Annotated in this window: 26 protein-coding genes and 2 pseudogenes (2 of these 28 cut by a window edge); 9 read left to right on the plus strand and 19 right to left on the minus strand. The window is 54.4% G+C overall.

Features of this window, described 5'->3' with window-relative positions:
- Positions 1 to 1,118: pseudogene (locus tag MHN28_RS19875) on the plus strand (Tn3 family transposase) (its annotated part extends 988 nt beyond the left edge of the window); the annotation flags it as partial.
- 517 nt (positions 1,119 to 1,635) lie between these two features.
- Positions 1,636 to 2,271, plus strand: a complete 636-nt coding sequence (locus MHN28_RS19880; RefSeq protein WP_239344317.1) for a hypothetical protein — start codon at positions 1,636 to 1,638, stop codon at positions 2,269 to 2,271.
- A gap of 123 nt (positions 2,272 to 2,394) precedes the next feature.
- Here the strand turns inward: MHN28_RS19880 and MHN28_RS19885 are convergent, their stop codons facing one another.
- The 10 genes from MHN28_RS19885 to MHN28_RS19930 form a co-directional block, all read right to left on the minus strand.
- The gene (locus tag MHN28_RS19885) at positions 2,395 to 4,686 is read right to left on the minus strand and encodes a peptidoglycan-binding domain-containing protein (protein WP_239344318.1); all 2,292 of its coding nucleotides are present in this window, start codon (positions 4,684 to 4,686) and stop codon (positions 2,395 to 2,397) included.
- Positions 4,683 to 6,050 (minus strand): hypothetical protein, encoded by a 1,368-nt coding sequence (locus MHN28_RS19890; protein ID WP_239344319.1) that lies wholly within the window; start codon positions 6,048 to 6,050, stop codon positions 4,683 to 4,685. Before MHN28_RS19890 ends, MHN28_RS19885 begins: the two co-directional genes overlap by 4 nt.
- Positions 6,032 to 6,961: a serine protease gene (locus MHN28_RS19895; protein WP_239344320.1), complete on the minus strand. Its 930-nt coding sequence runs from the start codon at positions 6,959 to 6,961 to the stop codon at positions 6,032 to 6,034. Before MHN28_RS19895 ends, MHN28_RS19890 begins: the two co-directional genes overlap by 19 nt.
- Positions 6,958 to 8,898 (minus strand): trypsin-like serine protease, encoded by a 1,941-nt coding sequence (locus tag MHN28_RS19900; protein WP_239344321.1) that lies wholly within the window; start codon positions 8,896 to 8,898, stop codon positions 6,958 to 6,960. Before MHN28_RS19900 ends, MHN28_RS19895 begins: the two co-directional genes overlap by 4 nt.
- A gap of 242 nt (positions 8,899 to 9,140) precedes the next feature.
- Positions 9,141 to 10,235 (minus strand): hypothetical protein, encoded by a 1,095-nt coding sequence (locus MHN28_RS19905; protein ID WP_239344322.1) that lies wholly within the window; start codon positions 10,233 to 10,235, stop codon positions 9,141 to 9,143.
- A gap of 160 nt (positions 10,236 to 10,395) precedes the next feature.
- Positions 10,396 to 11,505: a Fic family protein gene (locus MHN28_RS19910; protein WP_239344323.1), complete on the minus strand. Its 1,110-nt coding sequence runs from the start codon at positions 11,503 to 11,505 to the stop codon at positions 10,396 to 10,398.
- Between the two features lie 155 nt (positions 11,506 to 11,660).
- Positions 11,661 to 12,716: a helix-turn-helix domain-containing protein gene (locus tag MHN28_RS19915; RefSeq protein ID WP_239344324.1), complete on the minus strand. Its 1,056-nt coding sequence runs from the start codon at positions 12,714 to 12,716 to the stop codon at positions 11,661 to 11,663.
- Between the two features lie 177 nt (positions 12,717 to 12,893).
- A complete protein-coding gene (gene repB / locus MHN28_RS19920) occupies positions 12,894 to 13,862 on the minus strand; it encodes a plasmid partitioning protein RepB (RefSeq protein ID WP_239344325.1) in 969 nt (322 codons plus the stop codon).
- Entirely contained in the window at positions 13,862 to 15,046 is a 1,185-nt protein-coding gene (repA, locus tag MHN28_RS19925) for a plasmid partitioning protein RepA (protein WP_239344326.1), read from the minus strand. Before repA ends, repB begins: the two co-directional genes overlap by 1 nt.
- Before the next feature lie 363 nt (positions 15,047 to 15,409).
- Entirely contained in the window at positions 15,410 to 16,465 is a 1,056-nt protein-coding gene (locus MHN28_RS19930; RefSeq protein WP_239344327.1) for a tyrosine-type recombinase/integrase, read from the minus strand.
- A 256-nt stretch (positions 16,466 to 16,721) separates the two neighbouring features.
- Between MHN28_RS19930 and MHN28_RS19935 the strand changes: the two genes are divergently transcribed.
- The 6 genes from MHN28_RS19935 (at position 16,722) to MHN28_RS19960 (ending at position 48,038) form a co-directional block, all read left to right on the plus strand.
- Positions 16,722 to 17,405 (plus strand): IS6 family transposase, encoded by a 684-nt coding sequence (locus MHN28_RS19935; protein ID WP_239344328.1) that lies wholly within the window; start codon positions 16,722 to 16,724, stop codon positions 17,403 to 17,405.
- A 195-nt stretch (positions 17,406 to 17,600) separates the two neighbouring features.
- Positions 17,601 to 18,227: a toxin-activating lysine-acyltransferase gene (locus tag MHN28_RS19940; protein WP_239344329.1), complete on the plus strand. Its 627-nt coding sequence runs from the start codon at positions 17,601 to 17,603 to the stop codon at positions 18,225 to 18,227.
- Positions 18,224 to 18,970, plus strand: coding sequence for a hypothetical protein (locus tag MHN28_RS19945; RefSeq protein ID WP_239344330.1), 747 nt, complete (start codon positions 18,224 to 18,226; stop codon positions 18,968 to 18,970). The genes MHN28_RS19940 and MHN28_RS19945 overlap by 4 nt, the downstream gene beginning before the upstream one ends.
- Before the next feature lie 8 nt (positions 18,971 to 18,978).
- Positions 18,979 to 44,946, plus strand: a complete 25,968-nt coding sequence (locus MHN28_RS19950) for a tandem-95 repeat protein (RefSeq protein ID WP_239344331.1) — start codon at positions 18,979 to 18,981, stop codon at positions 44,944 to 44,946.
- A gap of 32 nt (positions 44,947 to 44,978) precedes the next feature.
- A complete protein-coding gene (locus tag MHN28_RS19955; protein ID WP_239344332.1) occupies positions 44,979 to 46,721 on the plus strand; it encodes a type I secretion system permease/ATPase in 1,743 nt (580 codons plus the stop codon).
- Between the two features lie 3 nt (positions 46,722 to 46,724).
- Positions 46,725 to 48,038, plus strand: a complete 1,314-nt coding sequence (locus tag MHN28_RS19960; RefSeq protein ID WP_239344333.1) for an HlyD family type I secretion periplasmic adaptor subunit — start codon at positions 46,725 to 46,727, stop codon at positions 48,036 to 48,038.
- A gap of 626 nt (positions 48,039 to 48,664) precedes the next feature.
- On the opposite strand, the gene MHN28_RS19965 is transcribed toward MHN28_RS19960, so the two are convergent.
- A complete protein-coding gene (locus MHN28_RS19965) occupies positions 48,665 to 49,195 on the minus strand; it encodes a GNAT family N-acetyltransferase (RefSeq protein WP_239344334.1) in 531 nt (176 codons plus the stop codon).
- Positions 49,196 to 49,727: 532 nt separating this feature from the next.
- Here MHN28_RS19965 and MHN28_RS19970 point away from each other — a divergent pair.
- Positions 49,728 to 50,525, plus strand: a complete 798-nt coding sequence (locus MHN28_RS19970; protein WP_239344335.1) for a hypothetical protein — start codon at positions 49,728 to 49,730, stop codon at positions 50,523 to 50,525.
- 487 nt (positions 50,526 to 51,012) lie between these two features.
- Here MHN28_RS19970 and MHN28_RS19975 read toward each other — a convergent pair.
- The 8 genes and pseudogenes from MHN28_RS19975 to MHN28_RS20010 form a co-directional block, all read right to left on the minus strand.
- Positions 51,013 to 52,089, minus strand: a pseudogene (locus MHN28_RS19975) (IS110 family transposase).
- 176 nt (positions 52,090 to 52,265) lie between these two features.
- Positions 52,266 to 52,841, minus strand: a complete 576-nt coding sequence (locus MHN28_RS19980) for a tyrosine-type recombinase/integrase (protein WP_239344336.1) — start codon at positions 52,839 to 52,841, stop codon at positions 52,266 to 52,268.
- Between the two features lie 698 nt (positions 52,842 to 53,539).
- Entirely contained in the window at positions 53,540 to 54,559 is a 1,020-nt protein-coding gene (locus tag MHN28_RS19985) for a phosphotransferase enzyme family protein (RefSeq protein ID WP_239344337.1), read from the minus strand.
- Positions 54,560 to 54,636: 77 nt separating this feature from the next.
- Positions 54,637 to 54,909 (minus strand): BMC domain-containing protein, encoded by a 273-nt coding sequence (locus tag MHN28_RS19990; RefSeq protein WP_239344338.1) that lies wholly within the window; start codon positions 54,907 to 54,909, stop codon positions 54,637 to 54,639.
- Between the two features lie 83 nt (positions 54,910 to 54,992).
- Positions 54,993 to 55,241, minus strand: coding sequence for a EutN/CcmL family microcompartment protein (locus tag MHN28_RS19995; RefSeq protein WP_239344339.1), 249 nt, complete (start codon positions 55,239 to 55,241; stop codon positions 54,993 to 54,995).
- Positions 55,231 to 55,536, minus strand: a complete 306-nt coding sequence (locus MHN28_RS20000; protein WP_239344340.1) for a hypothetical protein — start codon at positions 55,534 to 55,536, stop codon at positions 55,231 to 55,233. Before MHN28_RS20000 ends, MHN28_RS19995 begins: the two co-directional genes overlap by 11 nt.
- Positions 55,533 to 56,141 (minus strand): hypothetical protein, encoded by a 609-nt coding sequence (locus MHN28_RS20005; RefSeq protein WP_239344341.1) that lies wholly within the window; start codon positions 56,139 to 56,141, stop codon positions 55,533 to 55,535. The genes MHN28_RS20000 and MHN28_RS20005 overlap by 4 nt, the downstream gene beginning before the upstream one ends.
- 74 nt (positions 56,142 to 56,215) lie before the next feature.
- Positions 56,216 to 57,671, minus strand: the 3' portion of a protein-coding gene (locus MHN28_RS20010; RefSeq protein WP_239344342.1) for an aldehyde dehydrogenase family protein. Its footprint extends 71 nt past the window's final position; 1,456 of the gene's 1,527 nt are visible here — the last part of the coding sequence; its start codon lies off the right edge, out of view; it ends in the stop codon at positions 56,216 to 56,218.

Below are 57,671 nucleotides of genomic sequence, written 5' to 3' on the forward strand. Positions count from 1 at the left end.
TCAAAGACCTCGGCGCGGCCCTGCTGGAAGCCAAGGGAGATGGCGCATCTCTCGATGATGCAACTGAGACAGCCTGCGGTTGGGCACGTCTCGAAAGCATGGTGTCAAGAGCCGCCGAGTTGACCGATACAATGGCCGCCGATGCCCTGGCGCATGTCATTCATGGATATCACCGGTTCCGGCGGTACGCGCCACGCATGCTGCGTGCGCTTGATATCCGGAATGCCCCCGTGGCCGCACCGTTGATGAAAGCCGCCAAGATCATCGTTGAAGATCAGGCCGATGCGCCCCGTCAGACTGCTTTTCTGCGCCGAAATTCGAAATGGCATCGCCATCTCAATGCCCAGGAGCCCGGCGACAACCGGCTTTGGGAGGTCGCTGTGCTGTTCCAAATCCGCGACGCCTTCCGATCCGGCGATATTTGGCTCCCGCATTCCCGGCGTTATGCCGACCTGAAACAGGCACTTGTGCCGATGGAGTCTGCCAAAACAACACCTCGCCTGACCATGCCATTCGAGCCGGAAGTCTGGCTGGCCGACCGAAAGGCACGGCTGCACGAAGGGATTGAGAGGTTGGCTAAAGCCGCGAGAACTGGTGCGATCCCAGGCGGGTCCATAGAAAATGGCGTTCTCAAGGTGGATCGCCTGACCGGTGCCGTGCCAGTTGAGGCCGACGCCTTGGTGCTTGATCTCTATGACCGCCTACCAGCGGTTCGGATCACCGATCTGCTGCAGGAAGTGGATGACGATATCGGATTTACCGAAGCCTTCACCCACCTGCGCACGGGCGTCCCCTGCAGGGATCGCATCGGGCTGCTGAACGTGCTGTTGGCCGAGGGGATGAACCTTGGCCTTAGCAAGATGGCCGAGGCGACAAGCTCGCACGACTATTTCCAGCTTTCTCGCCTGTCGCGTTGGCATATCGAAAGCGACGCCATCAACCGAGCGCTCGCCGGGGTGATCGCCGCGCAGGCAGAATTGCCGATGGCGCAGTACTGGGGCAGCGGCATCACCGCATCCAGTGACGGGCAATTCTTCCCGACGACACGTCACGGCGAGGCCATGAATCTCATCAACGCCAAGTACGGCTCCGAGCCAGGGCTGAAAGCCTACACCCATGGGCACTTTTCCACGAATTTGGGTCAGTCGTAACGCGCAGGTCAAAGTAATCTGATGTTTGACAGCAACTGATCTCAGCCTGGCATCTGTTTTTGTAGTGGAAAGAAGGTTTGACTTGGGGTGCCATCTGACGTCGAACGTTCACCTTGTTTCTGGTCCAACTGTGACGGTTGGGTCAGGTTCGTGTGACGTTCAACAAGTACTGTGGAACGTCACGAACCTTTGACTCAATCGGCAGCCAAAACCTCAACAAATGAGTAAATCGCATCATTCAAATCTGACCCAAACGTCAAGCATTTCTGACCCAACACACACAGGAGACATGCATCGACTCTGCGGTCAGTGTTTCAAGTGAGCCCACAAAGGACCTAGCTACTGTTCAAAAAATTGCTGCAAATTCAACAAATACCGCTAAGAATTCTAGCTACCAGAATCGAATTACTTCAGTTTACATCTATTCCATTTGTGGAGTGTTCTTATGTGCCGTGCTGCGGGCCTTGTTACTAGAATAATCATCATGACTTTCGGATTAAGTGGTTGCGCTGCGAACGTGTCATCGGCCGACAAGCCAGTTTTTACACTTACTTACACGGATGGGTCGGCTTCTCATGTTGCCGGAACGGGATCGGGACTTCACAAGGTTGCACAAGAAGTCTCTGGGGAATACGTGTCTCTGGCAGACCGGGTATCGACCACACAAGACGTGACATCTGTTGCACTAATTGGTATCGCAACCTACGCGGCTTATGGGGTGATCGACGGCTTCTCGGCCTCCCGCCTCGCCGAGATCGCGTTGGGAGGGTTCGCGTTGAACGCTTCGGTAAACTACTTTGACCCTCGTGCGACTACAACCGCGCTGCTGGAGGGCGCACGACGAGCCAGTTGTCTTTCTGGGGTCGCTTTGCAAATCTCAACGGTTAGCTCTACCGATGGTCGCTTCGTAGCAGTGCACCAAGCGCTACTCAAGAATAGCATCCTAATCCGTACAGCCATGCAGCGCGACATTCCGAATTATCTAGCAATTCTGAACCAAGCGCAGAACATAAAGATACCTGCGGGTACCGAAAGTAACTTCGGCTTCGAATCCACCGCTTCAGTAGCATCAATTGAGGAAGTTGAGGCAGGAATTGAAACCTGTTTCGATTCGGGTTGATTGCGAATACTTCTGTTGGGACTACTGTAGGTGCCCAGCGTCTGTTTGGAAGTTTAGTCCCGCTGTCCGGTCGAACGATGTTATGATGTGCCTCTCACGTCCAGACACGTGATGACCGAAAGGCTATGGAATAACCCGCACAGCATTACATGACGGAGTGACCCGTAGCCTATCGCCCAGCACGACATAAGCATCCCCACCCGTGCTCCGATCAACAGTTTTGGCTGACAAAGCCTGGACGATCTGGCTCGCTTCGACCGCAGCGCTGCGATCGCCATGTAGATCTATGGTGACAACATATGCCCCGCCTTCTTCGCGCTCAGCCGCGCCGCTGCGCAAGACCGATAGCAAGCGACCTGACAGCGGGCCATCTTTAAGAACTTCCGCCATTTCATTTAAATCATCCCGTGCAAACCGGCAGCCACGCTCGGTATCTGGATACGACGTGATCTGAGCATGAAATGCGCCTAACTCCGGTTTGACTTCTACCGAGTAGCCCTGCAGCAAACTGCTAGTGATGAACGAAGCTTCGTTGCGCGCTTCCAAGTCTTCCAGCGCTTCACGGATTCTGAGTGCGCTTTTCAAGTACGTCTCTGCGTTCTCGAGCCGAATGTCAAACTCCAAGAACTGTAGGTTGGGGCTTTCCGGGGAGGCACGTACGCACGTGTTGTAGGATGGCGACCGATAGCCGGACACAATCTGGATATCCAACTCATAGCGCTCCTCAAGTTTTCTCAGAATATGCGCGAACCTGACAGCGTTTGGCCATAGAGCCTCTGGCGGCATAGAATTTAATCCAAAGCACCGATGACTTGGGTTCTGATGGCTGACACCCATCGTCAATAAGCGTCGCGCCGACGACAGTCCCGCGGCTTCTTTCATGTATGTTTCAAACGCCGCGACGACCCCGGCATCGAATTCGACCCCCACACTTGATGGGTCCGCATCGGACAATGCAGAACGGGTTTTGCAATCCACCTCTCCGGTAATTGGAATACCCCGAACTTTCTGGAACTCCGTTAAAGCCGCCCTGGTGTTTTCGCCGACAACGCCATCAATGCCGCCAACTGAAAAACCCAGCAGTGTCAGCGCGCGCTGCGCGCTAGCGATCTCACCAGGGTTCAGAGTCAGGGACTGGTCTACACAATCACCATACTCCTGGCGCGGATCCGGTTGCGACGTTTCTGCCACGCGACCTCCGGCATCCAAGAGCTCGGCTGTGGTCCAGAACCGCACAAAGCGGCCATCCGAGCTCAAACCTGCAAAAAATGTCTCCGACACACTTGCGCCTTGATTTAGCGTAACCAAATCCCGAAACGGCGTCTCGAATTCAAGCCGCTGCGTCCGGTCTGCCGATGTATCAAATACGCCACGGAGCCATTTCACTGCCATAACATCACGGCTACCTGAGCTGCCGACAAAGATAGTCGAAAGGTTCGGCGTCGCCGCCACAAACAACCTTCCTGCCCGCGCGATGTCATCCAACGGGAGTGTCGACGGAGCACCGACCCGAACCCCAAAATCATCTCGCTCCAACCCAAGCACCGACAATTGGTTTGCTACCCGGTCCGCGAGGACAGTGCGATATCCAACTCCTGTCAGATTGTTCACCGACGGCTCGACGGGTACGGTCACATAGTCGAAATCCTTTGCGGAATTTGCTTCGAACCCGGCAAATCGCACCCGATCCTGTATCGAGAGATCGAACGGATTGAGCACCGACAGACCCTGAGACGCGGCATCCATCATCAACAGCTGAGGACGCTCAAACTCGTCTGTCACGCCCAAATCAAACAAGAGATCAGGTCCCATTCCAAATAGCCTGCCAAACGCGAATCTATTTTGCAGATCGGTTAACATACTGGTGCCAACGCCAGGCCCCCAAAACAGCATTGGAGGCGGCCCGCCGAACCTACCCCCACCTGCAAGGGGCAAAGCATTCGGAAGGATGATCGCACGCAGCTCGGATGGTGGCACCTGATTTTCGTCGTCCGCGAACAAAGGATAAACGCGCTGGTCTAACGTCCCATTTGGCCCCAATTCCAAATGCAACGCCGCAATCCTGCGAGTTGCTTCCTTGGTCAAGATCACAATATCTCCGCGCGCCGTGCTTGGCGGTTGCCTTGTAATCCAGACTGGGTCCCCAGCTAGCGTAGACTGAAAGACCAAAGCTCCATCCGCACCGACAACGGCAATATCCCGCGTTTCGTCCGACAAAACAAGAATGGTTCCGTTAGGCCCGGCCTCGAGCCCATGCGCCTCAAACGGCAATTCTATCTCGGCATTGCGGGGGATCGATGACCCGCCGAATGTGTCCGCAGCCGCCGGAAGCACAGCGATGCCGACTAGTGCAAAAACACCTCGCACGAAAAACCATACAGTGCGGGCGATCTTTCCTCTAGACCAGCCCCTCAACCACCCGTCTCCTTGAATTTATTCAGTGCATCAAACATCTCAGACATCTGTATGGATCTACTAACCTGCCGCGTCTTCGGTTCCCCACCCGCTGACGCAGCGACGCGGTAGTTGATTGTCACGAGCGCATCCTGAACCCAGCCTCCCAACTCGCTCTGTTGAAGGTGTATTACATGCTCCAGCAAGAAAGCCAGGAAACCGTCTACGCGAAACTCACGGTCACGAAAGGCATTAGAAGTAATCCCGCGCCAGTCCTTTTGTGCGTCAGGAGCGTTATCCTCAAAGTAACTGAGCCGCACGACGTCTTGAGCGTCACCAGACACCTTGCCGCGAAACTCAACGCGAACATCCACGCTCTCAATACTGAGCTCTCGGCTGAGGCTGCCAAAGGACAACAAAAGCGCGCCTGATGGCCTAAAGCTCTGATCGTCGCTAAATCTGTATTCTAATGACAAATCCCAATCGACATGATTCGAAATTACTGAGTTATGTGCGCTAACCGTCTCTCCCATCGAACAACTGACCGCGCGCTTGGGTACCGCGGCACCGACAGGTGACTGCATCAACAACTTTGCCGTTCCTGGCAGTAGCGGTTGGATTGGTGTGGCAAGGACGACTGGTCCAATATCATCCGTCAGAGTCGCAGACACCAAGGCCACAACCGCGCCATTTGAATCCAGCACTGGTGATCCGTTGTGGCCCCATTCTGTCATCCTAAAAACACCGGGGGTATCCTCGGCATCGGAGGGGCGCAGAACGTGTAAAGCTCCATAGCGAGCCGGTTCATGCGGTACGCTCTTCAAACGAAAGACATCAGTACTGCCTAAGGACAGTTGGTCAGACGGAGTGTCGCTAACACTCATGACCGCATAGTATTCCTGGTTCGTCTGGATATCGCAAACACTTAAATCCAGCCAGCTCTCGAAGTGTGCACCGCTCCATGAAATCGCCGCCGCATCAAAAGTTCCCGCCGGTGCCGTCTGCACGTATATATTTTTCACAAGCGGAACACCCCCGCGCCCCACCAAAGAAACCTTGCGCTGCACAGGATTGGCAGCACGCAGAACCTGCACAGGAAGCCCCTCTTCCTCCACAAACTTCCATTCAGTGACATCTCCGACTACGTGCCGTGCCGTCAACAGCATGTTTGGTCCAACGGCAAAGGCTTTTCCGGACCTTTTTGCCGCATAAAGCAAACCACCTTCGAGCCTTAGACTACCTTCGACATCGACGTGATGATAGGCTGGGATAGCGAGAGCCAACACACCATCTATGTCGATGGCTTGCGAATAAACGGAACTGGCTGCAAACCCAAACGCAACCGTTAGCCAAGTACGCCTAGCTGTCAATTGAAAGGAAAGCATATTGCGCTCGCACCGTGTGTGCCGCCCAAGTCACCGGCACTTCCTTGCAAATAGTAGTGGTCCCCAGCCTCGATAATTTCGACCCTGTCCTCCACTTCGTTGAACTGGCCAAATACCGACTGGACCGAACAATAGCCTTCGTCGACACGCATGTCCAACTTGACTGGTTCTTTTCCAGTCTGCCAAGATACAAGTTCGGTCCGGGTTGGGAAACAGGGCCGATCCGAGTCCTCAAGACTAAAGGTCGCAGTTGCGACGAGATCGATAGAAACCACACCATAATAGCTGGCTGAGCCGTCCGCCTCTTGAAACTCCGCCCCTCCGACGATCCCCACCAAGCCGGCACCATTGCGGGAAAATACAGGGCCGCCACTCATGCCGCGCAAAGTTGGTGCCGTGGTTTCGATGACGCCATAGCGGTCCGGTTGATTGGTGGATATCGCTCCTCCGATAAAGCTAACTTGACTTGTATTCGATGTTCCCCGGAATGCCGCAGCAAAAATGTCGCGACCGATGACTGTGTCGTTGTCGGCACAGGCCTTTTGAAAGCCGCTGACTGGTGGCACAACGAACTTCAACAATACGGCATCCACAGTGAAGCGGTGGGGCTGAACGATCATCGGCTGCGCATTATTTGGGTCAACAACACCAATCGAACCCTTGCAAGTCACGTCATTCGGGATATCGGGAACCTCACGCGCCGTTCCCGTCGTGCCAGCTACCACATGAGCAGCCGTCAATACATGCCCATCATCGCTTACCAGAACCCCACTGCCCTGCACGGATGAGCCATCGGACTTGGTGCAGAATATAGCCACTGTCGTCGTCCGGAGCGCCTCCATGTCTTGTGCGGTTGCGGCGGCACCGAGTGCCGACGCCACAATCAGAATCAAGCTGCCGACTAGTCTCATTGGCCTATCCAACGTCGAATAAGGGCCAACCGAGCGGGAGTGATGCGAGTGAATGCATTGTGAGTTGACCAAGGCGGCACATCGTGCAGCCCGTTCGTGTGAACGCCAAACAAAATGTTCAAATCCTTTGCATTGGTTACCGGTGCCCCAGATGTACCTCCATAAGTATCGTTGTCGTAGAAACCTTTAGCGTCCCAAAGTATCCCCAGCGTACCATCGCTTACCCATTGGCGCCCTTTTGGTCTCAAGTCGCTGGGATATCCTTGAACGCGCGTGGCGCTCCCGACTTCGTCATCGCCGAGCGGACGCACTCCGAACCAGCCGGTCTGTTTCCCTACATTGCAGTCGAGATTGAGAACACCCATATCGTAATAACGTGCCTCGGCTAAGGACGGTGTGTTCGTCCAACCACTCAATACAAAGGCCTGGTTCACCCCGCACCTGCCGAAAGGTGCACGTCCACGGTTCATAGCAGGAATCACGCGCAGGTTCTGCATCGCGACACCGAAACTAGAGCCCGAATGGATGCAATGCGCAGCGGTGAGCACGTAGCTCTCCCCAATCATAGCACCCGTGCAGCCGCTATCTTCCGCTGCCCCTGGTTTTCGTAGGAGGATTTTTACGATTGCCCGGGCCGGATCCACTGTCGTATCGGTAACGGCACGTCTATCGTCTTGGCCAATCACACCAAAGGGAACAAAATCGGACGGCGGAATGATGTCAGTGCCCCCTGTCTCATAGATCGGGTACATGCCCAACGCAGTCTCCAGGGCGTCCTGTTCCTCCTGCAAAAGGCGGACATCATCCACCTGCACACCGCTGCCCTCGAAGGAAGGTAAAGAGTCGATGTCGGGGTCAGGCTGGGCGCCATACTCAATGATTACCGTTTGGTTGGGATCAAACGGAGCATTAAAACCGGGGTCCGAAAAAGATACCTCTCCGTTTCTCCAAATCCGCGGGTCAAGCAGAGCATCCTTAGTTGCATCATCCAACTCGCCGGTCGCCTCGAGACCCCATGTCTCTTGGAACTCCCTTATGGCCTCCTCTCGGGCAATTTGCTCTTCCTCATCGGTCTCGAACTGCAAGGTGGATAGATGCCCAGCCGCTTCGAGCATCTCGTCAAATAGACCAACCTCATCGTTGGCCAACACCGCAGACACTCCGGTGTCATCTTCAAACCCCAGGTCTTCTTTGTCGCGAAACACTCGCCTCCAGGCACGGTTGAACCACTCTTTGGATTGTGCATAACCATGTGCAGCAGGTCCGTTTACCAAAACACGAACACGATACCGATCATGGTCTTCAGCGGCAGCGTTTATGCGACGCGCTCTCCAATATTCAATTGCTGCGATCAACCCTACCGGGACTTCGCGCACTGTTTGCGGATTGTCCTCAATATCCGGGATTTCTTGCTGGCCGCGCTCACGAAGTTTCTTGTTTATTTCCAGGCCGCGTGCACGAAAGTTACCTCGGCCTGTAAGTTGAATGTATCCGGAACCACGATAGTTCCAGCCATCCATTGTGTGGCGACCGAGATTACCGTTCACCTCACCGTAGACCCAGTTGGCGACGGCGATCGGCTTACCCGCAATCTCGCGCGCCTTTGCCTCAGGAACCCGTTTGCGCGAAAAAACCCGCATCAGGGCAGCATAGGAATAGTTCATGTTTTCGTCGATGCGATCTAGCCCGCCCGTTTCGGTCATGACTTGTGCTATGAAATGCGCCATCTTGAGCCGGGTATTGATGCCAGCCGCTTCGAAATCGCTCTCTGCAGCAATCAACGCATGTACGAATTCATCCTTTGCGCCCGGCGAAATCCGTTTCACATCTTCAAAAGTTAGGAGCTTTGTCTCGCCATGCACAGGCATAGCGAACGACATCGCAACAAACATAACTGCTAATCGTGCACGTAAGGCAATCAAACGGTCATAAAACATAATACTATACTCCCAATCAATAGTACGAGAATATCAAGTATGTTGTGAAAAACAACTTGTGCTCAGTCGGTTGATACCCACAACGCTCAGACCACGATTTCGACGCCATAAGGTTTCTAGGAAAAAGGGTTTGACCTCCACCAGTCGCTCGAGAAAACCGATCCACGTACGATACCATTTGTCCGTTTGGCGGAAGGGAAACATCTTCTTTGAACGTCGGGATATTGGAAGCATTCTTCCTGCTAACCGCGTGGCTTAGCCGCCGTGCCAGCGCTTTGGTCGCCGAGTTTTTGATATCCGCGCTTAGCAGAGCTCTCAAAGATCGCTCCGGCGATTTCACTATGCTGCAGCAATGCACATGTTGCTTGTGCTAGGTGACACTGCGCCACCAAGAGCATGAAACCGACGGTCGGCAAGGTCCGAAACCTAAATGCCTGCGCCTGACACGACGAAAGTAGTGTTTGGGGGAAGTTTAACAAACTTCTTGGCCTGACCGCTTCGCTGATTTTGGCTACCCCGTAGCGGCCAAGTTCAAGATCACGAAGGCTCGGATGCGTGATATCGATCCCTGCACCCTGTAGGATTGCAATGAGATCGATTTCCCATTCATCCATTTCAACACGAAGCAGTGGCGCGTGAAGCTTGATGCCTCCAACGTGGGCACCCAGCTTGTTCTTGGCATATGCAACGCCCTTACGCGCGGCCAGCACCTCAAACTGATCCAGTTCATTGATGCGGCGCTCAATCGTGCTCAGTGAGGTCTCCGGAAGTAGATCGTCACCAGCGATGCCAAGGGCAATGTTCTTTCGGCGCACCTCACTGTTTACGGCATCCAATACCTGAGAGGGGTAAATCTCGTTGGGATGAAGATAGTGCGCGAGTTCGGTCTGGATAATTGCGCCGACCCTTGGGTCGATGCGCTTACCGTTCTGGCCGTTAAAGATGGATTTCTTGACAAAGATCATCGGATCTCTGTTTTTTTCCCACTCGCGGTACTTTTCCATGATGCCGGTGCGACCGGGCACGAAAGACAGCAGTCCCGGATCTATCTCTTCCCCATTCAAGGCTTTAAGCACCCCATCCTGGAGTTTCTGCTGCACGCGCTCGTACAGCTTCGGCAGAAATTCAAACCACCGTTCCGATGATCTGTTGAACCACCCTTCGGCTTCACCTTCGCTCATCGCCTCGCACCAGGCTTCGCCAACAAAGGCTTTGACCTGTGTGTTCAAAGACAAGCGCGAGAGCAGTGCCCGCCCGGCCCGTGCGCGGCGCGCGGCCTGCCGATCGGAGAAATAACCATAACCAATGAGAACAGGCACGTGACCGGGAGGTTTCAATTCTGTCGCTTGATTGAGAGGGTAACTTGAAAGGAAGGTGCTGCTCGAAGCCGTGTTGAGGAGTTACGGTAAACTGCTCATAATTCCAAAGATCTGAATGTCAGCTTTTGATATCGGATTTTAATTTTTACGCAAGAGCAGCGAATGACAGCTCCCCGCCCTACCCCTCCCGGTCCAACTTTAGCCAATAGCGTGTATACCGGAGCTCACCCGTTCGGTTCAGAGCTCCCTTCTCTACCAGATCCTGTAGATCTCGCGTCGCAGTGGCGCGCGACGTTCCCGTGATCGAGATATAGTTCTCAGCGCTCAACCCTCCTTTGAACCCATCCGGCCCTGCCTTGAACAAACGGGCGATTACTTTGCTTTGGCGGGCATTGAACTGATCACGATGCCGGTCATAGAAATGCGTCTTAGCTATAAAGAAACCGACCCGCTCAAGCGTCACCTGCTGTGCTGTAAGGACTGTCTCGGCAAACCAAACGAGCCATGGCGTGACGTCCAGCGTCTTTTGATGGCGTTCAAGCTGATCATAATATGCCTTCCGCTCTCGCTCGATCGTGAAAGCAAGAGCAATCAGGCTTGGCTGACCAATGTTTTGCGCCAGGGACTTTTCAGCCAGCGCCCTGCCCAACCTGCCATTGCCGTCTTCAAAAGGGTGAATGCTCTCGAAATACAGATGGCTTAACCCGGCCCGGATCAGGGCGCGCAAAGGTTTGGGACCATTTGGTGCGGTCCGATTGAACCAGGTGACGAACTGGTCCATTTCAGCCGGAACCTGATGTGAAGGTGGAGCTTCGAAATGCACCGTTGGGCGGTCGAGGCGGCCTGAGACGATTTGCATAGCATCCTCATGGCTCCGGTATGATCCAATCGTTTCCAGGTGCCTGTCATGGGACAGAAGCATGTCATGCCACCGAAACAGGGTGTCGTGCGACAGTGGTTCCGAATAGTTGGAACAAACATCCACCATCATTTCAGAAACACCCTGCTCGCGCGGTTTGGACGGATAGTTGTCGGGAGCCAATCCAAGATGTCGACGCAAGGAAGATTGCACGCTGAGACGATCCAGCATTTCACCTTCGATCGCGCTGGTCTTCATCGCTTCTTCGCTTAGCAGGTCGATACGCAATTGATCTCGATCCGATGCGTTCACATGATGTACTGCTCCAAGAACTTCCCCTGAGGACAACAGGAACTGTTGCTCGTATGGATCGAGTCTTGCGACATCGTAATAAAACGTCGGCCAGTTAGGGTTCTGCCAGTTCCACATCGTGAGGTATAAGATTCCTGTCTATAGCTCATTATTTATTACTTTTTGATCCATAGGGGTCAATCCTATTGCTCACTTCTTCCCGAACGGTTCAATCCAAACATTGGTTTGAAGGATAAGCTGACGACAGAAAATCTCTTCCTGTTTCATAAACCCTACGAAGCAATGGAGGTCCGCGTCAGCATTGCGCTTGGAGATAGTTCTCCCTTTTCAATCTTGGCCAGTAATGAAATCAGGTAAGCCCCTGGAGACTGTATGTTGTCAGCACGTTGAAAGATGTATCCGAGAACGATGAAACGAATAGCCGGGCCAAACGTTGCTTTCATTGCATACCAGGTTTGGCCAAGACGTAGATACTCTGCGATATTATCCATGAGCCGCTCGCAATGGACCTGATCTTTTGCAAAGCGTAGTTCTGAGCACAACAGTGGAAAGCTACGCTCCATTTGATCTGGGGAAACTTGAATCTGAGAGAATTTTTCTTTCTTAACGTTCGGATTCAAAGAGTCCTCTTTGTGCCCCTCAATTTCACTGTCACTGGCCCTTAAATTATCTGTATCTGTCTGTGTTATCTCGGAGATTTCCACAGAGATTTCTGCCAGCAGCTCGCTGAGTACATTCGCATCTGGTTTGCGACGCAGAGCATTGCGTACGGTGGTCATCAAATCAGAGATCGCGGTGTCATTTGCTACGAGTTCCCTAAGGCGCGCCAGAGCGGCGGAAACCTTGTCACGGAGTACAGTGAACTCCAGAACTCGATCAGCATGCCTCTGGGCTTCCTGGATGAACTCAGGGTGCCGTTCAGACAAGGGCATCAAGGAGAGCCCAGTTGCGGTGACCACCCTGCCCTGTCGATCCCGGCGCGCCCATCGCTTGCCGTTTGCGCTCATTACGCGGCGGATAAATCCAAGCTCAACCAGCGTTGAGATATGACGCTCAACTGTCTGCACGCTGACATGAGTTCGTTTGGCGATCGCCGCGTTGGAAGCGAAGCAGATGTGATGATCATCTTGGTCCGCAGCAATCTGATCACCGCCCAAAAAGGAAATCATCGCTCTCAGGACATTGAGAGTTGTGGATTTTAACCCAAGAGGTACTCTGGCCTCTTCAACGGCGCGAAGAAGTATCCATTTTTTGGGCGTACTACTCCCCTGCCCTGCCGTTCCCGACAAGGTTGCTCCATTTGGAGCCAATGCTGTTAGTGTTTTCATGATTATTTATCGGCAGACAAAAATTACCCGTCCGCTCAAGAGCGTTTTTTCTTGTATGGCGATTCGGGTGCTGCTAGATTCTAGGTGTCTAATCTAAGAATTGCGCTTTGCGCAGCAGCCCTCGAAGCTCCGGTTTCGGGGGTTTTGTTTGTTTGCCTTCCTCCTTTCTGCTCGTCCTCAGTTCTTTTTCTCGGCGTTTACAGCTGTAAACTCAGCGTGTGAGCGCTTGATGATTTCAGCCATGTTTTTATCCAACCAGTTAGCGAAGCCAGCGTTAGCTCCGGTCCTTTTGACCGAAACAGTTAGTGATCCGTTGGTGGACTTGATTGTAACGCCTTCGATTGGGCTGATTTCGGCTGCACCTTCTTTTTGTCGCGCACCACGCTTGGCAGCTGCTTTAAGGAGCATTTCCAGTCGATCATCTGACGACATTGATGGCTCAATGGTTGCAAGCAGGTTTGCTGCTTCATCTTCCGCCAGCTTGCCTGTAACGAAGTGTTCTGCAAGCCCAGTCCATTTTGGGCGGCCAGATTTTGGGGCTGCACCGATCATGTCACCAATCCTTGCAGGAACATGTTGCGTAACTTTTGTCAGGTGGGACAGCCCCGATTTCGAAAGGTTCAATACTTGCCGCACCGTTGCAGTTTCATGCCCGGAAGTCAGGATCGCCTCGGCGAAACGTGCTTTCTCGTAGAAGGAAAGATTGCGCCTCGCGGCATTTTCAAGTCCCTTGGCGAGAAGAGCTGAAGCATCGTCGATATCCTGAACATTAGCGCGGACTTTAATACCGAGTTCACGACAAGCTTTGAGCCTCCTCCTTCCATAAATTGCCTCGTATCGACCGTCGGATTTCGATTTTCTGACAAGAATGGGGACTTGTTGGCCACCGTCTTGGATACTCGACATCAAGCTTTCAAAGCTATCGTCTTCTTCGTCAGTGTTTACAGCTGTAAACTCACCAAGCCTATCGGCTGGGCCCCAATCGTCGATCAGAGCAGGGTCAATTTCCCTGATTGCGGCAAGAGACCCCTGAAGCGCACCAAGTGCAGGGGCATTGGGTTTTGGAGCTTTATCGATGGCCTTCGGGCTAGAGCGCGCGATGGTGTTTGCGATCCCCGACATCTCCTGAAGCGATTTTCTAGCCATTAGCTGCGTCCCCATGCTTGATGGATCATTTGCTCTACCTCAGAGCCGATCGCATCCATTGAGTTCTTTGCCCGATCATAAGTTGCGCGTGTCATTTCCGACCGCACGACCTCGTAAATTGATTGTTTGAGCATTGTGGCGTCGCTGATTGCGGTGCTTTTGAGGGCCGTAGCTGACATAACGCGATCCTGAAACAGTGCTCGCATGAACGAAGCCAGTTGTTGAGACGGTACGTCTGTTGGCTCGTCACGCGTTATCAGGAATTTGAAGTTGTCGTATTCAAGCGTAGCGCCGGCATCTTCAATAACTGCCATGTAAGCACCAGCGAGTTCCAGAAATTGAGCCGTCGAAGACACGTCCAGCATCGAAGGTGTCAGTGGCACAAGCAATGAACTGGCGGCGGCCATCCCGGCTATCGTCAAGAATCCAAGTTGAGGTGGGCTATCAATCAGAACAAGGTCAAAATCGCCCTCTACCTGGGCCAGGGCATTCCGTATTCTCGTAAAGAACGGATGGTCCGGGTTGGAGTGAACGGCAGATTCTGTCTCAAATTCGGAAAGAACAAGGCGTGACGGTGCCACAGACAGACCGGGGAAGTATGTCGGAAGCACGACGTCCGCCATATCTACTGGATCTTCATATCGAATTGCATCGTAAATCGTCAGCCCGTCAAACTCTATTTCTGGGCTGATGCCGCACATGGATGTAAGTGAGCCTTGTGGATCCAGGTCAACGGCCAGTACACGGTAACCGCGAAGCGCAAAATAGTGAGCCAGGTGAATTGTTGTGGTGCTCTTGCTGCTGCCACCTTTGAAGTTCATCAACTGCCAGACTTGGAGTTTCTCTCCTTCAGTTCGGCGAGGGATATAGCGCCCCTTTTTGCGAGAGGTTTTCTCAAGCGTTTCGCGAGCCTCCCAAAGCTCATGGGCGGTATAGTAACGTCGGCCGCTGCGCACGTCTTTTGGTTCAGGAATCGTTCCTTCTGCGTGGACCTTACGCATGAATTGGCCTGAGACGCCTAATAGTTCGGCCGCTTCTGGGGCTGCAAAGTTGCGTAGTGATTTGGTGTTGTCAGGGGCAAATGCCGCAAGAAGATGTTCCCGAATAGCCGAGTTTAATCTCTCAGAAATTTCCGTTGCGAGAGCCGATGGTCGTTCTGCCGCAAGTGGTGTCACGGGAATCATGTAGTTGCCTCAAATTAAAGAATGTGGTCATTTTTGCGCCACTTGAGACAAACAGCCGTGATTCATTGCCCTAAGTCAAGGATTTTCGCTTATATTGTGGGTTCTACAAAGCTGCAAACTACATACGCTTTGCATCAGCGCAAAGTGGTTTACAGCTGTAAACCTTGTTGAAGCGGTTCTCGGGCTTTTTTAGCCGATGAAGTTCTGCCGTGCAAAAAGTAGGCACGCGCACAAAACTCTTCTGAATGCTCCGCCTCGAGTTGAGCTTTCATAGCGAGCAGTTGGCACAAAAAAGTAGCGGCTTTCGCACCAAGACAAGTAATGGGGAAGGGCAGGGGCCAATTGAGCTGATTAGGTATTTCCTCACCCCAGCAAGTCTGTCGCCGGGTTTTCGGCGATATCGACATCATCGTAGTATTTCTGCGCCTGGGCGAGGGAGCGATGCAGCGACAGGCGCATGGCGGCCTGGATCGGGGCGCCGTCCAGGGCCGCCTGGGTCAGGAAGCCCGAACGCAACCCGTGGGGCGAGGCAAAATCCGCCGGCAGTCCCGCCAGGTTCAGCCGGTGTTTGACGATCTGGTAGATCGCATCCGGAGACAGGCGGCGTTTGAGCACGTTGTCAGCCTTGGAAACGGGTCGGAACAGCGGGCCATCGTGGATTTCTCCAACCTCGATCCAATGCACCAACGCCTGGGCGGCGCGGGACTTCAGCACCAGCCGGGGTGTTTCGCCCTTTTGGGTGGTCTTGGTCTGCAGCAGCGAGAGCCAGAGCACGCCGCTTTTGTCGAACTCTTTCAGGCTGACATCTTCGCGCCTCAGCCCGGTGATCTCCGACCGCCTGCGTCCACCGCTGGCCCAACCCAGCATCAGCAGCGCCCGGTCTCGGCAATCCCGGCGCGATCCGCGGCAGGTGGCCAGCAGCTGCTCGAGCACATCGCGGGTGATCGGGTGCTGCGACTTCGGGGCCGGGGGCCGGGACGCAGCGCGGCGCGCCTTGGATCGGGCCTGTTTCACTTGGCTGGCATCAAACGGGCTGGCGAGATTTTTCATTCGATGAAACGCCAGCCAGGAGGCGATGCGCCGGTCCAGGGTGGAGGGGGCCGGGCAGGCGAGGGATTTGCGCAGCCCCTGGGCGATCAGCGCCTCTGCCGTCTGACGTGCAATGTTCTCTTCAGGCACATTGCTGAGATCGCGGGCGTGATCGAGGAGGAAGGCGAGCGCAATGGCCTCGCTTTCGGGCCAGGTCAGCGCCGCGCCAAAGCGCGCGTGTTTCCACGCGGTCACATAAATCAGGTCACGCTCATAAGCCCGCAGCGTATTGGCCGGCGTGCCGCGGACATAGAGATCGGTGAGCGCGTCCTGATCTGTCTGAGACAGGGCCGGAGAGGGGGCGGGGAGATAGGGGGCAGGAGCTGTCATGGCCTGCAGTTTGGGCGGTTTTCACAGCAAAATCAATCAAACATGATAAGCGATACTTATCGGAAGTAATTGTGATTTGAAGAAATAGCAAATGTAACGATCAAAATGGTCGGTTTTTGCGCGTAAGGCGGGTGGGGGGATTGCAATACTGAAAATTTAGGGGAACTGGGATGTGTCGCAAACTTTGGGTCTGGATTGACGAGCATGTAGATTTCGACGTTTGTTGTCGGCGTATTGTTCTCCAACAGGTTTCAGCATGATTTCCTTGACAGGCTGTCATTTTCCCAAGGATGCGGTTTTGTACGCTGTATACTTCTACCTGCGGTACACGGTTTCCTATCGTGACTTGGAAGAGATCATGGCCGAACGCGGTGTGCGAGTTGACCATGCCACATTGAATAGATGGGTTGTGAAATATTCACCGATCGTCGCTGCTCGTGCGCAATCGAAGAAGCGTCCAACTCACAGATCATGGCGCATGGACGAAACCTATATCCGTGTGCGCGGTAAGTGGACGTATCTTTATCGAGCGGTCGACAAAGAGGGAAACACCCTTGATTTCATGCTGTCTGAGCGACGTAATCGTCCAGCAGCCACCAGGTTCTTTGCCAAAGCACTCTCCTCAAACGGGATCCCAATCAAAATCGTTATAGACAAGAGTGGCGCCAATGCAGCTGGCATTCGAGAAGTGAACAGAACCCTGAAGCGGTTCGGCTGTCCAGCCAAAGTACAGACGATCAAGTCCAAATATTTGAACAACATGATTGAACAGGATCACAGATTCATCAAACGGCGCGTACGGCACATGTGCGGGTTCAAATCTTTCGGATCAGCTTCCGCAACATTGGATGGCATTGAGGTAGCTAACATGATCCGCAAGAAGCAATTCTCTAGCGATACGACTTCCGGCTTTCGGATGTTTGCTGAGATCGCAGGATAGCTGCATCTAGCATAGCGCTAGCTCCGGTCGTTCTAAAAGTTTGCGACACAACCCTCGGAATTAAACGCGATCATAATGCAAATCTTGATAGCAAAACTTAGCCCTTAAGTTCAGCTGACGGTTACGTCTGGTCAGGTTATCCATACCTTGGCCCTGTTCTTTAATCAGAAGCCTTGATTTCGACATAAAGAGTCGATGACAAAAGTACCGCGTTGGTTGAAAGAAAATTCAATTAACTACTGTAGAATGCAGGATTGCGAGGGAAAATTGGCTAAGAAAAGCGAATCCAAGGCTTCAGAAGAAGCAACGAACCTTGCCGGCGACAATCCGGAAATAATGAAGCAGATAGCTGAAATGAGAATGCGGATTCGCGAGACTTTTGGAAAAGTTGTGATGGCAATGATGGGCTTGCCTCGGTATCGCAGTCAGACGATCGCTGATCTGCAGCATCTTGTTCTGGAACCATTAATACGCGATCGTGTTTCGATCGCGTATCCGACAGAGCAAAAAGAAAACCCCCTGACGGATGTCGCTGGCATGGCTATCTGGGCCAGTGTTTCCGAAGAGGTTGATGCCAAAATCCGTGAGCAGATCAAAGCTGGTGTGTTTCCTGTTCGCCTTGGCACGGACGAATGGGACAGCGGTGAGATAAACTGGTTGCTCGACGTCATTGCACCTGATCGTAAGACAACGGCTAGCGTAATTGCGAACTTTAAGCAGGTTGTAAAAGATGGAGACCTGCGAATGCACCCCATCATAACGCGCTTGCTGGACAAAGAGACGTTGGAGAAATTGGGGGCGGTTGCGCAGGCTGACGCATGAATAATCGCGTTCGCGTTTTGGTCGCCCTCTTAGCAGTTTTGGTAGTTCCTGGTGTTTTCGTGCTCTGGGAGATGTCAGGTTGGTTCACCGATGACATTCCCGAATTCCCTCCGGCAATAGAGGGGCACGTCATGTACTACGACCTGACGACCCGGGTGATATTCGGCACGCCTTCGGGGCCAGTGGTAGCCCAGACGACTGACCTGATTCGACATGAGGTTGGACCTTCCAATGACGGTTCGATCTACGCCAAATCTGGTGCTGTCGAAGGTGAAGCGGATGTGGTTGAGTTTGAGAACGGCGAACATGCGATACTTCTACCGGGGTCAATAAGACATGGGTTGCTCTACGCGCTGCGTACACGAGGCAGACGCGTCGAAAATGATAGTGACGGTCGCGTTTCGATTGCCATGTTTGGTCGGGCGGACGACACGATTGTACTCAACGAACTGGAATATCCCAAAATCGTGACGTTCAAAGATCTGGTAGATCCCATAACGGTGCAACGCGTTACGCCTGAGACAATCGAAGATCTGATCGGTCCGGGTTATTCGATTGAACGCGTAGAGATCGAACCGGGGCGTGGCCGAAATCGTTACACCGATGAAATTGAATCCCTTCTTCCGTGGCTTTCTGAATGGCCAAAAAACCTGGCTTTGGATGGAGCAGTGTATCGCGACAGTGACGCTCTGAATCAGACGGCTAATTCACTGAGAATATTTAGCTTTATAAGAAAACAATAGGTGGTTGCATGAGTATCTCCAAGGAGCTTTTCCTGTCGATATTGGCAATGGACGCATACAATCGTGGCTACGGCGCTGGGGTGTACAAAGAAGACAATGACGATGAGGACGGGCTCGGCAGTGGTGTGGTTGGATATGCAAATGTTGGTCAGTTCATTCCGTACAGCGACACTGAAAGGCGCGAGGATGGGTTTGCCGCAGTTTCATATACAATTGCCTACGGGGTAGATAGTCCGTTTAACGACAGTAATGCAGATAACCCCACCAAAATACTGTCTTTTCGCGGTACGGACAACAAATTTGGTTCCGATACTAGCGGCAGCGACATTTACAACGGTTGGATCATCGGAGCCGGCGGTGAAGGGTCCGAAGACAGTCTGATACGGGCAGGATCGCAAGCGTACCATGCAAAAAAGTTCTTCGAGGCTACTACCGAAAGGCGTCTAAACTACCCTGCGGAAGATCATGAAAATTCAAGAATAGTACTAACTGGTCATTCGCTGGGCGGTGGGCTTGCTGGCCTGGTTGCTTTGAACAGTGGCTCCGAAGCGGTAATATTCGACCATATGCCATTTGGGGTAGCTTCAGCCGCGCTACTCGCCGAACTGGCGCAATCGTTGTCCGAAGCTGCGGGGTTTCCGAACCGTCTGGATGACGGCTTGACACAGTCGGTATTGAGTGCGCTTGGATTGGTCAATCCAAACTACAAGAACATTAGTGCGTATCACGTAAAAGACGAAATTAATACTTACCTCAGGAACGGGCAGGCAGCGGAGTACACCGGAAAGGCACTTGCATTTCTCGCGGGGAAGGTGCCCATCCTGCAGGGTGCAGGCGTTGATGATGCTCTTGCTTGGCTGGGAAAAGCCATTGCCAGCGGTCAAGTGTCTTCGGAAGAGAACATTCCGAGCAAAACAGAACTAGATACATTCAATTGGTCTCCGCCCATTCCAAAAACCAATCCGGGTCAGCGACATGGCCAGGCCTTACTGACGACCTTACTGTTTGCAGAGGAACTGGCCAAAACCGGCGGCGAGGAACAAATTGCCTGGCGTGAAGTTTCAAACGAACTTCTTTCAGCGCTATTCCGGGAAGATATAGGTCTTGCATCTGGGTTCACAGAAGCAGGAGAATTAGGCACCAGTACAGCAGCTGGAAAAATGCGGACGGCTATAGCCTATTCTACTTTGGATACTGCCGGGCGGTTAGTGTTCGGTGATACCGGTATTCGGGCCATGTTTGATGATGCCAATGAGCTGGGGCAGTTGGTTAAAGGCGGAAGGATAGCTAAATCGCTTGTGCCGGGTCTTGCGGAGATCGCTGTTCAGTTCGCGGGGGCGATGGCCCGGCAGGAAGTAGACCACAAGCGAGCTGCCGACCAACGCCCAGAAGAAGGTGTGTTTTCGTTTTTTGAAGATTTTGAGAAACAGCGGTACGGCTATGAGAATCCCGAAACGGCAGATTTTCTTCTTTTGGATCTTAGTGAAGAGCTGTGGACAATCGACCACAGAGAACACGAAGGTGCCGCAGAACTGAATTTTGATCGAAGCGAGATCGTAGGTGTCAGACGCCTAATTCAGGATTACTACCAAGAGAACCCCAGTCTCCTGCGGAAAGCTCTTAACTTCATTGGGTTCTCAGGGAACGAAACTGTCGGAGAGCTAGATTCCGACGACGTAAAAGAAATCCTTGAAAAGGCTTATGGTCCCGCAGAGGAGTCAGACAACGAAAAGGATCTGGTGGCTGCATTTGCAGACACTGTATTTTTTAAGTTGAGCGATGTTCCGCTGGACAAAGCGGATCTCGGCAGTTTTCGATTAGAAGATTTGACCAATATAGAACATGTGGCTGCATACTTTGATGCGAATACGAAAGATGAGATCAGAGCGGATGCTCGGTCAAACATCATCGTTGCAAACACAACTTCGATGATCGATCCGGGTCTCGGGGCGGATGTCGTTTTTACCACAGGTGTTGATCAAGAGATTTTTGATACGATCGGCGACAACCCGGACTTTACTTTGCCTTCCGGACAAGAACTGCCCGAAAATTTTAATAACGATACATATGTAGGTACATGGAACAAGGGTGGTTGGCTCGAGAGATTTCTTAACTGGTGGGAAGAGGACGAAGAGAATAACACCGTAGTTTATTCTGCACTAGAAGACTCGCGCGATGAGGGTTCTCTGGGCGATGATGGCTTCGAGCTGCTTCGTTTGGAGACAGCTAGTTTGAATGCGAACAACGATGTTACCACGGTCGAGATCGATATCCGAGACGTCAATACCAACCGGCTTAGCCGGGATACACTTATCAATATCGAACGCGTTCAGCTTTCACGGCGTGGCGACGAGTTTCGCGTACAGGACTCTGCACTTGCTGCACCTATTTACATTGATTTTAACGGGTTTGCGGCAGGGGAAGTTAGTGATTCTGACTATGATGAAGTTTCATTTGCAGATCTAAGCTTTGGTATTGACCTCGTAAATGGCGCTATGCGTGAAGCAGACGCGAGCACGGATAGCGATCGACCCAGTAATTTAGCCTCTGTTCTCACGGTGATTTTCGCGCCTACAGAATTGCCATTGCTGCTGACAGGATTCCAGCCATTCGGCGGTAAGTCACCATTGAAACTAGCCGGTTTTGAGACTGTTGAGGGGACTGATTTTGCCGACAATCTGATCTTTGGCGAAATCGGGGCTCTCGCAAAGGCGTTTGGTGGGTGGCATGAAAATGACAATCCTCTCCAATTTGGTGAGATTGATGGCGGAAAAGGCGACGACAATATCGTCGTATATAATCCTTCGATTATTCGCGCAGGCGAACAAGTCCCCGATACTTCGTTGGCAAGCCCTGATGAGGGTGCGGTTGCCAAAACGGACCTGCGCCTCACTATCTCCGGTGGAGAAGGCGACGACTGGCTTTTTGTCTCCAGGGGCGAAGGTGCAATAATTGAAGGTGGCAATGGTCGAGATTGGATTTTTAACACGTCATTTGGCGGCGAAATCTACGGTGATACTCAAGATGGGCGGAGCGTTGACGGAACGGATTTAGAGGGGTCAGAGAACAGCGACAATATCTGGTTCTGGCCCAATACGACCATGAGGGATCCGGCCCCCAATGATGTTTTGAAGTTCTTTGGTATCCCACTCGTGGGGGGCACCAATGACTTGCCTCTGTACTTCGGGCCTGGGGTGATGCTTGACGCTGTGACCGGCGTCAGTGGATTGGCTACATTCCAAAGCTCGGTCTATTTTGATTACTTCTTACCGTTCATAAATTATCAGTTGACCAGGGACGAAGACGGTAAGAGTACTCTCTATGTAATAAATATGTTTAGCGGCTTGGCTGATGAACTCACCGGAGCTCAGTCAGCTCATGAACTTGCGGACGGCACCCCACTGTACGGCGCCATGAAGTTTGAGAACTACCAGGATCGGGCGACATTCTGGAGTGCTGGTTTCCGCCAGGGTGCAGAAGAGGATTTCCAGAACGCCAACAGCCTGTTTGATCTCGTTTTTGCGGGGGAGGGATTTAACCCAGACGCCGCTGGTGATCTTGGCATGTTGTTTAAGAATGCCAATCCTTACCTGTCGATAATGTCGTTGATCCCAGGTTTCCCGGGGGGCATTAACCGCTTCCTGCCAATGATCGACAAGCTGCTTACGATTGCCGGGGCACTAAATCTCTTCGTCAAGGCGGCGCGATGGGTTGATGGAGAAGATCCGCTGATCCTTGATCTGGATGGCGACGGCATCGAAACCCTTTCCCGCGATGAATCCGGCGTCTTCTTCGACACGGATGGCGACTTCTTCGCAGAGCAAGTCGGGTGGGTCGCACCAGATGACGGTTTCCTTGTTCTGGACCTGAACGGCAACGGCCAGATCGATGACATATCAGAAATGTTCGGCGGTGTTGGCGTCTCCGGCTTTGAAGAACTGGCGCAGCATGACGAAAACGATGACGGCGTAATTGACGCTAGTGACAGCATCTACTCCGAGCTAAAGGTCTGGCAGGATCTGAACCAAGACGCACAGACCACCGCAGATGAATTGTCGAGCCTTGAAGATCTTGGCATCGAGTCCATCTCGCTGGCAACGATCGAGCTTGGCATCACGACACCGCAGAACAACGAACTCTTGCGGGAAGGTAGTTTCACGCGTGCGGATGGCAGCACCGGGAACCTGTTTGATGCGGTTTTGGCCGCTGATCAGGTGAACACCATCTTCCGTGGGGAAAGCGGAACTGCTTCCTGGATTCAAGGCAACGCAATTTCGTCGAGAGGCTTCGGTCAAGTCGTCAATTTCGACATCGTCATGTCGAATGACTTCCGTGTTGGCGAACTGGCGTTGCAGGCCAGCAGCGCAATGACCACGCCGCACCTGAATGCGTTGGTGGCCGCAGCCGGAGACACGCTCAGTCAGTGGGCTCTGACGCAACCTTTGACCCGCGAACTCGCGCCTGTTCTTCTTGACGACGGCGGTGCGCTTGTTGATCGGGCGATCTGGGTTGAAGACGCTGACGGCGGATTTTGGCAGTTGGCCAGCGGAACTGCAGTTCTGACGCCAGAAGGGGCCGCGATTGATCGTCCGAAATTGTCGGACATTATGGCTCAATCCGTAGCGTCAGGAACGCATTGGCAGCTTGAGCAGATGTTCTCGCCTTCGGATCGTTCTGAGCCTCTCACCTACCGCGAAGAAACTGCTTATTTGGTGGAAGTCGTCGAAGGGCGTGCTGTCATTCTGGATTACGCCGTCAGAGACGGTGATGCCTGGGCATTGGCAAGCGGCGCTGATGTGACCGCTGCGGACGGCTCCATCATTGCGGAACCAGGTATCGGCGACATCGCGGCAACGTCTCCCGGCTCTGGCCGTGAATGGCGCGTGGAAGAGTTTGGGCATCAACCGTTAGCCGATTTGCCGGTTCCGACCATTGCGATAAATTTCATCGACGGGAAAGCCGTCGACTACACCGTTTTGGTGTCTGACGAAGATGGTAGTTTCTATGTCTGGGCGCGCAATCTGGACCGGGCACTTGAACTGCAGTCGAAATACGGAACTGCTCAGGACTTCAACCTGCGCAATTACGAGATCGATTTTGACACGCTCGACGAAGTGGGCTCGGATGACGACAGTCAGTTCCGCGTTGAACTGCTAACGCCCGCACAATTCCATTTGGCAATGCTTCTGGCTGGGCTGGAATTCCAGCCGGAGATGCTGACCGCTTCCATTGATGAACCTACAGGTGTATTGAGCTACACCGTCAGCCCGGAATTCGACACAGGTGTTGCGGTTCCGGACGGCTATGTGTCTGGCATCGAAATGATGCTGGATCTGTTGGGGCCGGTCGCAGATCAATATGTTTCGTTCAGCCGCGCCTTTGCGGTGCGCATGGCGTTCCAGGGCGGCCTGTCGGAATTTGCACAAGGTATCGAATACCAGCCTGATATTGACCGGTATACGGCAACAACCGACTATGAGTTGCAGCCCGTATTTGAAGCCATATTCCAAAGTACCCCAAGCGGGTATGACGCGGCACGAGATTACCTGAGCGACTGGAACGAGATTCTGCTGCAGGTCTATCCGGACTATCTGCCATCTGGTGAGGGCAATGTGGCCGGGAGTTCCATAAGCGTGGATCAGGCCTTCATCATGCAAATGATGCTGCCGGCGTTTGAGGCGATTCCGACTGATCTGGATTTGCGCAGCGTGATGTATGCGCTGTCGCTGAACGAAAACCGCCTGCGCGATCACGATGGTGATGCCACAGAGGTTCTGGGCACAACCGGTGTTGATTACTTCCACATGACGGAAGGGGATCAGACCTACAAAGGCGGTCAGGGCGCGGACTTCTATTTCCTTGGTCAGAATTCCGGGTCGGATGTCATTGATGACGTCGATACCGGTCAGCAGGACAGCCTGCGTCTGGCAGGAGTGTTGTCCTCGGACGTGACCGCGGTGCGCGACGGCGAGGATCTGATCCTGACCATCGCCGGGCGCGATGACGTTATCCGGATCAAGGATCAGTTCCTTGGTGAGCTAAACCCACTTTTGACCAATGGATCTCGTCTGGATTCGGGTGTGGACACGATTGCCTTTGGCGATGGGGTGCTCTGGAACCGTTTCCAGATGGCCATTGAGGTCAGCAATCCGCAGGACAGCAATGATATTGTCGTTGGGTCTGGCTCGGGTGATGTGCTGCGTGGCGGTAAAGGAAATGATGTCCTGCGTGGCGGCGCGGGCGGCGATTATTACTTCTACAACATTGGCGATGGTCAGGACGTTATTGGCGAAGAACTGGACGGTGTTTCTGCGCTGTCCCAGGCTGGATTTGGGCCGATCCAGGCAGGCCTGGACTTCCTGTTCTTCGGAGAAGGCATCACGTCAGACTCTCTGCGGTTGCAAAGAGACGGAGATTCAGATGATCTGCAAATTTATCTGCTCGACGCCGATGGTGCAGAGACAGGCGATAGCCTCTTTGTTGAGGATCAATTCAACGGCGTTGCCCTGAACCTCGGCGCGATCGGCGCTGCTGCAGGCTTCGACGAAGAGTATATCTCTCCGTATCTGATCGAACGGTTTGTTTTTGACAATGGCGAAACCTTGGACTTCGAACAGATCGCTGCACGGGTCATTGATGAGGCTGGAACGTCCGGCGATGACGCGATCTACGGTCTGGTCAATGACAACACGCTTGATGGTCGGGGTGGCGATGACTACCTGACCGGCCTGGAAGGGTCCGACACCTATGTGTTTGGCCGGGGGTACGGCCATGATGTCGTTGAAGACAATGACCTAAGCATCAAGTTCTTTGGCGAGCCAACAGATCGCCTGCAGTTCAAGGACGATCTGCGTTGGAGCGACTTCGATTTCGAACGCGACGGTAGCAGCGATACGCTGACTTTCCGGATTTCAGGCACGCAGGACAGGATAACGCTGACCGACTTCCTTAAAGCTGGACCTCCTTTTACCGGGCTCATCAACAAGATCGAAGAGATCGAATATGGGGATGGGACGATCTGGTCCTGGACCAAGCTTCTGCAACACTATGTCGATATCGCCAAAACCGACGGTGACGATGTCATCTATGGGTTCAGCGTCTCGGATCGCATTGATGGTGGGGCTGGCAATGACACCCTGATCGGGCAGGGTGGCAACGACACCTATGTGTTCGAGCGGGGATATGGTGAAGACACCATTGTTTCGGAGGGCGGCTTTGATCAGGTTGAGTTCAATGGCGTGAATGTCGCCGATGTGACGTTCAGTCGAACTGATCTGGACCTGATTATTACTATCAACGACACAGGTGATCGTCTGATCCTGCGCGATCAATATGTGCGCGACGATAAGCAGGTTCACGCGGTGGAGGAACTCCATTTCGATGATCGCATCATGGTGTTCACTGACGTGAACGCGGAAGACATCGATCTGGTTGGCACCTCCGCTAATGAAACCATCACCGGGTCAAACCTGACGGAAACCCTGGACGGCCGAGGCGGTGACGACATCCTCATTGGCCGCGACGGCGGGGATACTTACAAGTTCGATGCGGGTTATGGCCAGGATGTTATTGTCGATGCGCAGGAGCGTGCCGCATGGCAGGATCGGCGGTTCGTGCCGAACATAACACCTGACACGGTAGAGTTTGGTGGGGACATCACGCGAGACAATGTGATCTTTACCAAAGATGGGGACGATCTGGTTGTCTCCATCGAAAACCGCTCGGATACTTTGCGTATTCGCGACCAGTTTGCATCGCTGACCACGGGCGTCGAGCTGTTCAAGTTCTATGATCAGAGTGTCATATCAATCTCTGATGTCGAAGAGCTGCTCCAGATTGCAGGCGGAAACCGGGGTGACAATGTCATCGAGGGGCTGCCCGATCAGGTCAATGAACTGGATGGCCGGCAGGGTGACGATATTTTGCGCGGTGGTGATCTGGGGGATCTCTATGCGTTTGGTGCGGGATACGATCTTGACCAGATTGAAGAGCGACAGGACGAAGCGGGCGTCATTGACCGCGTCATCTTTGGCGAGACAGTGCGTGCAGACAGTCTGGTTGTCCGGAGGAACGGGAACGATCTGCTCATCAATCTGGGGAATGGTGAAGACGTCCTGACCATAGTTGGTGGTTTGGCAGGCACAACGATTGAAGAGTTCCTGTTTGCAGATGGTTCCACCCTGACGACCGATGATTTCAGGGACCGGCTTCTCGAAGGGGATTCCGGCGACAATCAGCTGATCGGATTTGACGGCCGCGCGGATATCCTGGCGGGGGAAGGTGGTTCCGATGCGCTGGAAGGCGGTACGGGTGACGACATCTATCGCTTCGGCTACGGCGATGGTGCGGATTCCGCGCGTGACACCGATGGAGACGACCGTATTGAATTTGGCGTTGGCATCGCTCAAAGCGACGTATCGTTCGCTCAGGTTGGCGAAGATTTCCTGATCACGTTGGACCGGACCGGTGAAACTCTGGTCATCCTGAAAGGCGCGTCGTCCGACAGCTCAGACTGGATTGAGTCCTTTGTCTTTGCAGATGGCAGTGAGCTGACGCTTCAGGCCGCGCGGACACTTGCGTTGCAGGCACGTCAGAACAGCGGCATGGATAATATCGATGCGCGTGAGTTGCCAGGCGATGTTGCGATCACGCCTGGCACCGGATTTGACAGCGTGATTATGGACGCGGATACACAGCTGATTTTCCGCCCGGGCGACGGCATTGATCGCGTGGTCCTGCCGGACAGCGCCGGGGATGCGGTCATTGCGCTGGATGATCTGACCGTGGCCGATGTCGAGGTGCGCGTGACCCGCATTGACGGGGATGATCTGACGCTGTCCTTCCCGGAAACCGGCGATCAGATCGTTCTGGTGGGCGCCCGTACGGCGACCATCTTGCCGACCATAGCGTTTGCCGATGGCACAAATTGGGATAAGTCCGACTTGTTGCGCGCCGTCGTCGAGCAACAGCAAAGCGATGGCGATGACGTTTTATTCGGTACGGACCAGCAGGATCATGTCGATGGCGGGCGTGGGGATGACGATATCCGCGGAGGAAATAGCGACGATACATACGTCTTCCGTCGGGGTGATGGTCGCGATGTCGTCTCGGATACTGGTGGAACGGATACAATTTCCCTGCTGGGATACGCCCCCGAGGAAGTCTCAGTATCCCGACCCGTTGCCAACCGGAATGAACTGGTTGTTCGTTTCGATGGGACGTCCGACGAAATTCTGCTCCGTTACGACGAAGCAATGAATGGGATAGACAAGCTCGAGTTCAGCAATGGAACAATCTGGACCCGTGACCAGATGTTCGCGTCGACCTTGAACCAAGGAACCAGCTTTGACGACACTATCGTCGGTACCGGCAACAACGATACCATTGTCGGGAACGAGGGGTATGACCACCTGGATGGCGGTGCCGGCCATGATCGCTTTGTCTTCCGCAAAGGTGATGGTCGCGATGAGATCGAAGAATCCGGATCACGCTATGAAACCAACAGGCTAGTTTTACCTGATCATCATGTATCGGACATCTCTGTCATTCAAGTCGAGAACTCTTCTTATGACGTTCTGCTACGCTTGGGTGATGGCGATGAAGTCCTATTGATTGATGCGCTGTATGAATACAGTGCGCGCGTAACTCAGGTCGAATTTGCGGACGGGACAGTCTGGAGTCAGAACACTCTGATTGCCGCGATGGAACGCGCCACTGTGCCGAACGCCCCGAAGATTATTCAGGGTACGTCCGGCAATGACACGTTGACCGGCACAAGCGCCTCAGAGATTTACAAGGGGATCGATGGGTCCGACACATACGTGTTTGCCCGTGGTGGTGGCCATGATCGCATCGAGGGCAACCACGACTTCGATATTGTCAGCAAGCTGCGTCTTGAAGGGTTTGTCCTTGCGGACGCGCAATTCGCTGTTTCTGCGGCAAACCCTGACGATTTGGTCATTACTTTTGAGAACAGTGACGACCGGATTGTGGTTGAGAACGGGTTCTACGATCTAAGCAGCAGCGGTGACACATATCCCCGCGTGGTGCGGGATTTCATTTTCGATGATGGCACACTGGACTTGGCGGAAATCGCATCCGCCATCCTTGAGGCGAATATAACAGATGGCAACGACGTAATTTACAGCAATCCGGTGCGCGCCAGAATTGAAGGCGGGGCAGGCGACGATGTTATCGTTTTGGGGGCATACAATGCCGATGTCGTCGTTTTCAATCAGGGCGATGGGCAGGACGTCATTCTGAGTGGTCCAATCCGTTGGACAAACACGCTGGAAATCAATGGTTATACGCCTGATCAGGTTACTCTTGCGCGGCACCCCGTCGACGAAGACGGCTACATTGTAACCTTCGAAGGCACTGAAGACAGGATTGAAGTACGCGGTCGTGATCAGGACAGTGATCCTGCAATCAATAGAATTCAATTTGAAGGAGGAACCGTTTGGTATTCCTCGCAAATCAACTCGAGAATTCAACCTCGTCCGAAGCCAGGGCCAACCGAAGGCAATGATCGCATCAGTGGTACCAACGACACCGACACAATCGAAGGACTTGGTGGTGACGACCTTCTGTTGCCGGGGGCTGGCCTTGATACCATCGTCTATTCGCGCGGAGATGGGGTCGATACAATTGGGTTCGACTTTCAGGGATATCGTCTGAAGCTGAACGATTTGAACCCCGACGATATCGTGCTGGTGCGTTCGTTGTTGCCGCTTGGACGCGATGACCGGTACTGGGAAGGTGAACTGCGCGTTGTCGGCAGCACTGACCGCATCTGGTTGGGCGAAGCTGAGATTGAACTGAAAGAAATCGAATTTGCCGATGGCACGATTTGGGGCGCCGCCGAAATTGCTGCGGCGTGGATGAGTTATGAGCCGCCCGAAGGCACAACAGTCAATATTAGCGTAAGCCCATTTGCAAACGAGGTAAGTTCAACGTCTGCTGACGAGTTCTTCGTGCAAGGATCTGCAGAAGATCACTATGTTGAAACAACGTTTAACTATGCCCTCGGTGATGGGCATGACACGATTTCCAGCATTGCCTTCTTCTCTGAGAAAGATGCACAAGTCAATTTCGTTGATATTGCTTCAAACCAGATTGAAGCATGGTTGCTTCCGTTCCAGCGCGACCGATACGATGATGGACGTGATCTTGTTCTGACTTTTGGTTCGGCTGAAGGAAGCCTTCGGATCGTTGCGGCTGGAAACGAACGCGGCGGCACAAATTTCGGTTCGTACACATTCTCGGACGGCGTAACCCTGTCTCTTAACGATTTGCTTTCTATGGCACAAAATGCCGAGCAAGAGAGCCAGCGCAACTTTGAACAGAGCTTCAACTTTGAACGCGGCGTGCAAAGCGGTTCTTACGCCTTGTTCAAGAACATCGAAGAAGGCGGTCGCCCACCTAGCCCTCGTTTTGCCGAACCAGATCCGGAAGATCTTCCCGACCTTCCGGTCGTTGATTTGGGTATACCGTCAAGCGAGTATTTTGACAGCCCTTCCAGGTATGTCGACTTCGAAGCGGGCGACTTGTATTTTGTTGCAGAAGGTTCTGAGGCAGATGGTACACAGACCGTTCGTAAACTTATTGCAAGCGAACCTGATCTGGACGGTTTCTTTATAACGACCACAACCGGCTATACTCGCTACTTCTCTCTTACAGATGCTCTTTTTGATGCTTTTGAAGATGCCGAGAGTATCACTCAAGCAGAATTCGATCGTTTGAATGAAACTTACGCTGTCAATGAGACGACGCTGAAAGTCTTTGAAGATCCTCTTGACATGACGCTGGCTGAGTTCAACAGCCGAGAGCATAGTTACGAATATACTGGCACAAAATTGTATCTGAACATAGGCGGAACGTTACCTGACAACTCGGACTCACAGCGCATTCTGGTTGGTTTCGAGCCAAGCCTGAGTGATATCCAGCTTGAATTCCAGGGCGGTGAAGCTGCCACGATCCCTCTGTCAGTTGCATTGAATACCGCTCTGGACAATGGTGATCTTTACCCGGGCGAGTATGATCGCCTCGCCAAACTTTACTTGCCGGCAAGCCCAGACAACATCAGCCTCACACTCGTGGATGTACTCGAAAGCGAGCTGTCGATCCAAACCCGGGGCGATATGGTCATCCTTATGATTGAAGGGCGCGAGGCGTCGGGATCAGACTCTGGAGAGATATTCCTTGGGGCTGTGTCCAATCTGGCTCGGGTCGAAGTTGTTTTGGACGGCGGCACAACACTGACCGGTGCTGACCTCATTGAAATGATTCCGACCCCGGTTGTAACCGATGGAAATGATCTGATTGATTTGGCAGGTCAGGAAGGGCCTCTCACAATCGATGCAGGCAAGGGCGACGATATCATTAACGCCAGCGATGTTGGCGGAAATGGCGGCCCAATTGGAGGGCCAATTGGTGGTCCGATCGGCGGGCCTGATACGAATGTTGAAGAAGTAACAATCGTTTACGAACGCGGCGATGGAAACGACTTGATCCGCATCAGCAACAGCAACTCTGGGTCGGCAACCGGAATTCTGGACTTACGCGGGATTGCGCCTGAGGATGTCGAGATAATCTCTCATGGCAGAGACTTGTTGATAAGAATCGCAGAGAGCACACCCGGAGCTGGTGACGGCGGGGTTCTTCGGTTTATCCATGGGTACGAGCAGGAAAGCGAAGGCTTTAGAGGCGGCAGCTTAGAAGACCGGCCCGTTCTGAAAGAAGTGCTCTTTGACAATGGCGTGATCTGGGATCATCCGTTGATCGAACAGAAATCCGCGCCCAAGCTTGGCACCGATGGCGACGATTTCGTTGAAGTCAGATACAATGACGACGTCACTCACTTTGAAATGGGCAAAGGGGATGATGCCGTCGTCGTATACCGCGCAGGTTCGACGTTCACATATTCAAACGGAGATGGTCACGACACGTATGTGATCTCTAGCATCATTGCGGCCGAGCAAATCCTGTTGAAAGGCCTGCAACCGTCTGACCTTACCTATGAGCGAAATTTTCAGGATCTGATCATTCGCATTGTCGAAGATGGCGCGCGCAATATCGAAGCGGGCAGCATCACGTTGCGAGATGCCTTCCTGACGGATGATGACAACCAAACACTGGTGCCACTGCTTAGGTTTGACGGTGGAGACACCATTCAGCTGGCAGACGAAATCACCGCTTTGACCGCGGGCGCAGGCACGGCAGGGGATGACAACCTGCAGGGCAGTACGTTTGCCGACACGCTTACGGGCGGTTCGGGCAACGACATTTTGACGGGCCGCGGGGGATCGGACCGCTATGTCTATGCCCGGGGAGACGGCGATGACGAAATCCTAGAGGCCGAGGACGGCGGTACCGACGAACTTGTGCTGAGCGACATCAATCAGGACAGCCTCAGTTTCGAGGTCACGCCGGAGGGCCTTGTACTTCGCATCGCAGAAAGCACCCCGGGTGCTGCGGATGGCGGGTCAATTCTGGTCCATGGAATGTTCTCGGGCGGCACTGGCGATTATGCCAACGGGACGTTTGGCGTGGGAATTGAACGGATCGTTTTCGCCGACAACTCTGTCCTGACCCTCGGGCAGATCACGAGTCAGCTGTTGGAAGATCAGGCGACCGCTTTTGATGATCTGCTGATCGGCGGCCACGGTGCTGACATCATCGAAGGTGGTCGGGGCGATGATCTCCTGCGGGGTGCTGCAAGTAGCGACACCTATATCTACAACCGCGGAGATGGGTTTGACCGGATTGCGGATTCTGCTGGCAGTACGGATGTTTTGGAACTTCGGGGCATTGATCCAGCCGACGTACATGTGCGCCGTGGTGTCAGTGGTGATATAGATGTTATCATTGCTGAAAGTTCGGTCGGAGCTGGCGATAACGGGCAGGTTACGATCCTCTGGAATACATATGGCTGGGGCATTGACCTGATCCGTTTTGACGACGGAACCGAATGGGACCGTGCCGAAATCACCTCTCAGGTTGCTGTCTCTAAGCCAACCTCCGGGAATGATGTGATCACCGGTTCTGATGCCGATGACACATTGTTTGGACTTGGCGGAGCGGACCTGCTGTCAGGTGGAGGTGGGGACGATACCTATCTCTATTCCAGAGGTGACGGCGCTGACGTCATTGTCGACTACGAATCTGGTCTGAACCGCCTGGAAATCTCGGGCTATAGCCGTGACGAAATAGAATTCGATCGCGTAGGTGCCGAGGGGGACGATCTGATTATCCGGCTTCCACAGGGTGACGATCAGATTACGATCCGTGATGGGCTGAGCAGTGTTAACAATCCGATTGACGAAATCGTTCTTGTCGATTCCGGCGAAGTTCTGACCATTGACGCAGTCAAAGCGATATTGGTTGCAGATCAATCCACGGAAGGGAGTGATTACATCGTCGGAACCAGCGGTGCCGACACCCTGACAGGTGGAGCCGGTGTCGACCTGATCGACGGCAGGGGCGGCAGTGATACCTACATCTTCCGCGCAGGCGACGGGGATGATCGAATCGCGGACACCGGATCCGGTAACGATCTGCTGAGACTGCCGGACCACGCACCAGGGGATCTGTCCTATGCTCTCCGAGCTGGGGCCGACAGTTTGGACCTTGTCTTACTGTTCAAAGATAGCAGGGACCGGGTCATCCTGGAAAACGCGCTGGCATCCCATGGTGATGGTGTCGAACGGATCGAGTTTTCGGACGGTACGATCTGGACACGCGACGATATGCGCGCGCAGGCAATCCGTTTCGCCCAGACCAATTCCTCAGAACCTGTGGAAGGGTTTGACGGGGATGACACATTTGACGGAAGCCCGGGCGATGATACTCTGATCGGTGGACTTGGCAGTGACGTCTACATATTCCACCGTGGAGACGGGAAGGATACGATCGTCGAAACGGACAATCCGCAACAAAGCCTCGATCGTATTGAACTGCCTGATTTCATCTCTTCGGAAGCCTCGGTTGCCCGTCTGTTCAAAGGCAGCGACACGGTCGTCCTGACCTTTGCCAGCTCACCAGATGACAGCCTGACGATCACCGATGCGTTGGCTGGTGGTCGCGCTGGTGTAGAACAGATTGTGTTTTCGGATGGGGTTATCTGGGCTCCAGCAATCCTGGAAACGCTTCTGGCCAACAATGCACCCGTTGTTACGGACGACGGGTACTTTACAGCGACAAGCGGTGAGGCATTGTTGCTGGATGCAAACACGCTGCTGCGGAATGATTTTGATGCGGACGGTGATACCTTGACAATCATTGCGGTCGAGGGTGGCGATTCAGGGTTCGCCGAGCTTGATGCTCAGGGCAATGTTATGTTCACCCCGAACGCCGATTTCTACGGTCCGACCCGTTTTTCGTACACCGTTTCCGACGGACGCAACGGGATCACCAAGGGCTATGTCGATCTGCGGGTGCGGCCTGTGGCCGAAGCGAGGAATGATGACGGCTTCGAAGTTGATGAAGACGGCTTCCTGACCATCGATGCGGTGCGCTTGCTGTCAAATGATCTGGACGGCGATCGTATGATCGTCAGTCAGGTGTTTGGAGCTGGCAACGGCAATGTAAGCTTGGCGAGCAACGGTCAGATCACATATACGCCGAACGCTGATTTCAACGGTGTCGACAGCTTTACCTATGTGGCCAACACCCCCGAGGGTGGCCGGGCAGAAGCCATTGTCACGGTCAGTGTAAGACCGGTCAATGACGCGCCGATTGCATATGACAACGACGGGTTTAAAACGGCTGAAGACGTACCTTTTCAGATTCTGGCAGCGAGCCTTGCGTTTAACGATGACGACCCCGATGGCGACCCGCTCACCGTCACATCTGTGACTGGAAATGCCAATCTGGACGTCACTTTGACGGATGATGGCCAGATTCTGGTCACGCCAACAGCATATTACTTTGGCGAGACGTATTTCGAGTACACGGTAGAAGACCCGGACGGGGCGACCGCAACCGCGCGGGCCCTTGTGACGGTTACCCCAGTCAACAACGCCCCGGACGCAGTGGATGACACTTTCCAAACGGTTGAAGACAATCCTCTGATCATTCAGACTCAGGACCTTGTCGCAAATGACATCGATCGGGACAGCGACACCCTAAGTTTCGCCGGCCTGCAAGGTGTTGGCTATGGGGGACAAGTTGAAGTTCTGGACAATGACACCATCCTCTTCACACCATGGGCGAATTTTGCCGGCACGGCTCAATTCACATATCGTGTCAGCGACGGCGAAGGCGCAACGTCCAGCGGCATGTTTTTTGTGGAAGTTGAAGCCGTCAATGACCGACCGGTCACCCGCGCGGACCACTATACAGACTCCGCGTTCGAGACCATTCTCCGCGGGACAGAGGATGTTCCTCTGGAAATTCCAGTCTCAGAGTTGATGAAGAACGACTATGACGTCGAAGGTTTTGCACTGACGTTTGAAAACGTATCTGAGCCGGCCAACGGAACCATCGAGATTACTGATCGGGGTACGGTCATCTTCACTCCGGAAGCGGATTTCTGGGGTGAAGCAACGTTCAACTATCTGATCTCAGACCCAGAAGGCGCGGTCAGTGATGCCACTGTCACGCTGTTCTTCGAAAACGTAGGTGATGCTCCGCCGGTTGCGGGTTCTGATGCAATCACTGTTTACGAAGACGTTCCGATCATCATTCCAGCCGAAGTTCTGCTGGCGAATGACACCGATATCGACCGCGATCCGCTGGAAATAGTCGGATGGCGACCACTCACCCTTTCGGAAAGCATAATACATGGGTCCTTCACGGGTTCGCTGGAACGGCTCGAGAATGGCGATTTCCAGTACACACCCGGTTTGAACGCAACCAGAGAGTCGGGTTTTGTTTACTTTGTGACCGACAACGCCGACGGCACGAGCGAAGGCTTTGTCGACATCAACATCATTCCCGTTAACGATCAGCCGAGTGCTATCGGGGACGATGCCGGTTCTACGCCGCTTGGCGTTCCTCTTGTCGTTCGCATTTCCGAACTGATGGCAAATGACTTTGATGTCGACGACGCGCCTGATATCACTGTGGAGGAGCGCTCTTTCCAGTTTGACGCAATAGGAACCGCAACGGTTGGCAGCGTCGAGCAGCGCGACGAATTCATCGTTCTGCGCGTGCCTGATGGATATTCCGGGCCCGTCGAATTCACCTATACGATCATCGACAACGAAGGCGTTCGCGACACGACAACCGTCACGGCGGTTGTCGAGGATAGTTACGGTCGTATATTGACCGGCACATCCAAGATCGATCTGTTGATCGGTACCGATCTGGACGAAACGATTATTGGGCTTGCTGGTGACGACATCATCGAGGCTCAGGATGGTGCGGATGTCATCCGAGCGGGAGCCGGAGCGGACGACATTCTTGCAGGAGATGGGGATGACCTCATCGACGGTGGCGATGACGCGGACACCATCGACGGTGGCGAAGGCTTTGATACGGTGACATATGCCGGATCCAATGTCGGCGTCCGTGCTGATCTGGCATCGCGCCTGGGGCAGGGTGGTCACGCCGCCGGTGATATTCTGACCAATGTCGAAGGGCTGATTGGATCGGATTGGCACGATACACTGTCAGGTGGCTTGGCAGACAACCGCATTGAAGGTGGACTGGGCAACGACCTGCTGGAAGGTCGCGGGGGATCCGACACGCTTTTGGGTGGTTCCGGAGAGGACACGCTGGTCGGCGGTGAAGGCGGAGACACACTTGAAGGCGGTGAAGGTTCGGATACTGCGGACTATCGTGGCTCAGGCGAAGGTGTAACAGTATCCCTTGTTGACGGTACGGCTACCGGCGGCGATGCCCAAGGCGATACGCTCACAAGTATCGAAAACCTGTTCGGGTCTGATCAAGAAGATGCACTGACCGGGTCTGATACGGAAAACAGACTGTCTGGTGGGCGCGGCAATGACACGTTGCGCGGCCTTGGTGGCGATGACCTTCTGTCGGGTGGTCGTGGTGCGGATCATCTAATCGGTGGCGAAGGTATTGACACCGCGGACTACACGTTGTCCGCCGAAGCTGTGACTGTGGATATGCAGGACGGAAGCGCCGGAGGTGGAGACGCCGAAGGCGATGAGTTCGAAAGCATCGAAATCATCCAGGGGTCGTTCCACGACGATACGATCCGGGGTGATGCCGCCGACAACACGTTGCGTGGCGGGCGCGGTTCTGACGTCCTTGATGGTCGCGATGGGTTTGACACAGCCGATTTCTCGACCGCAGACGAAGGTGTTGGCGTCAACCTGGCAACGGGTCAAGGCACAGAGGGTGAAGCGCTCGGCGATACATACGCCAATATCGAAGCCCTGCGCGGGTCGGTCTGGGACGACACGTTTGTGGGCGGCGCGGGCGACGAACACTTTGACGGCAACTGGGGCGATGATGAAATCGCGGGTGGTGCCGGATCGGACAGCTATGTCTTTGGCTATGACAGCGGCACCGATCTGGTAATCGAAGCTGGCGATGCAGCAGATACGGATCGGGTGGTTCTGGCCGCGGATATCGCACCCAAGGACCTGTCAGTGATCCGAGAAGGTAACGATCTGTTACTGGAACTGGAACGGGACGAAGGCTTCCTGATCGACACGCTGAGGGTACGGGATCACTTCCTCGACGCCGAATCCGGCATCGAAGAGGTGGTTTTTGCAAATGGAACCGTGTGGGATCGCGACCAGATTGACGCGCTTCAACGGACTGGTCGTTTTAATGCCGCGGACGACATCTATCGTCTTGCGATTGAAGATATCGAAGCCATCATTGACCCGACTTTCCTTATTGCAAATGACGTGAGCGAAAGCGCCGATGGTATCGAATTGATTTCGGTTTCCAATGCAGTCAACGGAACGGTCAGCATCACCCCGGAAGGTCAGGTTTCCTTCCTCGGGGACGCAAACTTCAACGGTGACGCGTTCTTTGACTACACGCTCCGTGATCAGTTCGGGCGAGAAAGTACCGCTCGAGTCGAAGTGAACGTTGCCCCGGTAAACGATGCGCCTGAAGGCAAAGATGACGGCGTATTCACTGGAACCGAAGATACCGTTTTGCGCATTTCCTTCGCGGAGCTTTTGGGCAATGACTTTGACGTCGATGGAGACCCGCTGACAATCGTAGAGCTTACGCCAATCTTCGATGAAAATGGGGGTTCAGTTTATGAAACACTGCCGGGTTTCGGTTCTGGTCCGTTCTCGTCGCCTGGCTCAAATGGCATCCTGTACGGCGATGGAACCCATGTGTACTTCCTTCCAAAGAACGACCATTTCGGGTTCGCAGGATTCCGATATGTTGTGGCAGATCCGGATGGAGCAACGTCGACAGCAGATGTCGAGCTTTATATCGAACCCGTGAATGATGCGCCGCGCAGCAGACAGGACAAGTTCACAATCCGTCTTGAGCGCACGCAGGAAATCACCGTGGAAAGTCTGCTGGAAAACGATTTCGATATCGAGGGCGACAATTTCTCATTCGACGGTGTTCATTCCGCTGTCGGCGGCACAATGGCATTTGACGCCGCAAGCCGGACGATTTCGTTTACCCCGGATGCTTTGGGAGCGGCTGGTTTCTCGTATGACCTGATCGATGAGCGCGGTGAGCGTAGTACGATCTTTGTCGAGCTTAATGTCATTCCGCTTAACGATGCGCCCATTGCAAATGACGATGGCCCATTCACCACGCTGGAAGATCAAATCCTGATCATCGATCCCGACGATCTTCTGGCCAATGACACGGACGATACAGATCCGCTGGATGAAATACTGTTCTTGTCCGGACTGGATCGGTTTGCCGAAAACGGCAGGGTCGCTCTGAACGATGACGGAATGATCGTGTTCACGCCGCGTTCGAACTACAATGGCGATGCGGGCTTTGTGTACCAGGTTGCGGACGGAAATGGCGGTTTCGACCTTGCCTACGTGAACGTCACCATTCTGCCCTCCAACGATGGACCAGTCCTGCGGGACGATATTGCGCAAGGCCTGGAAGACTTGCCAATCACAGTCATCCCAGGTGAGGTCTTTGGGAACGATCTGGACCCCGAAGGCGACGTGATCTTCTTCGAAAGCGTATCGGTTTTGGGCGTCATTCAGGAAGACTACACCCAACGCCAACCTGTCGAGATTTCATATGGGTTCGACCTCGATCAGCTCGACAATGGCGTTGTCGCGACAGTTGAGCTGGCCGGGGGCGATCCACTGCCCGATGGCTTAGTATTCGATGCCTCAACGCTGATCCTTAGCGGCACATGGCCGGCAGAGATGACCGAGCCAGTCGACCTGGTTGTTGCGCTGACCAACCCTACGGATGGTAGCCTCTATGACTACACAATCACTGTTGACCCAACCTCGGGTCTGACGGACGGATTGTCCTTGGCACCGCGCATAGCGCTGTTTGACATTAGTGCCGGAACGTTCTCATTGCAGGCCGCTGGCAATCAGCCTGTACCGTCCTGGCTGGACTTTGATGCCGACACACTGCAGTTGACCCGTAGGGGTGACGCGCCTGCGGACGAGACCGATCCGGTCCGATTGCAGCTGCGTTTTGACCCTGAGCCGCAGGTTCTGCCAAACGGCACCTATGTGCATGGTCGCCAAGGGTTTGCGATCGAGATTGTGATCGACCCGCAGTCCGATCTCGACCCAGCGTTGAACGATCTGTTCGGAAACGATGCATTCTTTGCGGGACAGGGCCTGTATGCCTTGCCGTTGGGGGGGCAGGAAACGCTTGAAGCGCAATCCGAAACCGGTGCGCCACTGGCTGACTGGCTTGGCTTCGATCCCGCATCTCTGACATTTGACGGCACCCCGCCGCCTGTGTTTGTCGGCACGCCACCTGTTCGTCTGAATGTCCGTGATGGCGCAGTCGAATACGCAATTCTGACCGAGTTGCCTGTCGATGCCACCTACACGATTGCCGATTCCGCAGGGTTCTCGACCATTGTAAACGGCGACCGGTTCGAGCTGGTGACGCCAGAGGATTTCAATGGACAAATCGTGCTCCGTTACGTGGCAAAGGACGAAAAAGGTGGGGTTTCGGAGGAACCTGCCGAGATTGTTGTCAACGTTCTGCCCATGCCCGAACTGCCGACGGCCGAAAATGACGAACTGGAAGCAACCGAAGATACTGTTCGCCTGTTCGACCTTTTTGTTCTTCTGGCAAATGACTTCGACGAGGACGGCCACGCGATCCGCGTTATTGAGATTGAGCAGCCGCAAAATGGAACCCTGGATATACTGCTGTCGGAACTGACGCTGATTGCCCCAGGTGATCTGGCCTTGGCCGCCGGTGATACGGTATCTGCGACCCTTGTAAACGGCAATCCGCTGCCGTCCTGGCTGTCTCTCGATCCGGATACAGGCACACTGTCCGGTTTCGTTCCGCTTGAGGCGACCGGTGCGTTGGATGTCACGCTTACAGTCACTCGCGCGGACGGAACAATCGAAGATCCGATTTCGGTTCAGACCACTCTTGATGGAAACCTTGGCGTTCAACTCCGCTACACGCCTGATCCAGGCTTCAACGGTCCGGACGGTTTTGCCTATACGGTGACAGACGATCAGCAAGGCACCGACCGCGCGGTTGTTGAGTTGCAGGTGGCGCCGGTCAATGATCCGCCGACGGCAGTCGGCGACATTGTCAGTGTTCTCGAGGACGGCGTTTTGGTCATCGACCCGGCCACGCTTACGGCAAACGATACTGACCCGGACAACGATCCGCTTAGCATTTTGGCAGTTAGTGACGCGGTGAACGGAACCGTGCGGTATGAAAACGGTGTTATCACCTTTACCCCAACGGCGAATTTCGACGGCGCTGCCGGGTTCAACTATGTCGTCAGCGACGGAACGGATGGCACGGATCAGGGATTTGTGCGTGTCAACGTGATCTCTACCAACCAGAGGCCGGACGCTGTGACGGATAGGTATTCGATATTGGAGGACACCCCCCTGACCATCCGTATCGACGACCTATTGGTCAACGACAATGACCCGGATGGCGATCCCTTTACTTTTGTGGGCATTGACAGCACCGTCGATGGCGGCCGCACGTTCGTTCTGCCCGATGGACAGATACAGTTCGTGCCGGATGGCGACTTTAACGGCGAATTGACCTTTACCTACCGCATTTCAGATGGTCGGCTGACAAGCACTGGCAGCGTGGTACTTGATGTCGCCCCGGTGAATGATGCACCACGGTTGATTGCGGACCCGGTTATCAACGGAACCGAGGATGAGCCGCTGATCATCAACATGGCCGACCTGTTGGCCAATGATGCTGACATCGAAGGCGATGCATTCTCTGTCACGCGGGTCTATGACGCTGACAATGGTACGGTTTCGCTTGAAAACGGTGTCGTTACTTTCACGCCACGCGCAGATTACTTTGGCAATGCCGGTTTCCGCTATGTCGTTACTGATGCGCGTGGCGCCGAGAGCGAAGGTTACGCCAACATTACATTGGCGCCGGCGAACGACCTGCCATTTGCCGTCCCCGACGCTCTGTCCACGAACGAAGATACGCCGCTTGAAATCTCGGCTGCGGATCTTCTGGCCAATGACATTGATCCGGATGGCGACACGCTGACGGTTGTATCTGTTTACACCCGTACCACAATTTTCGGTGGGCCAACTTTTGAAACCCCGCTCACTCAGCTTGAGAACGGAAACTGGCTATTCCACCCGCCCAAGGACGACTTTGGACAAAGCGTTATCTTTTATCGTGTCACGGACGGCAATGGCGTACCGGTCGAAGGTTCGGTGAATATTGACTTGTTGCCAACACCCGACGATCCGATCGCGTTCGATGATCGCTTTACCGCAGTTGAGGATCAGCCACTTACCATTCTGGCGTCGGCTCTGCTGGGCAATGACCGGGACCCCGATCTAGACCCGTTGAGTATCACGTCGATCACCCCTGAAAACGGTATCAGTATCGATTACCTGCCAACTGGCGAGATTATCGTCACACCGGCTTCTGATCTCAACGGAACGAAGACCTTTGAATATGTGGTCAGCGACAATACCGGCCGCACAGATACGGCGACGGTGACAATCACATTTACAGCCATAAACGATGCGCCTGTAATAGCGGATGTATCTTTGTCTGGTACCGAAGACACCTTGTTCTCGGCCACACTTGACCCGGCCATTTTCTCGGATGTGGATGGCGATGCGTTGTCCGTTGGTCTGCGCGGTGCCAATGGGACGGAGTTACCGGGTTGGTTGCAGTTCGATCTGACGACCTTGACGATATCGGGCACACCACCGCAGGACTTCAATGGCGACGTTCAACTGGAATTGACGGCCTATGACGGCCAGGTTGAAACCATTGCGCCCGTGACGTTGAACATCACACCGGTGAACGACGCGCCGACAATTGCCGATGTTCAGCTTCAAGCGGTTGAGGACCAGCAACTTGATATCACCTTGAATCCGTCTGATTTTGCGGATGTGGACGGGGATGACCTGACGGTATCGCTACAGTCCAGGAATGGCAGTGCCCTGCCAGCCTGGCTGTCGTTCGACGCAGATGCCCTGCGCCTTACGGGCCAACCACCCGCTGATTTCAATGGCATTGTTGAGCTTGAACTCGTCGCGTCTGATGGTGCCCTCGCGGTTACCCGCGACGTTGATCTGACGATCTCGGCCGTAAATGACGCGCCTCAGATTGACGCGATAGCGTTGTCAGGCGTCGAGGACGAGCCGCTCGACATCGCTCTAGATCCGGCTGCGTTCAGAGATGCGGATGGGGATACGCTTGCGATTTCTTTGCGCGGTGCAGGGGCCACCAGCTTGCCGAGCTGGATCAGTTTCGACCCTGAAAGCCTGGCCATTACAGGAACGCCCCCTGAAAACGTGAATGGCAACGTTGCATTGGAGTTGGTTGCAAACGACGGAAATGTGGAAACAGTTAGGGCTGTCACATTGACGCTGGCTGCGGTCAACGATGCGCCGCAAGCGTTCAATGATCTGATCGATATTGGTACCGATGTCACTGTAACCCTGACAGTCGCGGATTTTCTGGGCAACGACATTGACCCGGACGGTGACGCCCTGTCGCTTGTGTCAATCACAGGCGGGAGCGGTTTCAACGCTGTGATCGCAGACGACGGCACGGTAACGATCACACGTGATCCACGCCTCGGCGGTCAAGTCGTCTTCGACTATGTGGTGACCGATGGGTTGCTGCAAAGCAATGGGCAGCTCATTGTCGCTCTAGAAGTCGCCAACCAGGCGCCTGAGATCGGTGTTATCAATGCCCTTTATAGCGACGAAGATGCTGAGGTTGATCTGACGCTGCCCGCTGACGCGTTCAGCGATCCGGACGGGGACACGTTGTCGTTTGCGCTGGCGAGGGCGGGCGGTACGGCCTTGCCGGACTGGTTGGGATTTGATCCGTCGACAATGCGGCTGACCGGTCTACCACCAGTCAATTTCAACGGCACACTGTCGCTTGAAGTGACGGCCAGCGACGGACAGTATTCGACAACCCGTAGTTTCGATCTTGTCATTGACCCAGTCAACGATCTGCCAACTCTGTCAGTTCCGCTTTCTGATCGATCCGCAGTCGAGGACACTCCGTTCGAAATCCAGCTGCAGCAGGGTATCTATTCAGATCCCGATGGGGACGATCTGAACTTCTCGCTGACACAGACTGACGGCAGTGACCTACCGGAGTGGATCACCTTCGATGCGGAAACCCTGACCCTTTCAGGGCAAGCACCGACGGATGTGTTTGGTGAATTTGGTCTTCGGTTGCTGATCTCTGACGGTTCGTCAACGATTTCGGATGACTTCAATCTGAATATCACCGGAACGCAGGACGCCCCCGTCCTTGTCAATCCTCTACCCGATTATGACACGGATACTTCGGGTGCTCCGCTGCGTACCAACACCCCGTTCTCGATCGTGATCCCGGATGGCGTGTTTTCGGACCCGGATGGCGAGCCTCTGATGTTTGCAGCCAGACTGGCCAGCGGCGAAGCATTGCCGGATTGGATGGTGTTCAACGGATCCAGCCTGTCCGGCCTTGCCCCGAGTTCGGCGGCCGGTTCCATTGACATTGAACTGATCGCAAATGATGGCTCTGACACCGTGTCGGACGCGTTCACGCTGACCTTCGAAAGCTTCAACACGGCGCCTATCGCAAACGACGACGCCTTTAGGCTCGAAGTTCCCAATGCCCTGCGTCTGGATCCCTCGGCCCTACTGCAAAACGATGCGGACCCGGACGGGGACGCGTTGAACATTGTCGCAGTTGGCTCAGCGGATCATGGTCAAGTCAGTTTTGAGGACGGCGTGGTTCAGTACATCGCCGACTTTGAGTATGAGGGGACGGATCAGTTTACCTACACCGTCAGTGACGGTGAAAACACCGCAACAGCTACCGTTTCGGTCACGGTCCAGAACGAGTTCGATGACACTCAGGTCGGTGGTTCCGGGACCGATATCCTGTTCGGCTCCAGAGGGGATGACCTGCTGATTGGCGGTGCTGGCGGCGACGTGCTGCTGGGACGGCGCGGCAACGACCATCTTGATGGCGGGGCGGGGCGCGACCTGCTCTTTGGCGGCCGCGGCGATGATACGCTGATCGGCGGGGCCGGGAACGACACGCTGTTTGGTCAGGGTGGCGATGATGAACTCATCGGCGGCACCGGCAACGACAGCCTGATTGCGGGCCGTGGGCAGGATACATTCCGGTTTGAAACCGGCGATGGTCGTGACACGATCTATGGTTTTCAGGGTTCAGTCGCCCGCCGGGGCGGCTTCATCACCGGAGACAATCTGAAACTGCGTGTGGAAGGAATTGACAGTTTTGACGACCTGATCAACACAGCAACCGAAACCGGGCGTGGTGTGTTGTTTGACCTTGGAAATGGTGACGAGATATTCCTGGCCGGCACAAGATTGGCCGCCCTGGATAGTGATCAGTTCACCTTCTACTAAGCGACAGTCGTCGAGACGGGAGTTTTCGCCCAATGAACCTTCCGACGCCTTCGGGCCATGAGGAAACGAGTATATACGAAAGCGCCATCAGCAGGCTGCGTGGCACTTTCGTAGCGGTCGCGCTGTTTTCTGCGGCTGTAAACATCCTGATGCTGACCGGGCCGATGTTCATGCTGCAGGTCTACGACCGGGTGCTGGCAAGCGGATCCGTGGCGACGTTGCAGGCGCTGTACGTGATTGTCCTGGTGTTGTTCGTTTTCCTGGGCGTGTACGACTTTTTGCGAACGCGGCTGATGTCGCGCGCATCCTACCGACTGGACCAGATGGTCGGGCAACCTGCCTACAACATTTGGATGCGCTCGGCCCTGGCCGAGAAACCGGCACTTGGTCGCCCGCTGAACGATCTGTCTGTCGTTCGGGGATTCCTGCCTAGCCCATCCATGCTTGGGTTTTTTGATCTACCCTGGATTCCTTTGTACCTGGCTGTTGTATTCTACATCCACACTTGGCTGGGATGGCTGACCGTCGCGGGTTTGGGCGTTGTTCTTGTTCTTGCACTGGCCAACCAATGGCTGACGAACCGCCACCACGCGAAAGCGATGCAGATGGACGGGACCGAAAGTTTTTTTGTTGAGCAAAGCCGAAGAAACGCAGAGGCGATCGTTCCTTTGGGCATGGCGAACAGGGTTGCTGGTAAGTGGGCGGACATGCATCGCTCGGGCCTTGCGACAGGACAAGTCGGCGGCGATCGCGCTGAGGGCTTTGCAGCGGCGTCAAAAGCCTTTCGTCTGTTGCTGCAATCCACTCTGTTGGGGCTGGGTGGGTATCTGGCTCTACAGCAAGAGATCTCCGCCGGGATGATTGTGGCAACATCAATCATTGCCGGACGTGCGCTGGCACCCGTTGATCAGGTGATTGGACAATGGCGAAACGTCGTACGCGCCCGGGAAGCACATAAGCGTTTGAAGGCAGCGTTTTCAAACGTTCCAGCGACCAAACCAATCGTCGATCTCCCGCCCGCATCGGGTCATCTCATGGTCGCTGGAGTCACAAAGCTGCGTGGCGACAGGCGGGGTGATCAGCCCCCTATCCTTGAAAACGTGAGTTTTAATCTGGAGCCGGGGGACGCGGTTGGAGTAATTGGGCCAAGCGCGTCCGGAAAAAGTACCTTAGCGCGAATCCTGGTCGGAGCGTTGGGTTCGGATCAGGGCGAAGTACGACTGGATGGTGCAACGCTGGACCAATGGGCGGAAGAGTCGCTGGGAAGGCAAATCGGATATCTTCCGCAGAAGCTGGAGCTGTTGGCAGGCTCAATTCGCGACAACATCGCGCGGTTTGACAGCGAAGCCCAGGATGACGATGTCATTGAGGCCGCTCGCATCGCGGGCGTGCATGAGATGATCCTGCAGCTTCCGGACGGGTATGCGACCCAACTTGGGTTCGGGGTGGCCCCATTGTCGGGTGGGCAACTACAACGTATCGGTCTGGCCCGCGCGATTTTCGGAAAGCCGCGCTATGTGATTTTGGACGAGCCCAACTCTAACCTTGATGCCGCAGGAGATGATGCGCTGGCCCGGGCAATCGTTACCCTTCGCGAATGTGGCAGTACCGTGGTCGTCATGGCCCACCGTCCCAGCGCGATTTCGGCGGTCAACAAGGTGCTTGTGCTGCATTCGGGCCGCGTTGCGGAATTCGGTGATAAAGAAGAAATATTGCAACGGTCCGTGCGGCCCGCGTCCCGAATCAAGCCTGAAAACCAAGTCGAGGGTATCTGAACCATGGTGGCTATTGACGGGCAGGGACCCAAACTTAAGACGTCGACACGCTGGCCCGGGCTCATCGGAATGGTTGCAGCCTTTACACTTGTGGCTGGCGGGGCTTGGTGGGCAAGCACCACGGAAATCAGCGGGGCTGTCATCGCCTTGGGCTCGGTAGAAGTACAGGGGCGACCGAAAGCTGTGCAACATCTTGACGGTGGGATCATCGACAGATTGCACGTTCGCGACGGAGATCCGGTCCAAAAGGGTGATGTCCTAGTTGAATTGGATGACACCCTTCTGAAAGCCAATATGGCGATCTATAAGACACGCTTGTCCGAAGCCCTTGCTTTAAGGGACAGGCTCGTTGCCGAGCAAACGGATGCGGTGGAAATCGCCAATGCTGACTTGGATCCTCTGCTCGACGAGATTGCCGCACAGGTTCACCGGGCTGGACAGCAGCAGATTTTTCAAGCCCGGCGCGATCTGGAAAGCGGGAGGAAAGAGCAACTGTCTGAGAAAATCAGACAGTTTCAGAACCAGACCAAAGGTGTGGATGGCCTGATCGATTCAAAGGAGCGCCAGCTTTCTTATATTCATGAAGAAATTGCGGCGCTTGCAGTCTTGACGGGCAAGGGCCTCGCACCTGCCAGCCAACTTCGGTCGCTTCAGCGCAACGAAGCCGACCTGCTTGGTCAGATTGCCGAACACAAGTCCGAGCTTGCGCGCATTCAAAACTCGATCCGCGATACTGAACTTGAGATGCTGCAAGGGCAGAGACAGACCAAGGAAGAGGTCGTCACGCAACTGCGCGAGACCATCACGTCCATTCAAGAGCTGCGGCAACAGATTCTGACAACCAGCAAACAGCTGGACCGTGTGGATATTCGCGCGCCAAACAGCGGGCGTGTGCACGAAATGCAGTTCAGCACGATCGGCGGGGTTGTGCCTCCGGGCGGGCTGATCCTGCAGGTCGTGCCGCTGGATGAGGGCTTTGTACTGCGCACACGTATCGATCCAAGTGCCGTCGACCAGGTCTACATCGGTCAACCGGCGAAAGTTCGGTTTTCCGCCTTCAATCAACGCACCACGCCCGAACTTGTTGGAACGGTGGCTGATGTATCGGCTTCTACATCAGTCGACGAAGCAACTGGCCAGTCGTTCTATTGGGTAACAGTGTCGGTCGAGCCGGATGAGCTGGCGAAGCTCGGCAACCAAGAGCTTGTCCCCGGCATGCCTGTAGAAACCTATCTAACCACTTCAGACCGTACGATAATCAGCTATCTGTCCAAGCCACTTTTTGATCAGGTAAACCAAGCGTTTCGAGAAGAGTGATAAATGCGAATTATGTTAAATAATGGTTGATTCCAGAAAGACCAAAAGGGGCGATTTTTTTAAACGCCCGGAAACCTGCTCAGACCATTGAAACGAAACAAAGCCATTCAGGTTGCATACGATAGGTTAGGTTAAACGAAGCCTTGTGGAGATTTCGTGGGACGGCACACCACACTAATTACCCCCTCGAATGACCAGTTAGAAAACCAGAACGTGCTAAAATAAAAATATGCCGCCCGCGGTTGCAGCTTGGCATTGCGTCAAAATTGTGTCCACGATTCTTTTGGAAACGCATCGTTTACAGTGTCGAAACTGAACCAGTATCTCTGAGAATTGATCGGAACCCGCGAATGGTGAACACGCTGGCCAAGGTTGTGCGTTTGCTGCACTCCAGACTGTCCCTCAATTACGCGACATCGTCACAATTCGCACTGATTGCCTTGTTGCATGTGGAAGAGTCGCAGAGACACCTGCAAAAGACTACTCCATCATGGCCAAAATTGACTGGGTCAGATAAAGGTCTGGTACGGGCTCTTCCCGCTAGTCAAAACGATCCGAAGAGAACGGCGGCCAATAGCCCAAATCGACCGATGCTACGCGTGGCACGAACGGAAGCTGTGCGAGAGTTACAAAAGAGGTTTCTTTAAAGGTGTTCCATCGAACGTACAAAGCATCATGAGGTCGGTGCGTTCTGTTTTCTCAATTATTACAGAGCGCGGGCGAAGGCCGAACTCCACAAAACCCAGCGCTCTGTAGAGTGTGATTGCTCGATGATTGGATGCATCAACTGTCAACTCTGCTTGAAGCAGACCGTCATCTTTTAGCATCTCAGACACTGTCTCCATAAGCGAACGGCCAATGCCTTGTCCGTGAGATTTGGCGGCAACATACAACGGACCTATATCCGCAGTGTGCTTCAACCGTTCAACACCGCCGCGCCGAGCAACCACGAAGCCGACGAGTTCGTCATTTTTGTCAAAAGCCCCGATGTAAACGCCGTTCTTGATACCGCTCTGAAAGGTCGCCTCAGGGATCGCCAAGAGTTCTTCGCGAGTGAGAAGAAAATACTCTGGCGCTGTTCGCAAGGCTTCCCCCCAGAAAGCTCTAAGAACTGACGAGTCGTCTGGAGTAAGGCGGCGAAGTATTGGTTTTGTCACTATCAAATCCACATTTTTGGAACTGGTATTCGCATACGACCTGCACTTCAACAATATCATTTAAGTAAGGATAGCAGTCGTCAGTGCGCCAAAGAAGAAACGGTGCTCTGTCCGCGTCCTGTGAGTTCATCAATCAAACCTTGAAGGTCTGCAATGTGACCCAAACCCGACGAATGCAAACGCAGCAGTCAAATAGACCGGGAACGGCAAGTGTGGGCTCTTACCATCAATCGGCACGTCCAGCAGAGAAAGGCAGCAGCCACTGCCGGTGCTGACACCGCTCGAATACATCTGCAAAATCTGGACAAACGAACCGAACCGCTTCAGGGTCGGCCCAACCCACCATACAATGGGACAAAACACCTAGGGGAGCCAACGTGATTTCTGTTTAGTAAGTAGGAGCTTCCCTGAACTCAGCCAGCAAAGAAGGCAGCATAGAAGTGACCTGCTGCAATCTGACGGGTCCAACGGAACAACATAACGCATGTCATCAAGAGATAATTCAATTGGCCCCGACCACACCGGAGCCGGAGTGCAATCCACACACATTCCTTCTCAATCGCCGCCCAAAAGGAAGTTTCCCGTTGGGATTATCTTGATCTGGGGCGCCTTAGGTCTGTTGGTGGTATTCGGCAAACCCTACTTAATGGGCGACCCCGCAGTAGGAAAAGCAGGACCAAAATATACCAGCGGCACTCTCACTTGGCAGAGTTACGATCCCACGTGGTCCACCTTGTTAGGCGAGTATGCGCTTGACATGAAAGTGAACCCCTTACGGATTAGAGGGTCGGACAAAGTCACATTCACTGTTACCGGTACGTTGCTTCGTTCTCTTTGCGGCTCTGTACTGACAAAATTGCCGGACCCACCCGATGGGGTCACTCGTGGCGATGTTTACCGTCTCGGCTTTAGGTTCTTTGAAGTGGAAGGCGGTGCTCCAACGAACATATATCCAGTACAGGTCCAGGACGGAGCATGCCGTGCCTTCGATGACCAACTTGTTTTCGACTGGAGTTACCCGGGACAGCTGACTGGTTGGTCGCCCGTACAGTACGAGAAATCTGCTGACGACGAGATAACGTTTACCTTCGGCCGTCGAGGCGAAACCAAAGTTCCCTATGATCAAGTTGATCTAAAACTTGCCTGCGATGTGCTCTTTAAGGATGCTCCTGATAAGATGCGAGAGATGTTGGATGAGACAAAGACGGTAAACATTCGCGTTGTAAAAGGGCTTGTCTCAGGTATTGGCTGGGTTGGGCTTTACAAGTCGCAGCGCTTTCATATCCTTTACGATGTCTGCCATCCTAGTGGCGAGGTATTCGACGGGTAAACACTACGATCAATCTTGGGGCTTAATCTGGACTGATCAATGCGGGTGTTATGCTTTTCCGAATTCGCTCTTGTCCATTTGCGAATCCCTTTACAAGAAATGCACCTGCGACCGCTGAAACCATGTGAGGCAGCACTGTTGCGCTTCCTTGATTTTCAATAAGCCGCGAAGAATGTCCGCTTACCCGCTATTCCATCTTGCTGCATAAGCGAAGCCTGGCATGACGGTGGAGGTCCTGTGTGGGTGGCGCCTGCATTGCAAGTGTTTTCTGCGTTGATAGCAGCGGTCCGTCAGTACCGTCGTGTGTTCGGCCTGTTCGCGCAGCCAGTTGTTGGCTGCTGGCCTTGATGAGTTTCGCAAGGAAGGTTCCTATCGGCTAAACGACCTCGATTGGGGCCGCGACATTGGTCGGAGTGCCCTGACTTTTGGTTGACTTAAGTCCGCATCATCACACCAAACGTCTTGCATTTCTGGCAGGTCGATCCGATCAGGCGACCGGCTGCCGGTATTCCTGCTGCCTCGTCAGTATCGCCCAGATGATCCGGGCGCTCCTGTTGGCCATCGCGACCTTCGCCAACCGAAACGGTTTCTCACTGAGGATTCTGGCGCTCCAGATATCTATGCGCTCCGGATGCTTCCTGCCCATCAGCGCACGGGACGTCATGCCGGTGATCAGGAGCTTTCGGATGTAACGGTCGCCCTTCTTGGTGGTCTTGCCGAGCTTTTCCTTTCCACCACTGGACTTGTTAAGTGGTGTCAGGCCTAGCCACGCCGCAAGATCGCGCCCAGTCCGAAATTGCTTAGCATCTCCGATGGTCGCCACGATGGCGGAGGCGGTAATCGGGCCGACCCCAGGCATGCGCATCAGGCGCCGGGCATTGGCATCAAGTTGCGCGTATTTTTCGATCATCTTCGAATAACCTTCAACGCGCTCGTGAACGCCAAGAAACTGGTAGCAGACCGTGCCGAGAATGCCGCTTGCCAGATCCGGCATATCGGGTCGTTCCCCTTCAAGGTGGTGTTTGGCGAAGGCGATCACAGCCTCGATCCCGCTCCGCAATACATGGCCGAATTCGCGCAGTAGACTTCGGATCATATTCGCCAGCTGCGTGCGCTGCCGGACCGCGAGATTCCGCGTGCGGTGCAGCGCCAGGATTGCTTGCTGGTCTTCGGATTTCACTTCGACGAACCGCGTTCTGCGCCTTTGAACGATCCCCAGGATCGTTCAATCCGCTAGCGCGGACCAGCTTAAACTTGGCCGACGGACGGCCTCGCAGATTGCCTCGGCATCAGCGGCGTCGGTCTTGCCGCGCTTTACATAGGGTTTGACATAGGCCGCTGGCATCAGGCGCACATCATGGCCCAACCTGCTGAGCTCACGGCCCCAATAGTGGGCGGAGCCGCAGGCTTCCATGCCGACAACACAGCGTGGAAGAGTCTCGAAGAACGTAAGCAGTTTCGCGCGTTTGACATTCTTATTGAAAATCTTGCGGCCGGTAGCCGAAATCCCGTGAACCTGGAAAACGTCCTTGGCCAGATCCAGTCCAACTGTTCTAACTGTCATTGGGTGGCTCCTTTCCTAGCAGTCCAAGACAACTGCAGTATGGCGCATTGCGACGCCGGTGGAGCAGGAGCCACCCACTCCATCCGCTAAGGGCCGCCTGTGAAGGCGGCCCAGCGTTTTCAAATTTCAATAGCTTCTGCGATTGCCAGAGCGTCTTCGAGTTCGACGCCGAGATATCAGACGGTACTGTCCATCTTGGTATGACCTAGCAGGAGCTGCACTGCGCGAAGATTGCCCGCCTTCTTGTAGATCTGGGTGACCTTGGTGCACCTTATCGAATGCGTTCCGTAGGCACTCGCTTCTATGCCGATGGACGTCACCCAGTCGCGAACAATTCGGGCATACAGTCGCGTCGAAATATGTAGCCGCTCATGAAATCGGCCTGGCCAAAGGTACTCAGAACCAACCATCAGTTCGGCCTCCATCCACTTCGCGACGGAGGCACGCGTACCCTCGGAAATTTCAAATCGAACAGGTTTTTGGGTCTTGCTTTGCAAGACCGAAGCCCGTTCCTTGATCTGACCCGATGCCATGACGTCGACGACCTTCAACTTTACAAGGTCACAGCCTCGGAGCTTGCTGTCGATGGCCATGTTGAACAGCGCCAGATCGCGATGGTTCTCGGCAAGTTCAAGTCGAACCCGGATCGCCCAGACATGCTTCGGCTTGAGCGGTCGCTTCTGACCGACTATGCGCCCCTTGTTCCAGGCAGGTCGACAAGCTCGAATAGCAGGTAAGTTTGTGATTGTCACAGCGGTTACTCCGATCCGCCACGCCCTGCCACACCGCCAACCCGACGTTGGCACCGAAGTATATCATCGACTGGTATGCCCGCAGAGAAGGTCAGGTTGGAGCCCAATTGCGGAAGTGCCATATCCTATTTGCGCGCACTTGCGCCATGATGACCTGTTGCAGTTCCGAGAAACACCCGACGCGTGGCAAAAGGAAATGCGGTCACCAGGCAAAGCGTGGCCGCGACTCGATAAACAGCGCAGTAATTTCAAGCTGATCAAGGTCGTAGCACCTGACACGGATCCCTATGCGCGCACAGGATTGAATAACGCGACAGAAGCGTCGCGCTGGCAGACAAGAAGGCGAGAGAAAACTGTAAGCAGATTCAGGTCATTGGCTCACACGTGATGCTTTCCTATTGCGCGCTCAGATCAACACATTTTTTCGACCATGCCGCTACAACACATTGTACCATCCGTTCATTACCCGTGGTCGGATGCCTGTCGGCCTTTGATCTGCTATGCAACCGATAAGACCGCCTGAAAATTTCTGACTTTCAGATCCTGTGTCTTCCGCCGATTAAGTTGGCAATGCGTCTGGTGAACTGCCGCTGAAAGCAGAGGAGATTGAGGCGAGGCATCGCCATTTGTGCCTTAACGATGCCCGCCTGAGAGACGGCATTCCCGCAGCGAAATACCTTAGAGATGCCGACGGTAGTTCAGGTGCTCAGGTACTGCTCGGCAAATGCACAAACGCCTTCGGCGACCACTGGACCGAGGTCCTTGGCGGTCTGAGTTTCTTTGCGCGTATGCGCCCAGCCAAGAAGCGCAACGCCCCTTGCCATCATAAAACTGGGCAGCATTGCAATATGCTCCTCGGGCAGCTCGCGAACGGCGCTGTATCCCTCAATCAGCGCGCCCACGACATCGTCGAAATGGGGCTCGTCGGCATGGAAGAAGACCGAGGTGGCAATGTCATACATGAACCAGCCGAAACCTGCGTCGTCAAAGTCCAGGATGCAAATATCATCGACCGTTTGCAGGATGTTTTCGGGCATGAGATCAGCGTGGATCAGACCGAACCGATCCTTTCCTGTTCCAAAGGCCTTCAACTCCCCGCGCAGCTTTTCGCGCACCTTGAGCATCAGGTCCTTCTGTTCGGAACTGAGCAAATCCAAGTCCCAGTAACGCCCCCAGAAGGGATCCGGACCTGTCAGGCCGTCAATGTCCCAGCCGTGGCGGGTAAAACCGTCGGGCTGTTTCCATTCAGTGGCGTGCTTGTGAACCTGCGCCATGAGTCTGCCGATTTCCTTAAAAACGCTGACCAAGCCATCAACGTCGAGATTGGTGCCCTCTTCGAAATTGCCGATGGGCGTCCCCTCTGACCACAACAGAATATCAACCTGGAACGCCTGCGCCTGCCCCTCGGGCGTTACGGTCTTGAACAGGGTACCGTCGGCAGCGGGGATGACTGTGGGAGTTGGAACGCCAGCTTCGTTGAGTGCGGTCGTCCACAACAGTTCCGAGTTCAACTCAGCGTTGGAGTGATACTCGGGGCGATGGACGCGCAGCGCATAGCGCGCATTGTTTTTCAGTTCCAGCTTATACACCGCGTTTTCACGGTGTTTGATGAGCGATAGCGTGCCCGCATTCAGATCCCAAGCGTCCAACGCCTGCGTGGCCGCCGCTTCCATGGCTGCGAGCTGTTCCCCGAGAGGCCGGGTAAAGAAATCCGTCATGTGTCTGTCTCCCAGCGGGGCCGAACCCAAAAAAGCGGACCCCGCCTGCGTTGTGGTTGAAGCGGCAGGACCGCAGGTTAAGTCAGGCCGACCAGCGCTTCGACTTCCGCATGGGGACGGGCGATGACATGAGTGGCCACCACTTCGCCGATGGCGTTAGCGGCTTCCGCACCGGCTTCGATGGCGGTTTTCACCGCACCCACATCGCCCTTGACCGAGATCGAGACGAGGCCAGCACCCACTTCCTTGGTCTGCAGAAGGCTGACATTGGCAGCTTTGGCCATCGCGTCCAGTGCCGCGACGGCAGCGACGTGGCCGCGGGTTTCAAGAAGTCCGACAGAGTTCGACATGATGTTCTCCAATTTTTTGCTGTAACTGTTTCATGAGTGGGTGGGCGGTGTTCCGTCTGCCATTTGCAGCGTTCGCGACCGGGCTATTCCAATGAGGCGATAATCAACGCATCGATGGGTGCCCCTGCCGGGAAGTGGGCGGCGCAGGCCGCGCCGGTGGTGACAAGAACCTTTTCTCCCTTTGCGCAGACCAATGGATCATAGGCTATGATCCGCCCCGCCTCGTGATCCAGATCGACCTCAACCAGCGTGCCGCTTGGCAGGTCATCGACGGTACGCAGGGACCAAAGGTTTCCCGTGATTTTACCGGTCAGCATCTCGCTACCTCTCATCCAATAGTTTCAGTTTCAGCCCCAGGGCGCGCAGGGTTTCTCTCGCGCGCGGTGTCACGGGTGTACGTGGCGCGAGCAGCAAGACAGTGGCACCCGCTGCTGCATGACGCTTGACCACACGTTCACTGAGCAGCCCGTCGATTACGATGCCTCGTTCTGCACCGGACGCGGACAAGGCCGAATGCGGGTCGGTCTCGCCCGATTTGGTCGATCTGTCCTGTACGCTCGCGGCCCTAAGTTCTTCCTTCAGTATCTCTGTAACGAGCTGTTTGAGCAGCCCTCGTAGCTCGCTCATGCGCCCACCTCGATTGCTGCCAAGGCACGGGACTGTGCCAATTGGATTTCCTCGTCGCTGCCAGCAATTTTCAGACGCCCCATGGAACCGGTGAACCGGATGTCCACCGGGATAAAGTTCGTTTCCTTCTCCGCCTCGTTAAGCGCGTGTATCGCCAGCGGTGCGGGCAAACATTCAATGGTCAAAAGGCTCTGACCCTTTGCCACGTTCTCGTTACGCGTAACCGCGCGAGTGATCCGGGCGTGAGCCTCGGAGAGGTTGGAGACCCGGAAATTGCTGATCACCTCAGCCGCCGTATCCGGGAGCTGCAGATCAAAGGCCGCGAGAACTGATTCCACCGCAGCCCGCAGATCAGAGATCGACGGCGAGGTTACGCCCAGGTAGGCCACACGCCCGTCAAGCTGAAAGATTACGGGTTCGGCTTCGATTTCCTTTTGCAGATGATCGGCAACCGCTTCAATCGCACCCGTGGGCTGCACTTCGAACAGAAGCAACGAGCGGCCTGCCTCGACCTTGGCACCAATTCGGTTTGCGACGGTCAAAAGAGCGGCCGTGGCGGGCTGAAGTTGATCAACGAGGATCAGGGACGCAAGGTTGGTGCTCATAGGTCTTCTCCCGGCTGGGGGGGCTGTGAAATGGGCCTGTGCAATTCGGGTTGGGATGCAGTCGGCGGCGTTGTTCATGGCGTCTTTGACCCACTCAACTCTTCGGTCAGGATTTCCCGAAGCAGAGATTTCAGCAGGTCGCGATCAAGCCCTGCGAGGTGGGTCGCTGGCTCAGCAGCGGCGGCTGCCAAGGCAGGCGTTACGGCTGCTTCGATGGCCGCCTGACTGTCACGGACCGCGCCCTCCATGTCGCCCAATACCTCCGAAGGGTCCGTGTTGTAGGCGACGCGGGTCCATTGAACGAGGCTTTCAGCGCCTACATTGCGGTCCACCGAGCTGCGCCCGAAGAAACCCGTCCCGATGGTGGCCGAAGCGTTCAGATTGGTCACCACACCACTGGACCCCAGCACCCCTTCGGCATTCACCGAGATCCGGCAGACCGGCAAAGCGCGTCCGTATTCGACGGCCAACCGCGGGTCATTGGCGTGCAGCACAGCGGAATGCCCCTTGCCCATAACGTCAAGCATGGCACGAGCCACTTTGATCCCCTCGCGCGCGTTGCCCACCTCGATGTAGCCAAGGATGGGGCACATCTTTTCCTTAATGAACGGCTCATGCCGCCCGAAACTCGTGATCGGCAAAATTAAAACCAAAGTCCCTTCGGGCACGTCGATTCCGGCGCCTGTGGCGATGACATCGGCATCTTTGCCTAAAACGGCAACGTTGAACCGCCCATCCGGATAGACATATTCGCGTAGCTTGCGGCGTTGCTCACTGCATTCGACGATATGGGCTTTGTTGGCCACAAGTTCGGATTTGAGCCGCTGCGCAATACGCAGATCGGCGATAACAACGCTCTCGGAGGTGCACAAAAGCGAGTTGTCAAAACTCTTGGAGCGCACGATCCGCGCAGCGGCCTGCTCGATATCGGCGGTACGGTCCACATAAGCGGGTACGTTGCCAGGACCAACGCCAATGGCAGGATTGGAAGAGGAATAGGCTGCTCGCACCATGGCAGGGCCGCCCGTGGCCAAGGTCAGATTGTTGCGCTCATCAGCCATGAGAGCCTGCACCAAAGGGACCGTCGGCTCGGGGATAATCTGGAGCGCATGGGGCGGCGCACCCGCCGCCACCGCCGCATCGTGCAACAAGTTGAGCGCATGTGTTGAACATGCCTTGGCACCCGGATGGGGGGATAGGATGATGGCATTGCGAGTCTGTAACGCGATCAGCGACTTGAAAAACACCGTACATACCGGGTTGGTCACCGGGATCAGCGCCATGATCACGCCAGCAGGCTTGGGGATTTCGACCATTTTTTCTTCGGTCAGAACACGCGGGCGAATGTACTCACTAACATCAGCCGTGAGCCATGGCACACTGTTGAGGCGGTTCTTTTCGATCTTTGAGGCGACGCGACCATATCCCGTCTCGCGCACCGCCCATTCTGCATAGAATTCGGATTGCTCCGAAGCGGCTTGCGCGACGGCACGCACGATCTTCTCGATTTGTCCAATGGACATGTCCGAC

The organism is Ruegeria sp. Ofav3-42, from assembly GCF_022347725.1.
In the GTDB taxonomy this organism is placed as follows: Bacteria; Pseudomonadota; Alphaproteobacteria; order Rhodobacterales; family Rhodobacteraceae; genus Ruegeria.

What these genes read in the sequence shown, in the direction of transcription:
- MHN28_RS19880 (WP_239344317.1), top strand. Translation starts at nt 1,636, where the DNA reads ATGACTTTCGGATTAAGTGGTTGCGCTGCGAACGTGTCATCGGCCGAC.
- MHN28_RS19890 (WP_239344319.1), bottom strand. Translation starts at nt 6,050, where the DNA reads ATGCTTTCCTTTCAATTGACAGCTAGGCGTACTTGGCTAACGGTTGCG.
- MHN28_RS19895 (WP_239344320.1), bottom strand. Translation starts at nt 6,961, where the DNA reads ATGAGACTAGTCGGCAGCTTGATTCTGATTGTGGCGTCGGCACTCGGT.
- MHN28_RS19900 (WP_239344321.1), bottom strand. Translation starts at nt 8,898, where the DNA reads ATGTTTTATGACCGTTTGATTGCCTTACGTGCACGATTAGCAGTTATG.
- MHN28_RS19910 (WP_239344323.1), bottom strand. Translation starts at nt 11,505, where the DNA reads ATGTGGAACTGGCAGAACCCTAACTGGCCGACGTTTTATTACGATGTC.
- MHN28_RS19915 (WP_239344324.1), bottom strand. Translation starts at nt 12,716, where the DNA reads ATGAAAACACTAACAGCATTGGCTCCAAATGGAGCAACCTTGTCGGGA.
- repB (WP_239344325.1), bottom strand. Translation starts at nt 13,862, where the DNA reads ATGGCTAGAAAATCGCTTCAGGAGATGTCGGGGATCGCAAACACCATC.
- repA (WP_239344326.1), bottom strand. Translation starts at nt 15,046, where the DNA reads ATGATTCCCGTGACACCACTTGCGGCAGAACGACCATCGGCTCTCGCA.
- MHN28_RS19930 (WP_239344327.1), bottom strand. Translation starts at nt 16,465, where the DNA reads ATGACAGCTCCTGCCCCCTATCTCCCCGCCCCCTCTCCGGCCCTGTCT.
- MHN28_RS19935 (WP_239344328.1), top strand. Translation starts at nt 16,722, where the DNA reads ATGATTTCCTTGACAGGCTGTCATTTTCCCAAGGATGCGGTTTTGTAC.
- MHN28_RS19940 (WP_239344329.1), top strand. Translation starts at nt 17,601, where the DNA reads ATGACAAAAGTACCGCGTTGGTTGAAAGAAAATTCAATTAACTACTGT.
- MHN28_RS19945 (WP_239344330.1), top strand. Translation starts at nt 18,224, where the DNA reads ATGAATAATCGCGTTCGCGTTTTGGTCGCCCTCTTAGCAGTTTTGGTA.
- MHN28_RS19950 (WP_239344331.1), top strand. Translation starts at nt 18,979, where the DNA reads ATGAGTATCTCCAAGGAGCTTTTCCTGTCGATATTGGCAATGGACGCA.
- MHN28_RS19955 (WP_239344332.1), top strand. Translation starts at nt 44,979, where the DNA reads ATGAACCTTCCGACGCCTTCGGGCCATGAGGAAACGAGTATATACGAA.
- MHN28_RS19960 (WP_239344333.1), top strand. Translation starts at nt 46,725, where the DNA reads ATGGTGGCTATTGACGGGCAGGGACCCAAACTTAAGACGTCGACACGC.
- MHN28_RS19985 (WP_239344337.1), bottom strand. Translation starts at nt 54,559, where the DNA reads ATGACGGATTTCTTTACCCGGCCTCTCGGGGAACAGCTCGCAGCCATG.
- MHN28_RS19990 (WP_239344338.1), bottom strand. Translation starts at nt 54,909, where the DNA reads ATGTCGAACTCTGTCGGACTTCTTGAAACCCGCGGCCACGTCGCTGCC.
- MHN28_RS19995 (WP_239344339.1), bottom strand. Translation starts at nt 55,241, where the DNA reads ATGAGAGGTAGCGAGATGCTGACCGGTAAAATCACGGGAAACCTTTGG.
- MHN28_RS20000 (WP_239344340.1), bottom strand. Translation starts at nt 55,536, where the DNA reads ATGAGCGAGCTACGAGGGCTGCTCAAACAGCTCGTTACAGAGATACTG.
- MHN28_RS20005 (WP_239344341.1), bottom strand. Translation starts at nt 56,141, where the DNA reads ATGAGCACCAACCTTGCGTCCCTGATCCTCGTTGATCAACTTCAGCCC.